The sequence below is a fragment of the Streptomyces sp. NPDC126510 genome (assembly GCF_040302345.1).
Lineage (GTDB): Bacteria > Actinomycetota > Actinomycetes > Streptomycetales > Streptomycetaceae > Streptomyces.
On record NZ_JBEORR010000025.1, the window covers coordinates 55,756 to 111,078 of the forward strand.

Sequence of the window (55,323 nt, forward strand, 5' to 3'; positions counted from 1 at the left end):
GCCCTTGAACGGTCGGCCGGCGCACTTCACCCTTACGTCACGGTCGTCCTCCCGTATGACGGGCGGCCGCGGGTAGTCCCCAACCGACTCGGGCGTCCGCGGGGCGAAACGCGGCACGGGCTCTTCCATCGGGTCCAGATACACCTCGTCCTCATAGTCCGCCCCAGCAGTCACGCGGTCGACTACGAGTGGATACCCATCCATAGGGGAAGGGCGGGCGCACCGGCATGCCTTGGAGCGCCACAGGGGTGTGGTGCCCGACCAGAGCCGGCGTTCCTCACATCCCACTTGCCCTGGAGTGCGCTCCACGTCATAGCGTCGAGGACGCGACGGTGCACGAAGCCGTCACAGCGCCCGCTCCTCCTGGGATGCCGGGCGGTGGCATTCATGTCTGGATGGACGGGAGACTTCGTGCCGCCCGAAGGACGATCAAGCGTGCAGGGAAGGCTGGGACACGACATGCAGAAGCGCAGTCTGCGGGAATTGCAGGTATCGGCCATCGGCCTGGGGTGCATGGGCATGTCCGCCTTCTACGGAACCGCCGACGAGGAGGAGGGCGTCGCGACGATCCGGCACGCCCTCGACCTCGGGGTGAACTTCCTCGACACCGCGCAGATGTACGGACCGCTCACCAACGAGTCCCTCGTGGGCAAGGCGATCCGGGGGCGCCGCGACGAATACGTGATCGCGACGAAGTTCAACTACCGGATGGACGACGCTGTACCGGGCGACATCAGCACGGTCGGCCCGCAGGACGGATCGGCCGAACACGTCCGCAGCTCTGTCCACGGCTCCCTGAAGCGTCTGGGAACCGACCACATCGACCTGTATTACCAGCATCGGGTCGACTCGAACGTGCCGATCGAGGAAACGGTCGGCGCGCTGGGCGAACTGGTCGCCGCGGGCAAGGTGCGCTGCATCGGGCTGAGCGAGGCGAGCGCCCAGACCCTCCGGCGTGCGCACGCCGTACACCCGGTCACGGCCGTGCAGAGCGAGTACTCGCTGTGGTCGCGGGACGTGGAGGCCGAGGTGCTGCCCGCCTGCAGGGAGCTGGGCATCGGCTTCGTACCGTACTCGCCCCTCGGTCGCGGCTTCCTCGCCGGGCGGTTCACTTCGCCGGACGACCTGGACGCCGACGACTGGCGCCGCCAGAACCCGCGCTTCCAGGACGCCAATCTGGAGGCGAACCTGCGGCTGGCGGCGAAGGTGAAGGAGATCGCCGCCGAGAAGGACGTCACGCCGGCTCAGCTGGCCATCGCTTGGGTGCTGGCCCAGGGCGAGGACCTGGTGCCGATCCCGGGCACCAAGCGCCGCGCCTACCTGAAGCAGAACGCCGCCGCCGCCGTCATCGAACTGACGAAGGACGACCTGGCCCGGATCGACGCGGAGTTGCCCGAGGCCGCGGGTGAGCGGTACGACGAGGCAGGCATGCGGTCCGTCAACCGATAGGCGGGGCGCACGCCCCACGGGGGTCCGGACTCGTCGAGTGACCGTGACCCCCGGTCGAGGCGCCCACTGCCTTCGACCGCTTCGAGTACCTCTGGCCGCCGTACCCGGCAGGGGCTACTCACCCGCTGGCTGGGCCCACCTCTCCGGCGCGTACTCCGGCCTGGATCGGGATCTCGCGTCCAGGTGGTTCGGCAGCACCGTCCGGTCATGGACATGCTGTTAGGCTTCGCCCACTCGCGTGGGGGGCGCGGCCGGGGGGCCGGGGGACATGCCAGGGCGTTGCCGTCGTCCCACCATGCCTTCTTCTTGCCTTCCAGGAGGAACGGTGGCCCGACTCGGCCGACGCAGTCACAGACCGGCGCTTGGTTCACGTCCAGCACAGCCCGGCCGGGGGGCGGTACGCACGGCGGCCGTCCTGGCGACGGCGCTGACGCTCAGCCTCCCGCCGGCCGCCCTGCCGCACTCGGCGGCAGCCGCACCACAGCCGGCGCCGGCGGCCGGTGAGTTCGTGCTGCCCGCCGCTCCACGTGCCGTTCCCCGGGCCACGCAGATCCTCAACGCGGGGACCAGCGGCTTCCTCTGGGCCCAGGAGGGCGACGACCGGCTCCTGTGGACGGAGTACGACACCGCCACCACGACCACGCTGGAGCAGCGGCTGGACGTCCCGGTGCGGTACGACATCGACAGCGGCTACTTCCGTGAGGCCGCGTCCTTCCAGCCGGGCTACTACGGGGACGGTTCCGACACGGTCGCCCTCTACTCGGAGGAGGACGCGCGGGTCACCCTGCTCCGGGGCGCGGGCACCTCGGGCGGCGCCGCCGTGGTGCCGGTGCCGCAGGGCCACACCTACCGCGGCACCTTCGGCGACACCGTTCTCACCAGTACCAGCGGCGTCGACGGCAACCCGAACACCTACCAGCTGTCACGTGTGCGGGACGGGGGCGACGTCGTACGGACGCCCGTGCAGGGCCTGCCGGCCGGGGCGTCCGACGTGGTGGTCGAGGACGGCGACGCGCGGTCCGTCATCGTCCGCTACGACCTCGCCGACGGCGAGGGGACCCAGCGGCACTGGGGCGTCATCGAGCTCTCCCTCGGTGTGTTCGGCCATCTGCCCGACCGGGTCGAGGGCGGGGACGCCTGGGAGGTGAGCGGCTTCCGGCTGGGCACCCACTCGATCCTGCGGCTGCGTGCCGGGCGCGGCAAGGCGGACCTGTACGACCGGGACAAGCCGTCCACCGCGCCCCGTACCTTCGACACGGACTCCCTGACCTACCAGGCCGCGTACGGGATCGTCGGCGACAAGCTCCTCGGCCTCGAACCGGTGGCGCCCGGCGACAACAAGTACCGGGGCCAGCCGCTGTGGGCCCTCTCCTCCCGTGCCACGGACACCGACATGACCAAGGTCATGGACCCGGCCGCGCACGGACTCGTCCAGGCACCGGACGGCTCGGTCCTGGTGGCGGGCGCCGCGCAGAACGTCGAGCAGGGTGACCTCGACTGGGGCGTGTACCGGGTCTACCGGGCCGGCGACGGAACGGTCATGCGCAAGCGTCTGACCACCGTGCAGCCGATGCCGGCGCAGGTCTACGGGCTCTCGCTCGGCAGCGGCATCCTCACCACGGCCGGCAACAGCACGCTGTACGAACCCGGCACGATCATCGGCGCCTACCGCAGCACCCGGTTCACGACGAGCGGCACCCCGAGCATCGCCGAGGAAACCGTGGACGGGCTGGTCGGCGGACGGGAAGGCGACTGCGACGCCGGTGGCACCCACTGCCTGCCGATGTTCGCCGACGGCACCGGCCGCCACGGCCGCCGCAACGCCACCGAGTCCGGTCTGACCATGCTGCGCGCCAACGGCGCCAAGGACTGGGGCCCGACCCTCGACACGGGCGACTCCACCCCGCAGCTCAAGGGACTCTCCGGGCGGTACGCGGTCATCGACGGCGCCTCCTCCGGCACGCAGTACATCGGGGAGTTCGCCGACGGTGCCGCCGGCAAGGTGCTGCAGAAGCGGGACCGGGTCGCCGCCGCGGTCTGGGGCGGCACGCTGTGGAGCGGCGCGGCCACGGGAGGGAAGGTCACGGCCACGCGGCTCCCGTCGGGCACGGCCGTGGAATCCTTCACCACCCGCAACGGCTGCACTCCGTCCGACCTCCAGGCCGTAGGCCGCTGGGTGTACTGGACCTGTGTGGACTACTGGGGTGACGTGCAGGGCTCGGGCGTCTACGACCGTACGGCCAAGCGGACCGCCACCGCTCCGGCGGGCAGGGTCCTCCTCGGCGACGGTTATCTCGTAGAGCGCGTCGGCGGCTCCCAGTCGGGCAGCGGGCTGAAGCTCATCGACCTGCACAACGGGCTTCCGTCGAGCGGCGATCACACGGAACTGCCCAGCCGCAAGCTGGCCGACTGGACCGACATCGGCCAGGACCAGCTCAGGGCCGGCTTGAACTGGACGGTGGACCGTTTCGGCGGCGGCATCGCCTATGCCGACCGCGAGCAGCGCGTCCACCTCGTACCGGCCGGCGTTCCCACGTCCGTGCTGTCGGCCGTCGACTCCACGGTCACGTCCGGGGCCGCGAGCTGGTCCGGCAGCTGGTGGCTGTCGAAGCCCGCCGCCGCCTGGAAGGTGACCGTCCGCAACAAGGCGTCCGGCGCCACCGTGCGGACGCTGTCCGGCTCCGAGGCCCGCGGTCTGCTGAAGGCCGCCTGGGACGGCAAGGACGCCACGGGCCGACCGGTCACCAACGGCACCTACACCTGGACGCTCACCGCCCAGCCCGCCGACGGTCAGGGCACCGCCCTCAGCCTCTCGGGCAGCGTCGCGGTGACGGCCGGGGCCGCTGCGCCCCGCGACCACGCGGGCAAGGACGGCGTCGGCGACATCCTCACGCTCAACGCCTCGGGCGCCCTCACCATCCAGCGCGGTACCGGGTCGGGCACGCTGTCCGGCAAGGTCTCCGGCGCCGGCTGGCCCACCACCTCGCGGTTCGTGCCGCTCGGCGACCTCAGCGGCGATCGCTGCAACGACGTCCTGGTCCGGCCGAGCAGCGGCGCCCTGCGCGCCTACCGCCCGGCGTGCGGAGCGGCGGTGACACCCTCGACGCCGTACACCACGCTCTCCGCCTCCGGCTGGACCCAGTACGACGTGCTGACCGCGCCCGGTGACGTGAGCGGTGACGGCCGCCCGGACCTGATCGCCCGCAACGCCTCGACCGGCACGGTCTACCTGTACGAGGGCACCGGTACGGGCATGTTGTCGGCGCGCGTGAAGCTGTACGACGACTGGAAGTCGTACAAGAAGGTCGTCGGGGCCGGTGACCTCGACGGCGACGGCATCGGCGACCTGCTCGCCCAGGACAAGTCGAACAACCTGTACCGGTACCCGGGCACCGGCAGAGGCACGTTCAAGGCCCGCGTGAAGGTGTTCTCGAACTGGGGCGCTTCCTACGACGCGGTCGTCGCGGTCGGCGACATCACCGGCGACGGCAGGACGGACCTCCTCTCGCGCGACACCGGCGGCAACCTGTACCGCAACAGCGGTGACGGCAAGGGGTCGTTCAGCGGCCGCACGAAGATCGCAACGAGCTGGCAGGGGTACAAGGCCGTCATGTAGGGGACGGCGTCGGTCTCCTGGCGACCGCTGCCGGGCCCGGGCGGCCCGGGCCCGGCAGTCACGCGAAGAGCCCGGGCCCCGTCGTTTCCGCCGCTGACAAGGCATCGCAGGCTCTGGTTCGAGCAGCAGGACGGCGGCTCACCTCCGCTCGCGCGGAGAGGACCAGGTTGCGCGCCACCTCGGACACATGGGCCGGCTCCCCTCCACCGACGCGAGCGCCAGGCCCCGGAGCGGCTCCGCCAGAAGGCGGAGGGCCCACGCCGTGGCCTGCCCACACGCGGAATACGGGTCCGGGATCGGTCAAGGCTCATGTGGTGATCCCCGTCCCTCGCTCGGGCCTGGGGCTGCGACACCGCGAATCTGCCTCGACCCGCTTGTCGCCCTCTCACGCCGCGCGCGTTACACCGGCGCGGCGTCTTTCTGTCGACCGCCGCCACGCGCACCGAGCCGCGGGTGTACCGCCTGTGGTGTGAACCCCCCGCACGTCGTGCCCGTTTAAGGCATTTTGTCTGCTTAGCATGCGAGCTCCGCGCTCCGCACGCCGACGATGTCCCCATACATCCGCACGGGAGCGCAACCGCCCCGTACGAGAGGACACCAGATGGCGCTGACGGGCCGTCGCAGAGCACCGTCCGAGCATGCCTTCTCCCCGCACGACGATGTGCTGCGCACCGCCGCGCCGCACGTCGCCCGCCGCCGGTTCCTGACGGTCACCGCGGCGGCGACGATGCTCGCCTTCGCCACCAACCGGCCGGCCCGCGGCGCCACCGCCGCTCCCGAACTCGCCGCCACCCGGGTGTCCGACGACCCGTTCACCCTGGGTGTGGCCTCCGGCGACCCACTGCCCGACTCGGTCCTGATCTGGACCCGGCTGGCCCCCGAGCCGTTCGCCGAGGACGGCGGCCTGGGCCAGCAGCGGGTCGCCGTCGACTGGGAAGTGGCCCTGGACGAGTGGTTCGCCATCGTCGCGCAGCAGGGCACCGCCACGGCCCATCCGGAGTACGCCCACAGTGTGCACGTCGACGTCAAGGGCCTGATGCCGGACAGCCACTACTACTACCGGTTCAGGGTGGGCGACTGGATCAGCCCCACCGGCCGGACCCGTACGGCGCCGGCCCCGGGCACGGACACCACGCGCATGCGGCTGGCCGCCGTGGCCTGCCAGGCCTACCAGGACGGCTACTACACGGCCTTCCGGCATCTGGCGCAGGAGGATGTCGACGTGGTGTTCCACCTCGGCGACTACCTGTACGAGTACCCGGTGGACTCCGCCGGTGGGGCCCGTCGCTACACCGACCGCAAACTGCCGGACGTGTTCAACCGCGAGACGACCACCCTGGCGGACTACCGACTGCGCTACGCGCTCTACAAGAGCGACCCGGACCTGCTCGCCGCGCACGCCCGGCACCCGTTTCTCGTCACCTGGGACGACCACGAGACGGAGAACAACTACGCGGGCGCCGTCAGCGAGAACGGCAGCAGCCAGGAGCAGTTCCTGGTGCGGCGCGCCGCCGCCTACCGGGCCTACTGGGAGAACCAGCCGCTGCGTGCCGAGCAGCTGCCGCAGGGCCCCGATGCCCGGTTGTACCGCCGGCTGGCCTGGGGTTCCCTCGCCCAGTTCGACATCCTCGACACCCGCCAGTACCGCTCCGACCAGGCCTACGCCGACCGGCCCCACGCGCCGGGCAGCGAGTCGGACGATCCGGCGCGCACGCTCACGGGCGCCGCCCAGGAGCGGTGGCTCCTGGACGGCTGGCGCGACTCCGGCGCGCTGTGGAACGTGATGCCCCAGCAGGTGTGCTTCTCCCAGCGCAAGTTCGACCTGACGGAGCCGGCCCGGGTCTCCATGGACGCCTGGGACGGCTACCGGGCCTCCCGTGACCGGGTCATGGCGGGCGCGAAAGCCGCCGGCGTCGACAACTGGATGGTCCTCACGGGCGATGTCCACGTCGGCTACGCCTTCGACGTCAAGGACGACTTCGACGACCCGCAGTCGAGGACGCTGGGCACGGAGTTCGCCTGCACCTCCATCGCCAGCGGCGGGAACGGAACCAGCAAGCCGGACAACTGGGACACGTTCATGAAGGCGAACCCGCACATGAAGTACTACGACGGCCGGCGCGGCTACGTCCGGGTCGAGCTGGGCCGTGAGAACGCCCGGGCCGACTTCCGGACCGTCTCGGCCGTCAACACGCCCGGGGGCACCGTCTCGACGACCGCGTCCTTCGTCACGGAGGTGGGTTCGCCCGGCCTGAAGTCCGCGTGACACGCCGGGTGTCCGCAGTACCGCACAGGGCGCCCTCCCGAGCGCCACAGCGCGAAACGGGGCGGCCCGACAGCACTCCGGGCCGCTCCGGCAAGGCATACCGCCTCGCCGGCGGGTTCACCGCGATCGAAGGAGACACATCGAAATGGCATACAGACATGCCGTGACCGGCCGCCGGGCGGCCCTGACCGCACTCGGCGCGCTCCTCGCCACCGGGTTCCCCTACGCCGTGGCGGCCGAACCCGCGCCCCCCGCGGGTCCGTTGCCCTCGACCGCCCAGACCCTCGGCGCCGACCGGCCGTCGGCTGCGCTGCTGCGCGCCCTGGAGCGTGACCTCGGGCTGACCCGGGCCCAGGCCTCCCGGCGGCTGATCAACGAGGCGGAGGCGGGTGCCCGGGCGGGGCTGCTGCGCAATGCGCTGGGGAGCCGTTTCGCGGGGGCCTGGCTGCGCGGCGCGACTTCGCAGGAGCTCGTGGTGGCCACCACCAAGGCCGCGGACGTGCCCGCCATCAAGGCCCAGGGGGCCACAGCGGCCGTCGTGAAGAAGCCGCTGCGCGACCTGGTGGCCGCGAAGCGGAAGCTGGACCGGGCGGCGGCCCGCGTCGGCACCGGCGACACACCCCTGTGGTATGTCGACGTCCCCGCGAACCGGGTCACCGTGGAGGCCCGGACCAAGGCCGCGGCCGCCGCGTTCATCAAGGCGGCGGGCCTCGACGGCAAGAGCGTCGGTGTCAAGGTGACGGCGAGCCGGCCACGCCTCCTGGCGGACATCACCGGCGGCGACGCCTACTACATCAACGACGCCGCCCGGTGCTCGATCGGCTTCTCCGTCACGAAGGGCGCACAGCAGGGCTTCGCCTCGGCGGGCCACTGCGGCAAGAAGGGCGACACGACGACCGGCTTCGACAGGACGGCGCAGGGCACGTTCCAGGCCTCCACGTTCCCGGGCAAGGACATGTCGTGGGTCGCCGTCAACGACCAGTGGAGCACGACCGCGAACGTGAGGGCCGAGGGCGACCAGAAGGTGCAGATCACCGGCTCGGTCCAGGCGCTCGTCGGGGCCGCCGTCTGCCGCTCCGGCTCCACCACCGGCTGGCACTGCGGCAGCATCCAGCAGCACGACACCAGCGTCAGCTACGCCCAGGGCAGGGTGGACGGGCTGACCCGGACGACGGTGTGCGCCGAGCCGGGCGACTCCGGCGGTCCCTTCGTCGCGGGCGTCCAGGCACAGGGCGTGACCTCCGGCGGTACGGGTGACTGCGGTAGCGGGGGCACCACGTTCTACCAGCCGATCAATGCGCTGCTCAGCGACTTCGGCCTCACCCTGAAGACCGCCGCCGTCCAATCGGCGCCTCCGCAGGGCAGCGTCACGCAGGCGTGGGCAGCGAACCGTGTCTACGAAGCCGGTGCCACCGTGCTGCACGCCGGTGTGCGCTACCGGTGCCTGCAGACCCACCAGGCCCAGGGCGCCTGGGCGCCCACCCGCACGCCTGCCCTGTGGCAGCGGGTGTGACGAGGGGTCAGGACTGTCCGGCGCCGGAGCGGCTCGTACCGCCCGCGCCGGGCGGGGCCCGCTACTCCTCTGCCAGCACCGCGTACGCGGCGGCCAGGAACGGGTCGTGGCCACGGAAACGGCGGGTGCACACCGCGGCCAGGGCGGTGCCGGTGTCGGCGCGAAATCCCAGGAACGCCTGGTGGCCGAGGGTCGCACCGCTGTGGAAGTACATCGGCCCGCCGTCCGTCGGGTGACAGAACCAGGCGATGGTGTGGACGTGCCGGTGCCCGATGCCCCTGCGCAGCACGGGGCGGCGTACCGCCCGCAGGGCGGGGGCGAGGTGCGGTGCCACGCAGGCCGGGTCCAGATGGGCCTCGAGGAAGGTGAGCAGGTCGTGCGGCGTGGCCCGTACGGCACCCGCTGCCCGGAAGCCCCCCGCGTCGAAGGCGGGCACGGGTGACACGCCGTCCCTTCCGTGCCCGGGCGCGTCGAGACCGGAGTCGTCCGCGCACAGGGTCGTGCCGTCCAGACCGAGAGGACGCAGGATCTGGTCGGTGAGCAGGTCCTCCCAGGGGGTGCCGGTCGCCGCGGCCAGCGCGTGTCCGAGTACGGCGACGCCGAAGTTGGAGTAGCGCCAGCGGGTGCCGGGGCGGTGGCGCGGCCGGTGGCGCAGGAAGGCGTCGACGACCCGGGACCGCGGGAAACGGGCGTACGGGTTGGTGGTCCAGGCGGGCAGGCCCCGGAGGAAGAACCCGGCCGGCAGGGCGGGCAGTCCGGAGGTGTGGGTGATCAGGTGGGCCAGCGTCACCGGGTTCACGCCTGCCGGCCGCCCCTCGGCCAGGAGGGCGGCGGCCGGTTCACCACCGGTCAGCCGGCCGCTGTCGATCAGCCGGGCCAGCAGCAACCCGGTGAACGTCTTCGTCGCCGAGCCGATCTCGTAGCGCAGGTCCTCGCGGGCGAGCGCCGGGGACGGGGCGGTGCCGCCGCTCACGACGCTGCGCTGTCCGTACCGGGAGAGGGCGAACACCACGTGCGGGGCGTCGGATGCGGTGACGGCGTCGGCGAGCCGCTCGAGGACCGGGCCGTCGTCGGGAGGGGATTCCGGCGGCGGCACGCGGGTTGCGGGCCTCGCGGTCGTGAGTGCGGCGCGCACGTGCCGGGACTCGTCCGACGGCACGTCATGCGGGGCATGGGGCCGGCCCGCCGGCGTGCCGCGCGAGGCCTCCGGGCCTTGGACGGCGGGCACATGGCGTACGGCCGGCGATTCGTCCGCGGAGGGGGCGTCGCCGGGCGGTCCGCCCGGCCAGGGTGCGTTCCGAGGGGAGCTCATGACGCGGGTGCCAGCAGGGACAAGGACCGGGATGTGGCCAGTACGGAGGCGTAGGCGGCGACCAGGGTGGGGTGATAGACGATGTCGAACACCTCGTCCGGCGTGCCTTGGGGCATCGTCCGCAGTGCGGGCATGGCGCCGTCGGGCTGCTGTGCCGCGGCGAAGCCCTCCCAGCCCCGTTCGTCCAGGGTCGGACGGGGCAGGCAGGCGTCGACCACCAGCAGTTCGCCGAGCAGGTCCCAGCGTTCCAGGTCCAGCCAGTCGTCGATCCAGACCGGCAGCCAGGTCGCGAGGTAGTCGGCGGTGGCGGGCGGCAGACCCTCCGGCCTCTCCCCCCAGTCGGTCAGGTGGAACACGTTGTGCGTGACGTCGTAGGCGATGTGCCCCTCCACCGTCCAGGGCTCGGGGGTGCGGGCCAGCCAGGTCGTGCCCCTCACTTCCGCCTCCGGCGGCCGGGGCGGGAGGCCGAACCGGCGCTGGAACGCGGACAGGCCGAGCCGCCGGGTGGGGGTCGCCTCGAAAGCCGCCCAGCTGTCGATCCGGTGGTTCAGGACGGCTGCCCGCTCCACCTCCGGCTGGCTGTAACCGAGTTCCTTGAAGGGCAGGTAGACCTCGAAGGGGATGGGGGAGATGGGCTCCGTGAGCTGACCGCGCACCAGCATGCGGCCGCCGTCCAGTGTCTCGCGCCAGGCGTGGTCGAGGAGTTGCCGGGCCAGCTGCGCCTGGCGAGAGCCCGCGACACCCTCGCGGAACAGCACCTTGCAGATCATGGCCAGCTCGCCGATGGGTTTGAAGCGCTCCAGGAACCCGATCTCGGGGTCGACCTCGGGTTCCAGCTCGAATCCGTCCCGGTGGGCCCACAGCCATTCCAGGGCGCCCACTCCGACGTTGTGGATCAGGCGGGTGTCGGTCATCCCAGCACTCCTTGTCCGCCGGGCGGATGGTGTGCGGCTGCCCGGGTTCCGTCGTCGAGCCGCCCGGTGGTCAGGGTCGCCGCGAAGGCTGCCATGAGGGTGGGGTGGTAGTGGGAGAGGAAGTCGGGGCTGCCGTCGTGGTCCGCACCGCTCCCCTGCTCCGGGACCGCGCCGAGGGGGTGCTGTACCGCCGCGATGCGCGCCCAGGCGTCGTGCAGGACGGCGGGTTCGGGCGGCAGGGGCAGGCTCGCCGCCACGGCCAGCAGCTCGCAGCCGAGGTCCCACATCCCGGCGTCCAGACAGGTGTCGAGCCAGGGCGGGAGCCAGTCGGCCAGGTAGCCGGCGAGGTCGGGTGGGATCCCCGCGGGTCCGGCGCGTCCCCAGTCGGTGAGGTGGAAGACCACGTGGGTGAGGGAGTAGCCGGAGGACTGCTCGAAGGTCCAGGGCTCGGGCAGCCCGGCCGGCCAGGTACGCCGGAGCGCCTGCGGCATCGCGTCGGACTGCCGGACGCCGGTGCGGGCCTCGGCGTTCAGGACGCCGAGCCGCCGGGTGGGCTCCTGCTCGGTGAGCTGCCAGCCGCGGGTGCGGGCCACGGTGGCGGCGGCCGCCTCGTAGCCCCGGTGCCGCAGGCCCGCCGCGGCCATCGCGGCGTACACCTCCAGGGGATACGTGGCGAAGGGCTCCAGCCGCTGCAGGCGCAGGAAGAGCTCGCCCCGGCCGGTCTCCTGCCATGCGAAGGCCATCAGGTCGGCCGCGCACGCGTGGAGCGGATCCGGGGGCGCGGTGTGCCGGCACACGGTCGCGCACACCTGGGCCAGTTCCCCGAGCGGCTTCCAGCTGCGGTTCACCTGTCCGTCGGCGGCCAGTGCGTCCTCGCCCAGCGAGAACTGCGCGCGATGCGCCGACACCCACCCCAGCGCGTCCTCGGCCACCTGTCGTGTCCCCCGTGCGTCCCTCACACGAACGCTCCCGTCCTCGTCAGCCGTGCCGCACCCACCTGCAGAGCCACGAGCGGGTCCTGACCGCCCATCAGCTCCACGAAGTCCAGCCCGTTGTCGAGTCCCAGCGTCTGTGGTACGCCCTCCAGCAGGGTCAGCCAGCGTCCGGCGCCGGCCGCCTGTCGCCAGTCCCTGCGGCGTACCGCGCGCACGAAGCCCCGGGCGACGTCGACCGGACGCCGCTGTGCCGCACGGGCCACCGCGCAGTCCTCTCCCGGCACGGCGAGGGCGGCCAGCACCGCGAGCTGGTGAGTGAGCAGTTGCCAGGTCGCGCCCTCGAGCCAGGCGGCGTCGGGCTCCTGGTGTGGGGCGTCGGCGTAGCCCGGGTCGAGCCGCCGCAGCGTGTGCCGCATGGCCCGGTGGCTCCACCGGACGGTGGGTGCGGCGTCGGGTCCGGGCGGGTAGGCCTCCACGGCCTTGCGGAATACGGCGAGTTCGTCGGGCGGGGGCGGGGTGTGCAGAAGGGTGCTCGGCAGCAACGCGTCGGCTCCCAGCACACGTACGGCCGCGAGGGCGAGGTCCTGCGCTTCCGTGTGGGCCCGCTCGGGGGCGGCCGCACGTGTGTGGTCTCCGCTCCGGAGAGCGGAGACCACGGCGGAAGCGAGGTCCTGCACCGCGCCCTGCAAGAGGGACGAAGTGCCTGACTGCTCCATCTTCTACTCCTGACGGTCCACTAGCCCTTCTTGGGGCGCGGGGTGGGCGGCGACAGGAGCAGGCCGAAACCGCCCTTGAACAGCGCAAGTGCGGCGCACTCGCGGCTGTCGCGGTAGATGCCGTCGGCTTCTGCCGGGTCGAGCGCGGCCTCGATGTCGGCACTCTGGATGCCCGTCAGGTCCCTGGTGACCTTCTCCGTGGCAGTCATTGCACCATCTCCTTTACTGAAGTTGGTTGCTTGCCTCTCTAGTGCACCTGATGGGGACAAATCATGCCAACCGACGCAGAAGTTTATTTGTGTCACTTCTTCAACATCTCGCGCATGAGTTACTTGGCTTGCGGCGGTTGCCGCTGCGACGTCACGCCTGGTCAGCGCGGGCCACGACCCGCACGGTGTGGACGGAGGAGTCGGCCGCGTCCGGTATCAGGACGCCGTGCTCGGCGCCGCTGCGCAGGTAGTCCAGGACCGCGTCGGTGATGACCTCGCCGGGTGCCACCACGGGGACACCCGGCGGGTAGGGGCTGATCATCTCCGCGGCGATGCGGCCCGCGGCCCGTTCGGCGGGCACGTGTTCGACGGAGGCGAAGAACGCCGCGCGGGGCAGCATGGCCTGCTCCAGTTCCAGTGCCGAGGGCTCGGGCAGCCGGACCGGCGGGCGGCGTTCGACGGAGTCCGCGTGCTCGACGAGGGCGCGCAGGGCGTCCAGGAGGACTTCCTCGGTCTCGTCGTCGTCCGCATGGGTGATCGAGGCGCTGACGCGGCAGCTGTCCGAGCCTCCGACGTCCACGTGGCGGTGGAGGCGCAACCATTCCACGGCCTGCATGCCGCTCAGGCCCAGCTTGCGGACGTCGATCACGACCTTGAGCGGGTCGAGGTCGGCGGCGAGCCCCTCCTCCACGATCTCCCGGCCCATGGGCCGCAGACCCGGCAGTTCCGCGACCGCCGCCCGGATGCGTTCCGCGCGGCGGATGGCCGCGTCCAGCAGTTCATGGCCGTGTTCGACCATCTGGCGACGCCAGCCGTCGAGCGTGGCGAAGACGAGGGACGAGGCGCTGGTGGTGCCGAGGAGGTCCTCCCGCTGTTTGAGGGCCTCGGGTGACACGCGGTCGTACTGGAGGTGGAAGACGGAGCTCTGCTCCACGGCCCCGCCCATCTTGTGCACGCTGGTCACCGTCAGATCGGCCTCGGCGTCCATGCCCCAGGCGGGCAAGTCCGGGTGGAACGGCAGGTGGGCACCCCACGCCTCGTCGACGATGACGGGCACACCGAGCTCGTGGCACACCCGGGCCACTCCCCTGATGTCCGCGCAGGAACCCCAGTCGGTGGGCGTGATCAGCAGCATGCCCTTGGCGTCCGGGTGCTCCCGCAGGCGACGGCGGACGTCGTCCGGCTCGGGCGGGTGCGCCAGGTGGCGTTCGCCGTCGTACTTCGGGTGCACCCAGATCGGTTCGACGCCGTTGACGACGACGGCCGCGATGACGGACTTGTGGGCGTTGCGCGACAGCAGCAGCTTCTCGCCGGGTCCGGCGGCGGCGAGCATGGCGGTCTTCACGGACAGGGAGCTGCCGCAGGTGGAGAAGAACGCGTGCTCGGCGCCGACCGCGTCGGCCATGAGCTCCTGGGCCCGGCTCAGCACGCCCTGGGACTGGCGCCGGTCGTCGAGCCCGTTGAGGGAGAGCACGTCGGAGCGGAACACGTCGAGGCCGACGATCTCCGCGACCCGTGGGTCCACTCCCCTGCCCTGCTTGTGGCCGGGCGGGCCGTAGGCGATGTCGCCACGGCGCCGGAAGTCCTCCAGCGCCTCCAGGACGGGCACGCGCGAGTGGTCCATGGTTCCTCCCGGGTCCGGCCCGCCCGAGCCGCCGCCGCGGCGTCCACGCTGTCGTGGCCCGGCGGGTACACCGACCGTGTTCACCCCGGGCCACGGACGAAACGCCGCGGGCGTCGCGGTGTGGTGCTGCCGAAGCGAAGGATCCCCTGCCTGGGCCCCTCCCCCGCCGGGCGCGCCCCCGGAGGTGTCATGGCGGCGGGCGGTGAAACCCGGCCGGGGGAGACAGGGGTACCGGGGGTGAGCCCTCGTCCGCCCCAGCAGGCCGACGTCCGGCGGCGAGAGCCGCCCCGGGACGACGCACACCGTGCGTGACGACGAGGAGCCCTTGTGAGCCGAACGCCCGACGCCGTGCACCAGGCCATACGCGAGGAGGTGGCGGCACGGGCCGACGCGCTGTGGGACGTGGCCCGGCGCCTGCACGCCGACCCCGAGTACGCCTTCGCCGAGCACCGGGCGGCTGCCCTGCTCTCCGGTGAGCTGGAGCGCGCCGGCTTCGCCGTGGAACGCGGCGCGGCGGGGATGCCGACGGCGTTCACCGCGCGTTCGGGGCGGGGCCGGCCCGCCGTGGCGCTGCTGATGGAGTACGACGCCCTGCCCGGCCTCGGACACGCGTGCGGCCACAACCTCATCGCGGCGGCCGGGCTGGGTGCCGCGCTGGCCCTGGCGGCCGCCCTGCCCGAGCCGCCCGCGGGGACGGTGCTGGCGGTCGGCACCCCCGCCGAGGAGGGCGGCGGCGGCAAGGCCGTCGAGGTGGAGGCCGGGGTGTTCGACGAGGTCGACGCGGCGCTGATGTTCCACCCGGGGGTGTACAGCTGGGCTCGGGCGCCGCTGACCGCGCAGGTGCAGTACCGGGTGGCCTTCCACGGCAGGGCCGCCCACCCCACGGGCAACCCGACCGAGGGCGTCGACGCGCTGGCCGGGCTCGTGGAGCTGTTCAACGTGCTGGCCGTACTGGGGCGCCGGCTGCCCGAGGGCTCGCACGTACAGGGCATCGTCACGCACGGCGGTACGGCCACGAACATCGTCCCCGAGTACGCCGAGGGATTGTTCGGTCTGCGGGCGGCCACGACGGCGGCGCTGGAGGACCTGGCCGAGCGGCTGCGGGCGTGCGCCGACGGGGTGGCCCGGGCCACCGGCACCACCGTCGACGTGGAGCGGGCCACGGTGCGCTACGAGCACTTCCGGGACAGCGAGGTGCTCTCCGAGCGGTTCGCCGCGCATCTCGCCCGGGCGGGGATCGAGCTGTCACCGCCCACGCCGGGCGTGTACCTGGGATCGTCCGACATCGGCGACGTCAGCACTCGGGTGCCCGCCATCCACCCGTTCGTCGCGATCACGGGCGAGGACGGCTCCGACCACACCCCTGAGTTCGCCGAGGCGGCCGCCTCTCCCCGGGCCCGCGAGGTGCTGATCGCCGCGACTTCTGCCCTCGCGTGCACCGCCGCCGACGTCCTGCTGTCCGGGGCGCTGCGCGAGGAGGCGTGGGCGCGGCACCGGGCGGTGTGAGTGGTTCGGCTCCGGCTGGGGAACCCGGCGAGCGCTGTACCCACCGACTCCCTGGAGAGGGCCATGAGTCTGTTGCGTGTGCTCGGCCGCCCCATGCTGGCCTCGATGTTCCTCGCGGGCGGTATGAACTCCGTCCGCGACCCGAAGCAGGTCGCCGACGCCGCCGAGCCTGTCGTCCAACCGGTCACCGAGCGCGTCCCGGCCCTGCCGGACCGCACCGAGCAGGTCGTACGGCTCAGCGGTGCCGTACAGGTCGCGGCGGGGCTGATGCTGGCCACGGGGCGCGTGCCGCGCCCTGCCGCGCTGGCCATCGCCGCCACGCTGGTGCCGACCACACTGGCGGGGCACCGCTTCTGGGAGGCGCAGGACCCCGAGGAGCGGGCCCAGCAGCGCATCCACTTCCTCAAGAACTTGTCCATGCTCGGCGGCCTGCTGATCGCCGCCGACGACACCGGCGCCCGCCCCTCGGTGGTGTGGCGCGGCACCCACGCCGCCCGGGGGCTGCGGCGCGACGCGGGCCTGGTGCGCCGCTCCGTCCGCGCCACCGCACGGCCGGCCACCGCGGTCGGGCGGGTCCGGGCCAAGCTCCCCGCCTGAGCCGCCCCGCGCGGCACCGGCGGACCGCACGTTAACCCCCCGGGGCCTGGGGGACCCGAGCGCTGGAGGTGAAGGAGATGGGACACGGAGGAAACGTCATCGACGAGCTGGTGACCGATCACCGCGAGGTCGAGGAGATGTTCGGCCGGATCGAGGCACTGCCGTCCGGCCACCAGGACCGCAAGATGTACGCCGACCAGGTCACGATGGAGCTCGTGCGGCACTCGGTGGCCGAGGAGGCCTACCTCTACCCCGCCGTACGCGAGCACGTGGCGGGTGGGGACGCCCTCGCCGACCAGGAACTGCAGGATCACGCCACGGCCGAGCGGATCATGAAGGATCTGGAGGGCTGTGACGCGGGCGACGCCGACTTCGACCGGCTGATGGGCATGCTGATGAGCGAGATCCGCTCGCACATCGCCGACGAGGAGGGCAACCTCTTCCCGCGGCTGCGGCAGGCCTGTCCGATGGACACGCTCAACGAGCTGGGCGACAAGGTGCGCAAGGCCAAGAAGACCGCCCCCACCCGGCCCCACCCGGCGGCCCCCGACAGGCCTCCGGCCAACAAGCTCCTGGCTCCGGGCACCGGGATGGTGGACCGGCTGCGGGACGCGCTGAGCGGCCGGGGCAAGTCCGGGTGAGCCAGGTCACCCCTGCTGAGCGGGGCTCGTCGCCCGAGGCGACGGGCCCCGCTTCTGTGTGCCTGTGATCGACCGCCGCGTAGGTCACCTCGTGTGATCAACCACACTGTGGCCTCAAAGCCCGTGCCGGGCAGGGGGTTTGGAGGGCACGAGAGGGTGGATCAAGGGCAGGTGGAACCGCTTCTCCGGTCCCCTCTGCCACGATGGTCGGCGCCGTACCCGTCGAGGGGGTCCACCGTGCAGCGCCGCCGGTGTGACGCGCTCCTCGTCGCCCTCCTCTGAGTCCTCCGACTCGTCTTCGAGTACCGCACTGTGCCTTCCTTCTCCTCCCCCTCCCCTGCCCTGCCCGCTTCCCGCTCGCCCTGGCGGTCGCTGCGGTACCGCAGCATGCGCTGGTGGTCCGTCGCGAACTTCGTGTCGAACGCCGGTACGTGGATGCAGCTCACGGTGCAGAACCTGCTGGTCCTGCAGATCACCGGGTCCGCCGCCGCGACGGGGTTGTCCATGTCCGTGCAGGCCGCTCCGGCGCTGCTGATCAGCGTGCTCGGCGGGGCCGCCGTCGACCGGTGGCCGCGCAAGCTGACGGCGGCCGTGAGTCAGGCGGTGCTCGGCGCGATCGCGTTCACCACGGCCGTCCTCGTGGCGCTGGACCTCATCGACATGACCTCGCTGATGGTGCTGGCCGCCCTCACGGGTGTCGTCGCGACCGTCGACAACCCGGCGTGCGCGCTGCTGGGCAACGACCTGGTACCGGCCGAGGACGTGCCCTCGGCCATCGGAGTCGGGGCGCTGGTGCACCAGGCGGGCCGGCTGGTGGGGGCGGCCCTGGCCGGTGTGGCGGTCGGATTCCTCGGCACGTCCGCCGCGTACTTCGGCAACGGGCTGTCGTTCCTGTTCGTGGCCTCGGTCATCCCCTTCCTGCGTCCTGCGGCCGGTGCCGTGCGGCAGGACGCCCCGGCTCCCGAGGACACCGGTCCCGACCTGACCGTCCGGGAAGGGCTGGCCTACTTCGTGCGGCGCCCGCGTCTGGTCGCGCTGGCGGGTGTCACCGGGATCAGCTCCATGTTCGGCCGCAACTACGGGCTCACCCTGGCGGTGCTCGTCACCGGGCCGCTCGCGGGTGGTGCCGGTTCGTTCGGCACCGTGTCGACCGTGCTCGCCGTCGGCGGCATTCTCGGCGCGGTGCTCGGCGCCCGGCTGCGCCGGCCGTCCGTGCGGCTCGTGGGCGTACTGGCGTCAGCGGGGGCGCTGCTGCAGGTGGTGGCGGGGCTGTCACCGTCACTGGCGGTGCTGATCGCTCTGGTCCTGCCGATGGCCGTGGTGGAGTCCGTCTCCGACACCGTCGGCACGGCCGTCCTCCAGACCGACCCGCCTCCCCACCTGCGGGGACGGGTGCTGGGTGTGTGGGGCAGCATCGGCACGGTGTGGGGCCTGGGCGGCCCTCCCGCGCTGGGCCTCCTCATGGAACTGGCCGGGCCGCGCGGCGCCCTCGTCACCGGCGGACTGCTCATCGCCGGCGCGATCGGGGCGGGCTCCCTGCTCCGCCGTCGCCGGGACCCGGTACCGGTCGTCCTTCGCGAAGAGGAGCACGACGCGCCGGGCAGGCCGGCCCTGAGCCCGGCGGCCTGAGCGGACGCCAGACCTACCGGCCCGACCGGCACCGACCCAGGCGGCCCGAGCGGGCTCCACACCAACGGGCCGACCGACACCGTGCCCGGCGGCCCGAGCGGACGCCAGACCCACCGAGCCGACCGGCCGACCTCGGCGGCCCGAGCGGGCTCCACACCCGCGGGGCCGGCCGACACCGGCCCAGGCGGCCCGAGCGGGCTCCATACCAACGGGCCGACCGGCACCGCGCCCGGCGGCCCGAGCGGGGCGCCGGTACGGGGGCGGCTCCCGGCGTGTGGGCCGCACAGCTCCGCTCCCCCGCGTGCGCCCTACGGCCGCAGGGCCGCCTGCGCCGCCCGCCGGGCCAGGAGGGTCGTGGAGCGGCCGTCGAGGTAGGGCAGGACCACAGCCTGCCCGCCCCACGTGCGGAGCACCTTCGCCTCGGGCAGGTTCTGCACGGAGTAGTCGCCGCCCTTGACCCAGACGTCCGGCCGCAACCGGGCCAGTACCGCCTCGGGCGTGTCCTCCTCGAAGACCACGACCGCGTCGACGCTGCCGAGCGCGGCCAGGACGCGGGCCCGGTCCGCCGCCGGGTTGAGCGGGCGCCCCGGCCCTTTGCGGCGCGCGACGGACGCGTCGGAGTTCAGGCACACGATCAGGCAGTCGCCGATGCGCCGGGCGCTCTCCAGCAGCCCGACGTGACCGGCGTGCACCAGGTCGAAGCAGCCGCCGGTGGCGACGACGGTGCCGCCACCGGCCCTGACCCGCTCGGCGAGCCCGAACGCGTCGGCCGCGGGCTCGTCGGCGGCGCGGGGCTCGGGCTCGGTCCGCCACAGACCTGGGTTGCCCGCGCCGCCCTCGGCGACGAACGCGGCCGCCTCCGCGACGGCCCGCTGCAGGGCCTCCTCGGGGAGCAGACCGTCGGCCAGAGCCGCCGTCGCCGTGGCGGCGAAGCAGTCGCCCGCCCCACAGGGGTCCCCGGCGGCCCGGTAGGGCACGGGGACCAGCATCGGGGTGCCGGGGCCCGGCCGGGCCAGCAGCACCCCGCGCTCGCCGAGGGTGACGGCCACCCCGGCGGCACGCCAGAGCCGGGCGAGGCGGGCCGCCCGCTCGGCGTACGCGCCCAGCGAAGTCCCTCCGGAGCCGGGGTACAGGGCCCGGGCCTCCGCCGCGCTGGGGGTGACCAGGCGTGCTCCGGGCACGGGCGGGTCCCCGGTGGGGTGCGGGTCCCACACCAGCGGCGTGCGCCGGGCGGCGTCCTCCAGGAGCGGTCGCACGGCGCCCGCGGTGTGCCGGCCGTAGTCGGCGACCAGGACGGCGTGCGCGTCGGCCAGCGCCGCCCGGACCGCGTCGTCGGGCTCGCCGGGGGTGCCACCGCCCCGGTCGATGCGGACGACCGGCCGGCCGCCCGCGAGGACGCGGGTCTTGACCGGCACGGTGCCGTCCAGCGGGATCTCCAGGATCCTGACCCGGCCGCGCAGCCCGCGTCGTACCGCCTCACTGGCCTCGTCCTCGCCCAGCGCGGTCACCAGGACCACGTCCCGGCCCCCACGGGCGGCGAGGGCGGCGGCCAGGCCGGCTCCGCCGGGGTGGCGACGGTCGCCGGTGACGTCGACGACGGGGGCGGGGGCGTCGGGGGCGAGTCGGGTGGAGACGCCTTCGATGTCCTCGTCGAGGAGAACGTCCCCGACGACGACGAGGGGGTGCGGCCCGGTCCTGGTCATGGCGTACTCCCGTGTGTCAGGGCCGCGCGCCGCTCGGGGGGCGTGGACACGGCCGTGTCGAAGCACTCGCAGAGCAGGTGGACGGCGACGAGGTGGGTCTCCTGGACGTTGGCGGTGGTGTCCGCGTCGATGCACAGGGACTCGTGGGCGGCTTCGGCCAAGGGGTTCGGGCCGCGCCCGGTGAGCGCCCAGACGCGCAGTCCGGCCTGCCGGGCGGTCACGGCGGCGGCGATGAGGTTGCCGCTGCGCCCCGAGGTGGACAGCAGCATGAGGACGTCGCCGGGGCGGCCGTGGGCGGTGACCTGACGGGCGTAGACGTGGTCGAAGCCGTAGTCGTTGCCGATGGCGGTCACGCTGGACGTCTCGGCGTGCAGGGCGAGCGCGGAGTAGGCGCGGCGTTCGCGGCGGTAGCGGCCGACCAGTTCGGCGGTGAGGTGCTGGGCCTGGGCGGCGCTGCCGCCGTTGCCCGCGGCGAGGAGCCGGCCGCCGCCGCCCAGGACGTCGGCGAGGCGGCCGCCCCAGTCCGCGATGCGGTCCAGGCCGTTCTCCCGGAACCGGCCCAGGGCCTTCTCCAGCGACCGGCAGTGCAGACGGGCGGCGTCGAGGCCGGGCTGTGCAGAGGATTCGCTCATGCGGATCGGGCGCACCGCCGTGCGGGGACGGCGGGGACCCACACCTCCTTCGGGCGGTGGGCGGGACCGGCCGGGTCAGCCGGCACCGGTGGCGGCGGGCTCGGTGTCGAGGACCTCGCAGTAGGCGGCTTCGGTGGCCGCGGCGACCTGGCCCCAGCCGTATCTGCTGAGCACCCGGCGGCGGCCGGCCGCCCCGCAGGCCGCGCGGGCCTCCGGATCGGCGAGCAGCCCGGCTACGGCGCCGGCCAGGGCCGCCGGGTCGCGGGGCGGAACCAGTCGTCCGGTGCCCGGGTCGGCGACGGTGTCGAGCTGCCCGCCGACCGCGCTGGCCACCACGGGCACGCCGCAGGCCATGGCCTCCAGCGGGACGATGCCGAAGGGTTCGTAGTCGCCGGGGCAGACCACCACGTCGGCGGAGCGCAGCAGTGCTGGCACATCGTCGCCGGTGAGGGCGCCGGTGAAGCGGACGCGGTCGGCGACACCGGCGTCCCGGGCGATGTCGCGCAGCCGCCGCACCTCCGGGTCGCCGTCGAGCAGTTGGGCGGGCGGCCCGCCGACGACGACCAGCTCGGTGCCGGGCAGTCGGGCCAGGGCGGCGACGGTCACGGCGGCGCCCTTGCGCGGCACGAGCCGGCCCAGCTGCAGGATCCGGTGCGGGTACGGGCCGCGCGGCGCGGCCGGGCCCCTGGGCGTGAACCGGTCGGTGTCGACACCGCACGGCACGATGCCGATCCGGTGCGGGGGAATGCCCATGCGGGCCAGTTCGTGGACCTCGTCGCGGCAGGTGGCGATGACGCGGTCGCAGTTCAGGCCGATCTCGATCTCGCCCGGGATGCGCTCCGGCGGGCTGGTGTCGGCGAGCCGCTGGTGCCGTCGCTTCACCGTGCCGAGGGCGTGGTAGGTGTGCAGCAGGGGGAGGCCGTGCTCGCGGGTGGCGCGCAGCGCGGCCAGGCCCGACATCCAGTAGTGGGAGTGCACGAGGTCCGGCGCCCGGGTGCGCCAGCCGCGGGCGAGATGGCGGCCGAACTCGTCCATGTGCGGCAGCAGTTCGTCCTTGGGGAGCGGTTCGGCAGGGCCGGCGGGTACGTGGTGCACCTCGACGCCGTCGCGCAGTTCCACCCGCCAGGGCAGGTCGGGCGCGTCGCGGCGGGTGTGCACGGTGACGCGGTGGCCGCGGTCGGCGAGTGCCCCGGCGAGGCAGGCGACGTGGACGTTCTGCCCGCCGGCGTCGACTCCGCCCAGTGCGGCGAGGGGGCTGGCGTGCTCGGAGACGAGCGCGATCGCGAGGACGCCGGGGTCGAGCGGGCCGCCGCCGAGCGGTCCGGACGGGAAGGGGCTGAGGGACGGGGTCATGAGCACACCTCCGTGATCAGGCGCTGCCAGTCGGCCAGGAAGCGTTTGAGCCCGTAGCGTTCGAGGGCCGCCTGGCGGGCGCGGGCTCCGTCCGCGGCCGCGGCCTCGGGTTCGTGGAGGTAGCGGCGGGCCGCGCGGGCCAGGACGTCGGGGCGGGTGGTCAGGGTGCCGGCGCCGGGCGGGACCGCCTCGACCGCCTCGGTGGTGGCGAGCGCCAGCACGGGCATGCCGAGGTGCATCGCCTCCAGCAAGGACAGGCCGAGGGAGGTCCAGCGCACCGGGTGCAGGTACATGCGGCGTTCGGCCAGCGCCGTGTGCAGCTCGCTCTGGGGCAGGTCGGCGGTGTGGCAGCGGTCCGGCGGCAGGCCGAGGTGTCCGGCCAGGCCCTCGGTGCCCAGCCCGAACACGTCGAGCGGGACGGCCTCGGCGAGGGCGGGCAGCAGGTCGGTGCCGGTGTGCCGGGCGCGGCGCACGGGTTCGTTCACGACGACGGCGGCGCGGGCGAGCCGGCCGCTGTAGCGGTGGCCCGGGTCGACGATGCCGTGCTCGATCACCTCGGTGCGGGTGCTGCCGCACTCCCAGAACAGCCGGTTGAAGTGGGTGACGTGCACGAGCGTCAGGTCGGTGCGGTCGGCGCACGGGTGCCGGGTGTCGGGCACACCGCCGTCGGGCGCGTTGTGCTCCAGGTACACGGCGGGCACGTCCCGCCCGGGGCGGCGCCCGCCGAGCCAGCGTTCGGCCAGCGCGGCCTCGTGCGGCCGCTGGAGGAGGACCAGGTCGACCGGCGTGTCGCCGAGTTCCGCGGGGGTGACCTCGCGGACCGAGGCGGGCCAGGTGAAGGTCCGGGCCCGCCCGAGGCCGTCCGGGCCGCGGTCGGGCGTGACGGGGACGAGGTAGGTGTGCGGGCCCTGGACGAACGCGGTCGTCCAGGAGCCGTGCACGTGCCACAGCAGGATGTTCATACGGCTGCTCCTCGTTCGGTCGGTTCTCCCCGGTCCGCCGGGTGGCCCGTGACGGTCTCCACGGCGGCGAGCACCTCGCCGTCGCCGATGCCGTCGAGGCAGGGGTGTCCCGGCACCGGGCAGTGCCGGGCCCTGGTCTGCGCGCACGCCGCGTGCGGGTCGCCGAGCACCACGTGCGGTACGCCGTAGGGGGCCCACCGTTCGGCCGGCACGACCGGTGCGAAGAGGCTGACGACGGGTGTGCCCACGGCGGCGGCGAGATGCGCCGGGCCGGTGTTGCCGGCCACCACGGCCCGGGCTCCGGCCAGGACCCCGGCCAGGTGAGGCAGGTCGGTGGCGCCGCCGAGGTCCAGTGCGTGCCGCCCGGCGACCCGTGCGGTCAGTTCGCGCTCGGCGCGCCCGCCTGTCACGACCACCCGGTGCCCCGCGGCGGACAGCGCGGCCACGGCCCGTGCCGCCCGGCCCGGCGTCCAGGCCCGCGCGGGCACGGCCGCGCCGGGGTGGAGCACGACGTACGGTTCCGCACCGGTGAGATGGGCGGTGCCCGGCGGCGGCAGGACACGGAGTCGGCCGTCGTCGCCGGGCGGGAGCGCGAAGCCCTCGGCGCGGGCCAGGTCGAGGGCGGCCAAGGCCTCGTGACGGTGCGGCCTCCTGCGGTGCCGCCGGTCGAGGAGCGCACCGGGGTAGTCCTCGCAGTCGGCCGCGGTCCGTCCGATCCCGGCCAGCTTCAGCAGCAGGGCGGCCGGCAGGGGGCTCTGGTGGTACGACACCAGCACGAGCGCCCGGTCGAAGCGGCCCGCCGTGAGCGCTTCCATCAGCCGCCGGGTGTCCGCACGCGTCACCGGCGGCGGCTCCAGCCCGACCCAGGGGGCGTCGAAGGTCAGCACGTCGTCGACGCCGGGCAGCATCCGCCCGGCCGCCGCGCCCTGTGGTCCGCAGAGCAGCGCGGTGTACGAGGAGCCGGCGGCGACCGCCCGCACGGCGGGCCCCGCGAGGAGTACGTCTCCGGCACTGTCGAGGCGGACCACCAGGGTGCGGGGAAGGCGGGAGGGGGTCATCGCGGCTCCCGTGCCGGGAGCGCGGAGCCGAGGACCAGACGTACGGCCGCAGGCAGGTCCGGTGCCGTGACGTCGGCCGTCGCGGTCTCGTCGGCACGGGTGACGGCCGTGGGGACCAGGACCCCGCGGGCCCCCGCCGCCCGCGCCGCCTCCATGTCGGCTCCGATGTCGCCGATGACGGCGGTGCGTTCCGGTGGCACGGCGAGCCGCCGGCACGCGGCCAGGATCAGTCCGGGTGCCGGTTTGCGGCAGGCACAGCCCTCCCCCGGCCCGTGCGGGCACACGGCCCAGACGGCGAACGGCCCGAGCAGCTCCTCCACCCGCAGCCGTACGCTCTCCACGTGGCTGCGGGTCAGCAGGCCCCGGGCCACGCCCGACTGGTTGGTCACGACACCGACGGGCACCCCGGCGGCGCGCACGGCGTCCACGGCCTCGCGGGCGCCCGGCATGAGTGTGACCAGCGCCGGGTCCCCGTTGTAGGGCACGTCGGCGACGAGGGTGCCGTCGCGGTCGAAGAGAACGGCCGCCAGGCCGGGACCGCCCGGGACGTGCGAGTGCTGCCGCCCTTGCCCGGGCAGCAGCCAGGGGGTGAGGGGCGGCGTCATGACCGCAGCCGTTCCCGGGCGGCCGGGCGGGACGCGGGCGCCGGTTCACCGCTCCCGAACGTGGTGTGCGGACGGGCCTTGCGGTGCGCGAGCCGCCCGCGCAGCCAGTGCCAGGTCGCGGCGGGTGGGACGAGGGCACTGGTCACCGTCATGGTGAGCACCTCGTCGCGGGTGCCCGGCCCGGGCAGGATGCGGGCGAGGGCGAACTCGGTGGTACCGGCCAGCCAGGCGGCTGCGCAGGCCGCGGCGGCCCGGTGCCTGCCGAGCAGGGCGCAGCCGAGCGCCGCCGCCCCCGCTCCGGTCACCGCCAGGTGCAGGGGCAGGCGCCCGCGGGGTGCCTCCGCCCGGCGCCACCAGTGACGGCCGTGCAGCCGGGTCATCAGCACGTCGTCGGCGTTGCCGGCCTGGAGCCGGACGGAGGTCCAGCGCCCGGCCTGCCGTACGGGGTGGGTGGTGGTGCGCCGGCCGACGGTGAGCGTCCAGCCGGCGTCGAGCATGCGCAGGGCCAGGTCGGCGTCCTCCCGGAAGGCCCGCCGGAAGCGTTCGTCGAATCCGCCGACGGCCAGGAGCGCGGCCCGGCGGTATGCCAGGTCGGCGGTGATCCAGCGGGCGCCGGCGAGTCCGGCCGTGTTGCGTTCCCAGTCGGTGGGGCGCCGGCCGACGGGCAGGGGCACCTCGATCCGGGCGGTGATCCCGGCGGTGCGCTCGGTGGCTGCGGCCAGGTCCAGGGTCAGGTCGTCGCCCCAGGTGGGCCCGGGGACGACGTCGTCGTCGAGGAAGACGATCCAGGGCACGTCACCGGCGGCCCGCCAGCCGAGGTTGCGTGCGGCGGCGGGTCCGCGCGCGCCGCCGGGCACGACGATGGTGCGGGCGCGCAGGGCGGGTGGGACGTGGGCGGTGAGGGGGGTGCGGGCCGCGTCGGGCCGGTCGTCGACGAGGACCACCCGGACGGGACCCGGCCCGGTCGCCTCCGTGAGGGCGTGCAGGCAGGCGCCCAGGCTGGGCCGGCCGAGGGTCGGGACGACGACGGCGTACTCGGCGTCGGGCGTGCGGGCCTCGGGGCGGGTCATCGGGGGCCTCCGGCGTCGCCGCTGCGGGAATCGGTACGGAAGAGGTCGCCGCGCCGGATCGCGTAGGGGCCGATGGCCAGCAGGTCGACGGGCGAGGAGCCGAAGCACTCCAGGGCGTCGCGCGGGTCGTCGACCATGGGCCGGCCAGCCGTGTTGAGGCTGGTGTTGACGACCACGGGCAGCCCGGTCAGCCGCTCGAACTCGCCGAGCATGCGGGCGACCAGAGGCTCGCCGTCCGGGTCGACGGTCTGGATGCGGGCGGTGCCGTCGACGTGCACGACCGCGGGGATGCGGTCCCGCCATGCGGGAGCCACATCGTGCACGAACAGCATGTACGGGCTGGGCAGCGGGCCCTCGAAGAGGTCGGCCGCGCGGCCGGCGAGGACCATGGGGGCGACAGGCCGGAACTGCTCGCGGCCCTTGACGTCGTTGAGACGTTCCAGGTTGCCCGCGTGCCCCGGGTGGGCCAGCAGGGAGCGGTGGCCGAGGGCCCGGGGGCCGTACTCGGAGCGGCCCTGGAACCAGGCGACGATCCCGTTGTCCGCCAGGGCGCGGGCCACGGTCGCGGCGATGTCCTGGGGCCGCTCGAAGGGTACGGCCGCGGTCTTCAGCCAGGCTCCGAGCTCGGCGTCGGACCATTCCCGTCCGAGGTCGGCACCGGCCATGGGCTCCGGGGCGTCCCCCTCCACGGCGGACAGCAGCAGGGCTCCGCCCAGGGCGGTGCCGGCGTCTCCCGCCGCGGGCTGCACCCACACCCGGGCGAAGGGACCCTCGCGGGCGATGCGGGAGTTGGCGACGCAGTTGAGGGCGACGCCACCGGCGAGGGTGAGCACCCGGTCGTGGGTCCGGCCGTGCAGCCAGCGCACCAGGTCCAGCAGGGTCTCCTCCAGCACGGCCTGGGCACTTGCGGCGACATCGGCGTGGTCCTGTGTCCACGGCTCGTCGGGACCACGGGGCGCGCACAGCTCGTGCCAGGGCACGCCGGTGGCGTGGAAGCCGCCGTCGCCGGTGGGGTACACGTGGCGGCGCAGCTCGGCGAGCATCCGCGGCCTGCCGTGGGAGGCGAGGGCCATGATCTTGAACTCGTCGGAGGAGCGCAGGAAGCCGAGGTGCTCGGTGAGTTCCTCGTAGACGAGGCCGAGCGAGTGCGGCAGGTCCTGGGCGTGCAGTGCCTCCAGGCGGTCGCCCACGCGACGCGCGGCCAGGTGGGAGGCGCGTTCGCCACGGCCGTCGAGGACGAGGACGGAGGAGTTCTGGGCGTCCGGTGCGGCGAAGGCGCCGGAGGCGGCGTGGGCCATGTGGTGCGGCACGAAGCGGACGATGCCGGGGTCGAGACCGGGCAGGGCGGTCTTCAGGAAGCCGGGTGCCTCGCGGGCGTAGGTCAGCCGCAGATGGTCCCAGGGGTCGTCCAGGCCCATGTCCTCGGCCGGCCGGGCGAGTGCCGGATCGAAGGAATAGGTGACGGCGTCGAGGTCCTGCGGGCGCAGCCCGGCCCGCTTCAGGCACCAGGCCGCGGACCGCTCGGGCAGTTCCCAGGCGGAGAACGGCAGGGGTCTCTTGCCGTGTTTGCGCCGGGAGAACCGCTCCTCCTCCGCGGCGGCGACGGTCCGTCCGTCGATCACCAGGGCGGCGGCGGGATCGTGGAAGAGGGCGTTGATTCCGAGGATGCGCATGGGGAGGCGGGCCTTTCGGCGGTCGGGAGACACCGGGGACGCGATGGTGCGGGGTGCCCGGAAGGGTTCACTCCTCGGCGCCGGCCTCGCGGAACCAGGCGATCGTGCGCCGCAGCCCCTCCTCGGCCCGCACCCGCGGATCCCAGCCCAGCTTGTCGCGGGCCAGCGTGATGTCCGGGCAGCGCACGGCCGGGTCGTCCACGGGGCGTTCGATGTAGCGGATCTCGGAGGAGGACCCGGCGAGTTCGACGATCAGGCGGGCCAGGTCGAGCATGGTGATCTCGGTCGGGTTGCCGATGTTGACGGGGCCGCGCATGCCGTGGGCGGCCGCGGCGAGGATGCCGCGCACGGTGTCGTCGACGTAGCACAGCGACCGGGTCTGGCGGCCGTCGCCGGTCACGGTGAGGGGCTCACCGGCCAGGGCCTGCCGTACGAAGGTCGGCACCGCCCGTCCGTCGTGGCCGCGCATGCGAGGGCCGTAGGTGTTGAACAGCCGCACGATGCAGGTGTCGGTGCCCTCGGTCTCGGCGTGGGCGGTGGTCAGTGCCTCTCCGAAGCGTTTGGCCTCGTCGTAGACGCTGCGTGGCCCGACGGGGTTGACGTTGCCCCAGTAGCGCTCGTCCTGGGGGTTCTGCTGCGGGTCGCCGTAGACCTCTGAGGTCGAGGCGAGGACGAAACGGGCGTGGGCGGAGTGCGCGAGCTCCAGGACGTTGCGGGTGCCGAGGCTGCCGGTCTCCAGGGTGTGCAGCGGCAGGCGCAGGTAGTCCGCCGGGGACGCCGGGGAGGCGAAGTGCAGCACCAGGTCCGGGGACCGTTTGATCCGCAGCCCCTCGGACACGTCGGCCTGGACGAGCGTGAAACCGGGCCGTTCGAGCAGCGGCGATATGTTCTCGGGCCGACCGGTGCTGAAGTCGTCGACACAGGTGACGGCCGCGCCGGCGTCGAGGAGGGCGGCGCACAGGTGGGAGCCGACGAACCCGGCGCCACCGGTGACGACGGCGTGTTCCCATTTCCGTGAGAGGGCGGTGCTCATGTCGGTCTCTCCTCCGTCGGCGGCGGCGCGCGGCACGACGGTCGCGCTTCGGCCGGCGAAGCGGCCGGAGTGCCGTCGAGCTCACGCCCCAGCCTCCGACGACCGTGCGGGCACGGCACGGCCGCGTACGGCAAACCGGTGAGTCACGGAGGGTGAGACGGGTCGGTGAGGAGCTGTCCGCCCAGATCGGCTGGTGCGTCCGGGCGTCAGGCGATCAGCGTGCGGCCCGGGTTCAGGCGGTCGAGGAGCTGGTCCTGGTGCAGGCCGGCGACGGGGGCGAGCAGGTCGGGGTGGCGCAGCAGGGCGGCGGCGTTCCGGTCGCTGTCGTCGGGGGCGACGAGCCGGCGGAACTCGGCCGGTGCGCCGGTGCTGTGGCTGCCGCCGGCGAGCGCGGCCACCGCCCGGGCCGCCAGCTCCGGGTCGGTGAGCAGACCGGCCGCCCAGCTGGCGACGACCTCGTCCACCCAGGTGCGCCAGGCCTGTGCGTCCACGTCGTCGCCGAGGGCGGCGTCGGCGCCGGTGACCCAGTCGAGCCGCCCGGAGCCGCCGGGGCCGGCCATGCCGAGCAGGGCGGCGTCCATCGCCGTCGGGTACCTGAGCCAGGCCGCGACGGTCACGGCCTGGCGGGCCTGGACCTCGCACAGGGCGGCGGCCAGGGCGCCGCCGGAGGCGGGGAAGGCGCGGGTCAGCCACTGGGCGGTCGCCGCGATGACAGGGGAGAGATCTGCGTGCACTGCCGGGCCGTCCGAAGGAAGGGAGCGGGGATCTGGTCGTAGACGGTAACCGCCGCTTCCCGCCCCCGGACGTGATCGGGACCTCGTCCAGGACGTGGCCTCGGCCACATCGCCCGGCGGGACCGGACGCAGTCCTTGCGTCTCGCCAACGCGCGCCGCGCAGCCGTCTCCGCCGCCGGGCCTCGCCGAGCCGCACCCCGTACAACCGCGCCGCCACCCTCCCTGTCGATCCACACCCGTACAGCCGCGCCGCCACCCTCCCTGTCGATCCGCGCCGCGTGCACCCGTGCCGCCCTGCGCCTTGTCCGGCCGCCGCCCGGTGCAGGCGCGCCGCCGTCGGCCCGTCGGCCCGGTCGGGCCGTCCGCCGTGCACAGCGGCGGCGGCCGTTTCGCCGTACAGGCGCCGGGCACCCGGCCCGCGTGTTCTCCCACGGCCCCGAACCCGCAGGTCCGGCCCGGCGCGCCGGCGTCCGGCCGCCCGTGCGCTCACTGCGTTTCGACGGCTGGATAGCGGGGATCGGGACGGCGTCCGGCGCCCGCGTGGTGCTCGGCCACTGGCCGCGGTCGCCGTTCGGGCCGTTCAGTGACGTGATGGTCGAAGGAGCCGACGGACACCGGCTGCTGCTGGCACCCACGGTCGAGACGGCGGAGTTCGTCGCCGGCACCTACGTCTTCGACGACGTACGGGTCGTACCGGTCGGGGTCCGGGTCACCGATCGCCGGCACTGGACCGTCACCGCCCCGCCGTTCCACCTGGAGTTCAGCACCGGCCGCCGGACCCTGCCGGGCCTGGCGCTGCGGGTGGTCCCGGGGCGTCTCGCCGTCCGCCCGGGCTGGATCGCGTTGTGGGACCGGCCCGCCCGGCTGCTGCTGGGAGCACACACCCACGCCGGTGCCCGGGCCGGACGGCACCAGTGGTACGGCGCCCGGGATCTGCACCCGGTCACCTCGGCCACCGTGACCCGCAAGGGCGAGAGCCTCGGCGCCCTCGCCCCGGTCGAGCCCCCCGTGCGCTTCGGGACCGGTTCGACACCCCGCCCTCCCTGTCTCGTACGGGTCACCACCACGGTGACCGTGGAGCAGGGCCGGAGTACGACAGGAGTCGCGTCATGACGGAACAGCGAGCGGATTCGCCGGGCGCCGAGCGTGCCCCGGCCACCGACATGTCCCTGCTGGGGATCTACCTCAACGACCATCTCGCCGGTGCCACGGCCGGGACGGCGCGGGTGCGCTACCTGCTGCGCTCGTGCGGTGGCTCGGCGCTCGCCGACGCGCTGGCCCCGGTCGCCGACGAGATCGCCGAGGACCGGACGGCGCTGCTCCACCTCATGCGGCGCCTGGAGGTCCCGGTGCGCCGTTACAAGGTCTACGCGGGCCGGGCGGCCGAGCAGGTGGGACGGCTGAAGAGCAACGGCAGCCTGGTGCGGCGCTCCCCGCTGAGCACCCTGTGGGAGCTGGAAGCGCTGGCGCTCGGGGTGGAGGGCAAGCTGGCCGGCTGGGAGACGCTGCGCGATCTGGCCGCCACGGACGAGCGTCTCGACCGACGGCAGCTCGACGAGCTCATCGAACGGGCCCGCCGGCAGCACGTCACGCTGGAGGCGCTGCGTCACCGGCAGGTCGAAGTCGCCTTCCGCGCAGCCTGAGAGACCGGGGTTCGCTCACCAGAACCTGCTGCTGAGGGCGGGCTGATGGGCCAGCTGTACGGCGTCGCGCAGCCGCAGCGCGACGCTGATGGTGGCGCGCAGAGCGGACGGGCGGACGGTCTGGGCGGTCTCGGTGGCGAGGACCAGCAGGCAGGCCGCCGCCTGCTCGACCACCGGGGCCGGCAGGGTGAAGTCGTTGTCGGCGGCCTCGCGGAACGCCTTCAGCGGGATCGCGGCGCCGTCGACGGCCCGCTGCGCGGCCTGCTCCAGATGCTGTGCGGCTTGCTCGCACACGGGGGCCGGCAGGGCGATGGTGCGCTGGAACGGTGTACTCGTCATGACCCGACTGCTCCCCCGGCGATGGCCGGTTCTGTCGCCCGGCGGCGGGATTTCACCGTCCCGCGTGACCGGCGCGTGGCGCATGTCCTGGAGTCGGAACGCCCCATGAGGGCGGGGAAGGAGCTCGTATGACCGTCTGTTCCGATCTCGTGGCCCGGCTCACCGGGCGAGCGGTCAGCGGTGAGAGGCCGCTGTCGGGGGCTCTCACCGAGGTCACCCTCGTCGACGGGCGGGTCCTGGTCGTCAAGCGGTCCGGTGCACCGGGGGCGGCGCGTGCCGAGGCGGCGGGGCTGCGGTGGCTGTCCGCTGCCGGGAGCGTTCGGCTGCCGGAGGTGCACGGGCACGAGGACGGCCTGCTGATCATCGACCGGGTTGCGCAGGGACGGCCGGACCGTGCGGCAGCGGTGCGGTTCGGACGGGACCTCGCCGCGCTGCACGCCGCCGGGGCGCCCGCCTTCGGGGCGGCGCCGCCGGACGGCCCGGTGGACGCTTACATCGGGCTCGCGCCGATGCGCAACGAGCCCGATGCCGACTGGCCCCGCTGGTATGCCGGGCAGCGCGTGCTGCCGTATCTGCGGCGGGCGGTCGACCGGGGCGCGCTCCGGGCCGCGGAGGCGGCCGTCGTGGAGCGTCTGTGCGAGCGATTGCCGGAGCTGGCCGGGCCCGGCGAGCCGCCCGCGCGGCTGCACGGCGACCTGTGGAGCGGCAACGTGCTGTGGGCGGCCGACGGGCACGTCCGGCTGATCGATCCGGCGGCGCACGGCGGGCACCGGGAGACGGACCTGGCGATGCTGCGGCTGTTCGGCTGCCCCCATCTGGAGCGGGTGCTGGACGGCTACCAGGAGGTCGCGCCGCTCGCGGACGGCTGGGCCGAGCGTGTCGGCGTGCACCAGCTGTTTCCGCTGCTGGTGCACGCCGTGCTGTTCGGCCGGGGCTACGCGGAACAGGCCCTCGGCGTGGCCCGCACGGCCCTGAACGGGTGATCCGCGTCAGCGGGTCACGACGTGCCGTTCGTCGGGGACGCAGTGGGTCATGGTGAGGCCCTCGACGTCGCGCGGCTTGTTCTCGCCGAGGTCGGCCAGGCGTTCGCGGTCCTCGTCCGTGAGGTCCTGGCTCGCCAGCGGCTGTAGTCCTGCCACGTCCTCCGGACCGATGCCCAGTCCCTCGCCCACCCGCAGGCCGAGGTCGTTCTCGACCAGCAGGAAGTGCCAGACCATGCGCTCCTGGATCGCCCGGTCGCACTTGGACAGTTGACCGATGAAGTTCTTCACCAGGTCGTCGCGCTCCCACTCCTCCAGCAGCAGATAGCGCTGACCGGCCTGGAGGTAGTCGTTGGTGCGGGGGATGCGCTTTCGGGTGAGCCGGCCCTGGATTTCGGGCCCCTGCTCGTCATGCGTCGGGTAGCGGGCCTCGCGCAGGCCGCCCGTGATGGACGGCTCGTAGTTGACCTGGGGATTCCCTCCCCCGCCGTCCACGTGGTAGGCCATCTGGCCGTCGCGCTGATTGGTGCGCACCTCCGCGTTCCTGGCCTGGTTGACGGGAAGCTGCAGGTAGTTCGGGCCGACCCGGTGACGCTGGGTGTCGCTGTAGGAGAAGGTCCGGCCGACGAGCATCTTGTCGTCGGAGAAGTCCAGGCCGTCGACGAGGACGCCGGTGCCGAAGGAGATCTGCTCGTTCTCGGCGAAGAAGTCCCTCGGCATCCGGTCCAGCACCATCCGGCCCACCGGCCTCGGCGGAAAGTCCTGCTCGGGCCAGGTCTTGGTGTCGTCCAGCGGGTCGAAGTCGAGCTCGGGGTGGTCGTGGTCGTCCATCAGCTGCACGAGGAGCTCCCACTCCGGGTGGTCACCGCGGGCGACGGCCTCGTACAGGTCCTTGGTGGCGTGACCGAGGGTGTCGGCCTGGACGTTGGCGGCGTCCTCCTCGGTCATGCTGCGTACGCCCTGCTTGGGCATCCAGTGGTACTTGACGAGCTTGGTGTCGCCGTCGGCGTTGACCCACTTGTAGGTGTTGACGCCGAAGCCCTGCATGTGGCGGTAGTCGGCGGGGATGCCGCGCGGGCTGAACAGGTTGACCAGCATGTGCATGGCCTCGGGCGTCTGCGACATGAAGTCGAAGATGCGGCCCGGCTGCTGCTCGAAGGTCACCGGGTCGGGCTTGAGGGCGTGGATGACGTCCGGGAACTTGATGGCGTCACGGATGAAGAAGACACCCAGGTTGTTGCCGACCAGGTCCCAGTTGCCGTCCTCGGTGTAGAACTTGACGGCGAAACCACGCGGGTCCCGGGCGGCCTCGGAGGAGTCGCGGCCGCCGATCACCGTGGAGAAGCGGACGGCCACGTCCGTGCGCTTGCCGCGCTCCTGGAACAGCTTGGCCCGGGTGTAGCGGCCGATCGGCTCGTCACCCCAGGTGCCGTAGGCCTCGAAGTGGCCGTATGCGGTGACGCCGCGGGCGTGCACGACGCGTTCGGGGATGCGTTCCCGGTCGAAGTGGCTGATCTTCTCCAGGAACTGGTAGTTCTCCAGCGTGGCGGGGCCGCGGGCGCCGACGGTGCGCTGGTTCTGGTTGTCGTAGACCGGATGGCCCTGGCGGTCGGTGAGTACCTTGCGGTCGTCGCCCGGTGCGGGGCCGGTGCCGGAAACGTCCGTCATATGCGTGGGCTCCTTCGGCTCGTGGCCGGCGGCCGGCCGGGGAGCCGCGAAGGGCCGCCCGGCCGGTCCTGGCGGGGACGGGCCGGGTACCCGGGTGGCGCGGTCACTCACGCGCCACGGACTTCGTCCGGCGGCCTCGGCGGCTCGGGGCGACGGCGCTGAAAAAAAGGGGGGCATGGTGGGCTGTCAGTATCCGCACCGACAGCGGGGACCGCGGGAGGGAGAGGAATGCGGAACGTCTACTGGATCGGGGGCGGCAGCGGCGCGGGCAAGTCCACGATCGCCCGCCGTCTCGCCGACCGGCACAGCTGGCGTGTCTACGCGACCGACGACGTGATGGCGGATCACGCGCGCCGCACCACCGCCGAGGAGGCGCCCTTCCTGCACGCGTTCATGGCCATGGACCTGGACGAGCGGTGGGTCGACCGGTCCCCCGAGACCATGATGGAGACGTTCCCCTGGTTCCGGGGCGAGGCCTTCGGTCCGATCGTCGAGGATGTCGCGCGACTGGCCCGGGACACGCCTGTGGTCGTCGAGGGGTTCCGGCTGCTCCCGCACCTGGTGCTGCCGCTGGTCACCGAGCCCGGACACGCAATCTGGCTGCTGCCCACACCGGAGTTCCGCCGGGCAGTCTTCGCCCGTCGCGCCGCGAGCGGCGGGATGTTCACGCAGCGGACCGGTGATCCCGGGCGGGCGGTCCGCAACCTCGCCGCACGGGACGCCCTGTTCACCGAGCGGCTGGACGAGGAGACCACGCGCCTCGGGCTGCCCGCGCTCACGGTGGACGGCACGATGACGGAGGACGAACTCGCCGAACGGGTCGGTGGGGTCTTCCGGCTCTGACACGGAGAAGGGCCCGGGCCCGCACGGGGTCCGGGCCCTTGGGGGCCGGTGAGCCTCAGCCCCCGTCGAGGCGTGCGCGAAGCAGCCCCTTGCCCAGTTCGGCGCCCTTGCGGCTGTCCGCCTGGGCCTTGCGGAACAGGTCCGCGACCTCGGTGTCCTTGGCGCGCTCGGCGTCCTGGATGTAGCTCTCCAGACGCAGGGCGTTGTTCAGGCACGCCTCGACGTACCAGATGAGGTTGTAGTCCTTGTCCTGCGTACCGGTCACGCCGCCGGTCTCCGATCCACTGCTCATGCGGGCCTCCTTCTCGCGGAGCGGACCTCTTCAGGCGCCGGACGGGTACCCGCTCCCCGGCCGGGCACACAGCCCACGCCATCACGCCGGGTGATCAACCGGTCACGGTTCACGTGGCCACATCGACGCCGCGCCGACAGTCACCTGACAGCCGGAGCGGAGGGAGGGGTCAGACCCGCACACAACAGCAACTCAACCACCTCGTACGGCAATTCAGACAGTTGACCCGGAAGCCCACAGACAGCGGTCACTTTCGGAACGAAGTGGCACTCCACCGTGCGAGACCGGTCGATGACGGTGTGTACTGTGCTGCGGGTGCCTCGCCTGAGCACCTCGGGCCCAGCCCTGCCCGACTCCCTCCTGGAATCGACTCGATGATCGAAGTACCGGACCTGGCCGTCGGCGCCCTCGCTCTCGGCACACTGTCCGCGTTCGCCCTCGGCGGCGGGCTGCTGCGCTCACGACGGCACCTGGCCGCACAGCGCGCGAAGACGGCCGCGCTGCGGGCTCAACTCGACGGCACCACAAGGGCGTTCGCTTCCGAGATCGAGCATTTGGCGGCGCGGCGGGTGCCCGCCGCGGCCCGGCAGGCCGCACATTCCCACGTCAGCGAGCCCGGCCCGCTGAACCCACAGCTGTCCGGTTCACCGCTGGGGAGCGCCCTGGAACGGGTACTGAAGGCGCTGCACGCCGAATTGGCCGCGCAGCGCACCCGGATCGACGCTGCGGCGCAGGCCGGAATGCGCGGGGCCACCCGGGAGATCCAGGCGGCGCTGTACCGGCTGCAGGACGCTCTGCGGGGACTGCAACAGCGCTACGACGACCCCGAGTTGGCACAGATCCTGTTCGAGCTGGACCACGAGAACGAGCAGTCGCTGCGGCGCGCACAGATCGCCGCGGTGGTGTGCGGGGCCTGGGTGGGGCTCGCCCGGGAGGAGTCCCACCTCGTGGATGCGGTGACGGGCGGTCAGGCCCGGCTCGCGGGCTACCGCCGTGTCCGGGTCAACAACCACCTCGCGGCCGGTACGGCCCTGGTGTCCCACGCCGTCGAACCGGTCGCCATCATCGTCGCCGAGCTCCTCGACAACGCGCTGCGGCATTCCGCGCCCGACACGGACGTCGTGGTCCATCTCGAGGCGGTCCACCACGGCGTCTGCGTCACCGTGGACGACGCCGGCCTGGGCATGACGCAGGACGAGCGGGCCCGGGCCCAGCGGATGGTCGCCGGTTCGGATCCGATCCTGCTGACCGAGCTCGGGGATCCGCCGCGCATGGGTCTGGCGGCCGTCGGCCAACTGACGCGGCAGTTCGATCTGAGCGTGGACCTGTCCTCCCCGTCACCGTACGGCGGTGTGCGGGCGGTGGTGCGGGTCGACAGCCATCTGCTGACGCGCATCGACCCGCAGGAGCAGCCCCCGGCGGCCAGTGCGCCACGTTCGACCCGGCGGGAAGCCGTGCGGGCCGCGGCGAGCGGTCCCGGCGCGCCCCGCGGTTCGGCTCAGCCGGAGACCGAGCCACGCAGGGCCGAACCGCTGCCCACCGGCGCAGGCGAAGGCCCAGACGCAAGCACAGACGCAGGCAACGACGCAGGCAACGACCACGGATACGGCACGGAGCAGCACCTGGGCGACGACACCCCGGCGCCCGGCCACCACGGCCCGCGGGACGGCGGCGGCCTCCCCCAGCGGCGGCGCCGAGGTCGTGCCACGCCCGCGGCCGGCACGGCCGCGGGCGAACCCGCACCACCACGCCCTTCCCGGCGTCCCGAGGAGTCCGCCGCCGCCCTCGGCGCCCTCCAGTCCGGGACCGCGGCAGCGCGTACCGCCGCGCGGTCGAACACAGGCGCCGTTCCAGCCGTACCTGAGGGTGCCCCGGCCGCGACCACGGCCGACGCGGCATCCGAGGACACCGACAGCACCGGACACGAAGGGGGAACGGCTCGATGACCAGCCGCGCAGCGGGGGACACGGCATGGGTGCTCGAACCGGTCCTGGAGGTGCCGCACGTCGTGGCCGCCGCCCTGCTCACCCGGGACGGACTCGTCACCGGCTACACCGACGCGCTGTCGCGGCCGTCGGCCGAGCGGGTCGCGGCCATCACCAGCACCGTGCAGGGCGCCTGCCGTACCGCGGCGGCGGCGTTCGCCGACACCGACCGGGCGGAGATCCGGCAGGTCGTCATCGAGTCGGACCACGGCTATGTGCTGATCGTGCCGACGGACCACGGCACCTGCGTCGCCGCGTACGGTGATCCCGAGGTGCGGCTGGACCTGCTCGCCCACCGGGTGCACTCGCAGGTGGCGCGGCTGGGCGAGAAGGCGATGGCCGCCGGGCCCCGGGGAGCCGACGGCGGCACGCCGGCATGACCGGCCGCCGAGGCGGCCGTCCCCTGGTTCCCGCGTACCTGTCGACCGGCGGGGTGGCGCGGCCCAGCCGTGCGCATCTGGAGCGGCTGTCGGTCCTCACCGGCAGCGGTGAGCCGGCCCCCGCCGAACTGCCCGCCGCCCAGGCGGCCCTGCTGGAGGAGCTGGAGTACGGCTCGCTGACGGTGGTGGAGGCCGCGGCCCTGCTGCGGCTGCCGGTCTCCGCGGTGCTGGTCCTGGCCGCCGACCTCCTCGACCGTGACCTGGTGCTGGCCCGTGCGCCGATCCCGCCCGCCCGGCGCTTCGACCCCGACCTGCTGAAGAGAGTGGCCGATGGCCTCCGCGACCTCAAGCACCGTTGAAGCCGAGCCGGGAGGTGCGGGCATCCACCTGCCCGACACCGCCCAGGACTTGGTGAAGATCCTGATCACAGGGCCCTTCGGGGTGGGCAAGACGACCCTGATCCGCTCCGTCTCGGAGATCCGGCCGCTGCACACGGAGGAGCAGCTCTCGGAGGCGTCCGCGCAGGTCGACGATCTCGCCGGGGTACGGGACAAGTCCACCACCACGGTCGCCATCGACTTCGGCCGGATCAGCCTGCCGGGCGGCATCGTGCTGTACCTGTTCGGCACGCCCGGCCAGGAACGCTTCCGGGCCCTGTGGGACGACGTCGCCCATGGGGCGCTCGGCGCGCTCGTGCTGGTCGACGCCCGCCGGATCGACGCCTCGTTCGACGTGCTGGGGCTGCTGGAGGAATCGGGACTGCCCTACGCGGTCGCCTTCAACACCTTCCCGGACGCGCCCCGCCACCACACGCCCGAGCGACTGCGCGCCGCCCTGGACCTGGAGCCGACGACGCCCATGGTGACGTGCGACGCGCGAGAGGCGGACTCCTCGGTCGACGCCCTGCTCGCGCTGGTACAGCACCTGATCGACCACCACCCCCCGGAGCCCCGGTGACCCACCCCTCCCCCGCCGAGCAGGCCTTCTCCCTCGCGGCGCCCGTCCGCCTGTGGGAGGACGGCTTCGCCCGTGATCCCCACGCCTACTACGCCGCCCTGCGCGCCCACGGCCCGGTCGGCTGGGCGGAACTCGCGCCCGGTGTCCCGGCCTACGTCGTCATCGACCGGCGGGCGGCGCTGGACCTGCTGCACGACACGGAGACGTTCTCGCACGACCCCCGGCCGTGGGAAGCGACCGTCCCCGACGATTCGCCGGTGCTCGGCATGATGCGCTGGCGCCCCAACACCCTGTTCGCCGACGGCGGTGCCCACCTGCGCTACCGCACCTCGCTGATCGACGCCTTCGATCTGGTGGAGCCGCACGATCTGCGGGCCCGGGTACACCGGGCGGTGTACCTGCTGGTGAGCCGGATCGGGCCGCGCGGCGAGGCCGACCTGGTGGGCGAGTTCACCCGGCCGCTGATGGCGCTGGTGTTCAACAGCCTGTTCGGCCTGCCGGACAGCGCGAGCGACCGGCTGGACAGCGCCCTGGGCAAGCTGATCGAGGGCGGCGCCCAGGCGGCCGAGGGCGAGGCCGAGTTCGGCGGGTACGTGCTGGAGCTGATCGCCGCCAAGGCCGAGCGGCGGGGCGACGATCTGCCGAGCTGGCTGCTGGACCACCCGGCGGGGCTGACCCCCGAGGAAGTCACCTGGCAGGTGTTCCTCACCCTCGGCGCGGGGCACGAGCCGACGGCCAACCTGGTGTCCAACGCACTGTCCCGGATCCTCGGCAACCCGGCCTACTACTCGACGCTGACCAGCGGCGCCCGGCCGGTGACGGACGCGGTGCTTGAGGTCCTGCACCACGAGACGCCGCTCGCCAACTACGGCATCCACTACGCCCGTACGCCGGTCACCCTGCACGGCGTGTGGATCAGGGCCGCGGTTCCGGTGGTGATCTCCTACGGCGCGCTCGCCCAGGCCGCCGAGCGGGAGCGCGGCGCGGACCGCCACCCGTCGGACGCCTCTCACCTGTCCTGGTCGGCGGGCCCGCACGCCTGTCCGGTCAAGCAGCACACCCTGCTCATCGCCACCGAGGCGATCGAACGGCTCACCCAGTGGCTGCCCGACCTCGAACCCGTCCTGCCCCGTGAGCGCCTGACATGGCGGCCCGGCCCGTTCCACCGCTCGCTGACGGCCCTGCCCGTCCGTTTCAGCCCCCGCTCCCCCGACCAGCCAGGAGGACGACCGTGACCGTGACCGACCGCATCGCTCTGGACCCGTTAGGGGCCGACATCGCCGCCGAGAGCGCCCGGCTGCGTGCCCTCGGCCCGATCGTGCCCGTGGAGCTGCCCGGCGGCATCCCGGCCTGGGCGCCTACGCGCTACGACACGCTGAAGGAACTCATCCTCGATCCTCGGGTCAGCAAGGACCCGCGGCTGCACTGGCGGCTGTGGCCCGAGATCGCCGGAAAACCGTCCTGGGCCTGGATCCTGGGCTGGGTCGGCGTGGTGAACATGCTCTCCACGTACGGAACGGACCACGCCCGGCTGCGCAAACTGGTCGCTCCGAGTTTCACGCACCGTCGGACCGAGGCGATGCGGCCCCGGGTGGAGGCGATCACGGCGGAGCTGCTGGCCGCGCTGGAGGCCGCCGACGGCGAGGTCGTGGACGTCAAGGAGGGATTCGCCCATCCGCTGCCGATGCGGATGATCTGCGAACTCATGGGTGTGCCGGACGAGTTGCGGGAGGACACCGGCCGGCTCATCGCGGCCATCATGGACACCTCCGATCCGAGCCCGGAGCACGCGGCTTCGGTGCAGCGGCAGATCGGGACGGTGCTGCCGGCCCTGATAGCCCACCGGGCTGCGCACCCCGGGGACGACATGACGTCCGAGCTGATCAGGGTCCACGACGAGGACGGCGACCGGCTGAGCGACGAAGAGCTGCTGTACACGCTGCTGCTGGTGATCGGCGCCGGTTTCGAGACCACCGTGAACCTCATCGGCAACGCGGTGGTCGCACTGCTCCGCCGTCCCGAGCAGCTGGCGGCCGTCCGGTCCGGGGAGATCGGCTGGGACGCCGTCGTCGACGAGACGCTGCGCGCCCACCCGTCGATCGCGTCGCTGCCGCTGCGCTTCGCCGTCACGGATCTCGCCGTCGGCGAGGTCATGATCCCGGCCGGCGACGCCATCATCACGACGTACGCCGCCGCGGGGCTCGACCCCGAGCACTACGGCCCGGAGGCCGACCGCTTCGACGCCACCCGCGGCGCGGACGACCATCTGGCGTTCGGGATCGGCGTCCACCGCTGCATCGGGGCGCCGCTGGCCCGGCTGGAAGCCCTCACCGCGCTGCCGGCGCTGTTCGACCGGTTCCCCGGCCTGCGCCTGGCCACCGGCGACGACGGGCTGCGGCAGGTGCCGTCGTTCATCGCGTTCGGCTGGCAGGAGATCCCGGTGCGGCTGCGGGGCTGACGCCCCCCGGCGGGGGTGCCGGCACGCGGGAGCGCGACCGGTCCCCCGTTCCGGTCGAGCCCCCGCGGTGAGTTGAACTTACGTCCCTGTCCGAGGCCTTGTGAACCGTGTCGATGCCCGCTGCACGCTCAGCGGGGCTCACCCGTGCACAGCTGAGTCCGGATGGCCCGGTTTCGTCCCGCCCGGATCCGGCCAACCGGTTGCCCCGGAGGCAAAGAGGCTCACGCCGGGCTCCGCAGGACCGGCAGATCGAGGTCGCCCACGGTCAGGTGCGCCAGGACGACCTCGTACAGATCGGTGCCCGCGGCGAGCAGTTGGCGTTCCAGGACGGGTTCGGCGCTGCGGACGTGCTCGCGCACGGTCTGGGCATGCACCCCCAGGGCCTGGGCGGCCCGTTCGGCGTTGCCGCCGACGGCGATCCAGGTGCGCAGCGTCCGGCGCGGATTGCGGGCATCGGCGTCGAGCCGCCCCAGGAGGTCCTGCCCCCACGTACGTACGGCGGGGCCGGACAGCAGGTCGGCGAGGCGCAGATCCCGCTCCTCGGTGCCATCGGCCGGCACATCGGGCAATCCGATCCGGGTGTTGAGCGCCAGGTGGACGACGGCCCGGGCCGTGAGGTCGGCGAAGTCGGTGCCGAGCAGGGCCTCGACGCGTTCCATGCGGGCGCGGACGGTGTTGCGGCTGACGCCGAGGACCTTGGCGGCGTTGACGGCGGTGAACTCCAGGCCGAGCCGGGTGGTGGCGAGAAGTTCGGCGCGGGTGTGGTGCGGCAGGGCATCGAGGGGGCGCAGCACGCGGGACGTCCAGCCGCGTAGCGCCACCGGGTCCATCAGGCGTTCGGGGTGGGTGCGCTCGGCGTAGACGGCGGTCTTGTCGGGCCGGAAGTGGGCGACGGCCAGGGCACTGACGGCCTGCCCGTAGGCGGTGGCGGTCTGGGCGAGGCTCTGGCGGACGCTGCCGCCGAGGAAGAGGTCAGGGTGGCGTCCGACGAGGGACCGCAGGGCGTCGCCCGTGGTCTCCCTGGGGCCGACCACGATCACATGCCCGTCCATGGCCGGGCAGCGCACGACCAGGGCGTCCTCCCGGGTGCGGTCCAGGCACTCCTCGGCGACGCGGTCGCGCACGTCGGGAGCGGATTCGACGACGTACACGCACGCCGTCTCGGCGTCGAGCAGGCCGGGCCAGAGACCGGCGGCGACGCGGCGGGCGGCGATGGTGTCCTCGACCATCAGCAGTTGCAGGATCGCCAGGCGCAGATCGGAGGTGGCCCGGCGCAGCCGGTGCCCGGCCGCGGTCGACTCGCTCGCCGTCAGCAGCAACTCGATCACCTGGGCGGTGTGCGTGACGACACCGGAGGCCCGCCGGTCGAAGGGGTCCTGCCGGGAGACGGCCAGGACGCACGCGTGGGACGGGTGCTCCACCCTGACCAGGCGCAGGTGGCGCTCCCGGCTCTCCCAGGCCGCGGAGGCGATCCGGCCGGTGGTGATGTCCGCGACCAGGTCCTCTTCCAGCGGGAGCCGGTTTCCGGCGATGAGGTTCCCGGCGGCGTCCTGCAGGGCCACGGTCGCGCCCAGGGTGGCGGCGAGCCAGGCGACGACTCTGCGGACGTCGCGCCCGGCCGGACGCAGATGCTCGAGCAGTTCCTCCGCCCACGCCGGGCCTGTACCGGCCTGCGTCTCCCGCTGCCGGTTCCCGTCCTCTCGGCCAGCCACCTGGGCCTTCCCCTCGCTCCTCGCGCCGCCTCCGGCACACCGGTCGGGGACGTTACCTCACGTCCGCGGGGCGATCCCCCCGGCCCGGACGCCGGACGGCAGGGGCCGCTGTCCCGGGCGCCGCCCCCTCCTGCGCCGCCGACCCGCGCCGGCGGCATAAGCTCGGCGGATGGCGAAGTACTACGACGTGCACCCCGACAACCCGCAGGCCCGCACCATCGGCCAGATCGCCGACAGCATCCGTGCCGACGCTCTTGTCGCCTACCCCACGGACTCCTGCTACGCACTGGGCTGCCGTATCGGCAGCCGTGACGGCATCGACCGGATCCGCACGATCCGCAAGCTGGACGACCGGCACCACTTCACCCTCGTGTGCCAGGACTTCGCCCAGCTCGGCCAGTTCGTGCGGATCGACAACGACGTGTTCCGTGCCATCAAGGCGTCGACGCCCGGCAGCTACACGTTCATCCTGCCCGCGACGAAGGAGGTGCCGCGCGTGCTGCAGCACCCCAAGAAGAAGACGGTCGGGGTGCGCATCCCCGACCACGTCGTCACCCAGGCCCTGCTGGCCGAACTCGGTGAGCCGCTGCTGTCCAGCACCCTGCTGCTGCCCGGCGAGGAGGAGCCGATGACGCAGGGGTGGGAGATCAAGGACCTGCTCGATCACGTGCTGGACGGGGTGGTCGACTCCGGCGACTGCGGGACCGAGCCGACGACGGTCGTCGACTTCTCCGGCGGGGAGGCCGAGATCGTGCGGCACGGCGCGGGCGACCCCTCACGGTTCGAGTAAAGCGCGCGCCAAGGGCCGTTCACGGTTCAACCGTGTGCCGGGGGTGGGCGAATTGCCCCGGGACGGGCGTGTCACGATGACCATGATCCGCCCGGTCACGCGGACGGGTTGCAGGTCCCCACCCCCGCAGAGAGGCAGCCCCGCCATGACCGCCGTACAGGGAACCGCCGTCGACATCCGCACCGAGGACGGCACCGCCGACGCGTATCTGGCCCACCCCGCAGACGGGGCCGCCCACCCGGCTGTCCTGGTGTTCATGGACGCCTTCGGCCTGCGTCCGCAGCTGCGCTCCATGGCGGACCGGCTGGCCGCCGAGGGCTACACGGTGCTGGTGCCGAACGTGTTCTACCGGCACGGTCGCGCGCCCCTGTTCGACCTTCCCGAGTTCATCGACCCGGGGGCGCGTCCGGAGATATTCGAGCGCATCGTTCCCGTCATGCAGGACCTGACGAACGAGCGGGCGATGCGGGACGCGGGTGCGTATCTGCACTGGCTGGCCGAGTCGCCCGCGGTGGCCGACGGCCCGGTCGCGCTGACCGGCTACTGCATGGGTGCCCGCCTCTCGCTGCTCACCGCGGGCACCCACCCGGACCGGGTCGCGGCGGCCGCCGGCTTCCACGGCGGACGACTGGCCACGGACACCCCGGACAGCCCCCACCTGGTGGCCGGCAAGGTCACCGCCGAGCTGTACTTCGGCCACGCCGACCAGGACCACTCCCTGCCCGAGGAGCAGATCGAGCGCCTGGAGGAGGCCCTGACGGCGGCGGGCGTGCGCCACCGGTGCGAGGTGTACACCGGCGCGCCGCACGGCTTCACGCAGGCCGACACCGCGTCGTACCACCGGGAGGGCGACGAGCGTCACTGGACGGCGCTTCTCGAGCTGCTGAAGCGCACATTCTGACCGCAATCGACTCCCTGGTGACACGAGTTGACGACCTACCGACGGTAAGGGCTTGCACTCCCGTGATCCCTGCGCGTAGACCTTGCTGATTATCAGTCAGCATCGGGGGGATTGGCGCATGGACGGCACGGTCGACGGGTTCCGCTACGGTGCGGTGACCCCGGTGGCGGCCTATCTGATGGCCTGTCTGGGAGGGGCGCTCGGCCTGCGGTGCATCGTGCGCTCGCTGCTCGGCGCGCAGTCGTGGAAGACGGGCTGGCTCGCGTTAGGCGCCGCCTCCATCGGATGCGGCATCTGGACGATGCACTTCATCGCCATGATCGGCTTCCATGTGGAGGAGACCCGGGTCCGGTACGACGCGGCCACGACGGTGCTCAGTCTCGTCGTGGCCGTCGCGGTGGTGGGCGTCGGCGTGTTCATCGTCGGCCATCGCGGCGCAAGCGCTGTCACGCTGGCGGTCGCGGGGGCGATCACCGGACTGGGCGTGGCGGGCATGCACTACCTCGGCATGGCGGCGATGCGGCTGAACGGCGACGTCGGCTACGACCCGGTCGGCGTCGCGCTGTCCGTGCTGATCGCCGTAGGGGCCGCGACCGCCGCGCTGTGGTCGGCCGTCACCCTTCGCGGATTCCTCATGAGTCTCGGGGCGAGCCTGGTGATGGGCGTGGCGGTGTCCGGGATGCACTACACGGGCATGGCCGCCATCAGCGTCCATGTGCACGACACGACCGGCGGGACGTGGGCGGGCGAGTCGCCCACGTCCCTGCTGCTGCCGATGCTGCTGGGGCCGGTGGTCTTCCTGCTGCTGGCCGGGGTGGTGGTGATGTTCGACCCGCTGCTGGTGCTCGGCGAGCGGGCCCCCGCACCCCGGCCGGACGCGCCGGCCGCAGGCTCCGCGGCGCCTCGCCGGACGTCTCGGCGCACCACGGCCTCCTCCTCGTCCGCGCGCGAGCGGTGAGCGGCCCACCGCCGGTCGCTGCACGATCGATTGTTACGGTGCACCCGTGTCCGACTCCTCACGCGATACCGCCGAAGGCGCCGGCTGGGGCACCGGCGAACGAGGCGCGTACCGGCGGTTGATGCCGTCGAAGGCCGAGAAGATCTCCTGGCTGGACCCGACGATGCTGTGGGTCGCCCGCAACGGCGTGCTGGCCTCCTGGTTCGGTGACCCCACCGGCCGGACGCGCAGCCGGTGGGTGGCACAGCGGGCGGCCTCCGGCGCACCCTCCGACAAGGTGATCCGGCGGGACGACCCTGACCGGTTCTCCTTCCTGGTCATCGGTGACACCGGCGAGGGCGACGACCCCCAGTACGCCGTCGTGCCGGGCTTCCTGAGGACCGGTCAGGACACCCGGTTCGCGGTGCTGGCCAGCGATGTGATCTACCCGGTGGGCAGCGCGGACGACTACGGCACCAAATTCTTCCGCCCCTACCGGGACTACCGGGCGCCGATCTACGCGATACCCGGCAACCACGACTGGTACGAGGACCTCGGCGGTTTCATGCGCGTCTTCTGTGACGACGCCCCGCCCCTGCCGCCGGAACCCCGGCCGCGCCCGCTCACCCGGGCCTGGCTGCGGTCGCTGCTGTGGCACCGGCCACGTCCGGACGCGGGACAACGCCTCGCCGAGGCACGCACCTTGCGCGACGCCCCCGAACAGCGGGCCGTCCAGCCGGGCCCGTACTGGGCGATCGACGCCGGCCCGCTGCGGATCGTCGGCATCGACACCGGCCTGCTCGGCACCCTCGACGCCGAGCAGGGCGCGTGGCTGCGCGAGGTGTCCCGGGGGCCCCGCCCGAAGATCCTGGTCACCGGTTCGCCCCTGTACGTGGACGGCCGGCGCGAGCCCTGCGCCATCGAAGGCGGCGGCACCGTCGACGACATCGTCCGCGCCCCGGAGCACCACTACGTGGCGGCGGTCGGCGGCGACATCCACAACTACCAGCGCTACCCGGTCCGGCTGGACGACGGGCGCACGCTCCAGTACGTCGTCGCGGGCGGGGGCGGCGCGTTCATGCACGCCACCCACACGATCCCCCGCGTCGACGTAGCGGGCGTCACCGAGCGGGACTTCCGCTGCTACCCGCTGCGCGGCGACTCCCTGGCCTTCTACAGCCGCCTCTACGGCCGCAGGCTGCGGATGCGCCGCTTCTTCACCCTCACCGAGGCCGAGGCGACGGCGGTGATCGCCGAGCGGCTCGGGATCAGGCCCACCCGCGCCCCGGCCGCCTCGACCCGCGTCACCCGGCGCGTCCGCCTGGTCGCCGGGCTGCTCGGCACCGGCCGCCGCCCCGACCGGGCCAAGCGGATCCGGCTGCCCGTGCGGAAGATCTACACGTCGCTGTTCTCACCGGGCTCGGCGACGTACGACCCGCCGTTCTTCAAGTGCTTCCTGCGCCTGGACGTCTCCCCGGAAGCGGTCCGGCTGCGCTGCTTCGCGGCGACCGGCAACCGTGCCCAGGAGATCGACCCGCCGGTCGAGGACGAGGTGACGATCCCGCTGTGCTGACCGGACGGGCGGGCCGACCAGGCTGACCGGAGGGCCGGGCTGACGGGGAACAGTGGAAGCCGGCGCGGGGTTGGCACCGACATAGGCCATTGAAGGTTCAATGATGGAGGGCTCGTGCCACCCACCCCACGACCGCTGCGCAAGCTGGGTTTCCTGACCATCGGGCTGTTCGACCCGGCGGACCCGCGCCCGGGCCACGAGTCCACCCTGGAGATCATCGAGCTGGGCGAGCGGCTCGGCTTCGACAGCGCGTGGGTGCGGCACCGGCATCTGCAGCACGGCATCTCCTCCCCCGTCGCCGTCCTGTCGGCGGCGTCCCAGCGCACACGACGTATCGAACTGGGCACGGCGGTGATCCCCCTCGGGTGGGAGAACCCGCTGCGGCTGGCCGAGGACCTGGCCACCGTCGACCTGCTGTCGGGCGGACGCCTCAACCCGGGCGTGAGCGTGGGCCCGCCCCTGCACTTCGACCAGGTCAAGGGCGCGCTCTACCCGGACACGGCCGACACCGAGGACTTCGGTTACGGCAGGGTAGAGCGGCTGCTGGACTTCGTGCGGGGCAAGCCGGCGACGGACTTCAGCGGCGTCGAGGGCTTCGAGGTGTTCTCCGACCGGGTGGAGCCGCACTCCCCCGGCCTGGGCCGCCGCCTCTGGTACGGCGGGGGCAGCCTGCGGTCGGCCCGATGGGCCGGCGAGCACGGCATGAACCTCCTCTCCAGCAGCGTCGTGAAAGCCGAGGAACCCGAGGGGCCCTACGACTTCGCGGAGATCCAGCTCGCACAGATCCGCGCCTTCCGGGCCGCCCATCCCGACGGCGAAGACGCCCGCGTCTCGCAGGGCCTGGTCGTCATCCCCACGGACTCCGCCTCGCCCGCCCAGCGTGCCCGGTACGAGGAGTACGCCGCCCGGCGCACTCCCCGCACGGCGACGCCGCAGGGTCCGGCGCGGCTGCTGTTCGCGCCGGATCTGGTGGGCACCTCGGCCGAGATCGCCGAACGGCTGCACGCGCACGCCGCGTTCCGGGAGGTGGACGAGGTGGCGTTCGCCCTGCCGTTCTCCTTCGAGCACGAGGACTACGTGCAGATCCTCACCGACACGGCGACGAAACTGGGCCCGGCCCTGGGATGGCACCCGAGCGTCTAGGGCTGTCGGTGCCGTCCTCGGCGAAGTGGCTGGGTGGCTTCCAAGCCGGCTCGGAAACCGGCAAGCCGAGGGGAGCACGGCTTGGGCGCTGAGTGCGCCCCGGCGGCGCCCACCCGGGCCATCGCCGGACCCGTCCTTGGCAGGTGCCGCGAGCATCTGCCGGAGGCGCACGTCAAATCGTTCATGCGGACCTTCGCGCGCCGGGGCCGCAGCCTCGGCCGGCGCCGACGCCGGCCGAACAAGAGCCGGCGCACCACCCGACAGATTCGGCCTTTGCATATTATCCGAGCTTCGCAAAGGCCCTTGCCTTGATCTCACGCCCTGGAGCTAGCTGGTGATGCGTCCGCTTCCCGGCCCGGGTTCCCGATGAGCCCGGCGCCGACCGGCAGCACCGGGGCCGGTCCCCGGAGCCGTCGGTCAGGGAGGCGGTCGGCGAACCTGCACGTGAGGAGTGGTCATGAAGAAGGCTTACGAGGCACCGACGCTCGTCCGGCTCGGTACGTTCCGGAAGGAGACGGGGCTCCTTCAGCGCTCCGGTCGCGACCGGCTGATCCTGAGCAAGAACTGACGACCGACGGTCCTTGACCCGACGTCATGACTGAACTGCACGAAAGTGCGGGGACGGGCCCCGGCGACGCGCACTTCGCGGTCTTCCCGGACCGCGCGGACGCGGCCGCCGTGGCCCGCTCCTTCGCCCGCCCCGGAAGCCGGACCCTCGCGCACGCGTCGGGCCGGCCCTGGCTGGTCGGCCACTGGCACGACGACGACATCGTCACGGCGAGCGTCGGCAGCGCCTCCCTCGCCGTCGTCGGCTGCTGCCCGGTCGACGCCGACGAACTGCGGCGCGGCGCCGCACGGTTGCGTGATCTGGCGGAGCTCGACGCGCCGGCCCGGTCCCTCCCCGGCAGTTTCCACCTCGTCGGCACCCTCGACGGCCGGATCAGGGTGCAGGGCACGGCCTCCGGACTGCGGCTCGTCTTCCACGCGGAGATCGACGGGGTACGCGTCGCAGCGACCCGCGCCGACACGCTGGCCGCCGTCCTGGGCGCGGAGCCCGACGTGGCGGAACTGGCCGTACGCCTGCTGTGGCCCGCCCCGTACCCACTGTTCGAGACATCGATGTGGCGGGCGGTCACCGCCGTTCCGCCACAGGACGCCGTGCTCGTCGCCGCGGACGGGCGCAGCGCACGGCACACCGGGTGGTGGACACCGCCGGAGCCGGTCCGGCCGCTCGCCGACGCGGCTCCCCTGATCCGGACGGCACTGGAGGAGGCCGTCGGCGCGCGCACCCGGCAGGGCGGCGTGGTGAGCTGCGATCTGTCCGGGGGCCTGGACTCGACCTCCGTCTGCTTCCTGGCCGACCGCTCCCCCGCCCACGTGGTGGCCAGTACGTGGCCCGGGCGGGATCCGGCGGACACCGACCTGATCTGGGCCGAGCGGGCGATGGGGTACCTGCCGGACGTCGAGCACGTGATCTGGGACGCCGACGCCTCGCCCCTGGTCTACGAGGACCTGCTCGGCATCGACGACCTCCTGGACGAACCCACCATCGGCGTCATGGACCGTTCCCGGGTGCTGCACCACCTGCCCGGCCTCGCCGCACGCGGCAGCCGGCTGCATCTGACCGGCATCGGCGGCGACCATGTGGCGTGGTGCTCCGAGGCGTACTACCACCGGCTGCTGCGCACCCACCCGCTGTTCACCCTGCGCCGGTTGCGCGGATTCCGGGCGCTGTGGCGATGGCCGCTCGGCGGCACCCTCCGCGCTCTCGCCGACTCCCGGCCGTACCGGAGGTGGCTCGCCGATGCCGCCGGTGACCTGCGCGGCCCGTTGCCCCCGTCCGTGGCGACGGGTCTCGGCTGGGGCATGACCCCGCGCCTGTTCGACTGGGTGACTCCCGAGGCCGAGCGGATGGCGCGCCGGGCCCTGCTCGACGCGGCGGCGACGACCTCTCCGCTGCATCCGGACCGCGGGCTCCACACCGACCTGGAGCAGATCCGCTCGTGCACCCGCGTCATCCGGCAGTGGGACCGGATGGCGGCCCGTGCGGGCCTGCCGATGGGCTCTCCCTTCCTGGACGACCGTGTCATCGAGGCGTTTCTTTCCGTACGTCCCGGCGAGCGCGTGACGCCCTGGCGGTACAAGCCCGTCCTGAGCGCCGCGATGCGCGGGATCGTGCCGGAGGAATGCCTGCGACGCAGCAACAAGGCCACGGGCTCCATGGACGACTCCAACGGACTGCGCGAACACCGGGCCGATCTGCTGGCCCTGTGGGAGGACTCACGGCTTGCGGAACTGGGCCTGGTGGACGGCGCGGAGCTGCGCCGCCTGGCCCGGCGGCCCGCCTCCCCGGGGCTCTCCGACGCCATCCTCTACTCCACGATCGCCGCGGAGGTGTGGCTGCGCGGGCTCACCCGTGTCCCGCAACCCTGACCTCACCGCTGGTCACACACATCACACGTCAGAAAGGCACCCCTATGCCCCTGCGGTTCGGCGACGACGTCTCCACGGCCGAGACCGACTACGGCACGGTTCTGCTGGACGAAAAGGTCGGCTCCTATTGGGAGTTGAACCCGACGGCCACCTTGGTGGTGCGTACGCTGCTGGACGGCGGCGAGGAGGCGGACGCGGCCGCCGCCCTGGTCCGGGAGTTCGACATCGACCGGTCGCAAGCCCTCCAGGACGTCGAGACGCTCGTCCGCGAGCTGCGCGCGTCGGGACTCGCCTCATGACGACGCCCAGCGCGCTGGAGCGGCCCACCGGTGTGCCCCTGGCCCGGCGCATGGCCGCCCGCCTCGTCCTGCTTCCCGCCGTCGTCCTCGCATCGCTGCCGCCCCGCCGCCTCCGCACGGTGCTCGGCGTCCTGCGGCGCGGTGCCGCACCGGCGAGCACCGGACAGGCCCAGAGCGCGCGCGACGCCATGTGCGCCGTCAGCCTGCGCTGCGCCGGGCCGAAGGGGTGCCTGCCGCGCTCCCTGGGAGCGGCACTGCTGTGCCGGCTCGGTGGAACCTGGCCGACCTGGTGCACCGGCGTACGGGTCACGCCGCCCTTCACCGCGCACGCCTGGGTCGAGGCTGAGGGCCATCCCGTCGGCGAGGGGGTCCCGCAGGGCTACTTCGCCCGGCTGGTGGCCGTCGCCCCGCTGTCAGGACCTGCCGACCGATGACCGGCGCGACGGTCCCGCACGGCGACCGGGCCGCGAATACCGAAGCCGAAGCCGAAGCCGTAGCCGTAGGCGGTAAGTCCACCTTGGCGGCCGTGGCCACGATGTACCGGCTCACCGCCGGGCACCGCGGCGCCATCGCCGTCGCCGGCGTGCTGACCCTCGTCGGCTCCGCCCTGGGACTGGCCCAGCCGCTCGTCGCCAAGCAGGTCGTGGACGCGAGCGGCCGCGGACAGGTCATCTGGCCTCTGCTGGCCCTCCTGGGCGCGTTGTTCGTCGTCGAGGCGGCGACCGGGGCGGCGGGGCGTTTCCTTCTGGAGCGGATGGGCGAAGGGGTCGTACGACAGCTCCGGCACGGGCTGGTGGGCCGGCTGCTCCGCCTGGAGATGAGGGAGTACGACCGCCACCGCAGCGGCGACCTCATCTCCCGGGTGACCGCCGACACCACCCTGCTGCGGGAGGTCGTCTCCCAGGCCCTGGTCGATCTCGTGACGGGAAGCCTCGTCGCGGCCGGGGCGATCGCCCTCATGGCGTGGCTGGACCCGCTGCTGCTGCTCCTGGTCGTCGTGACCGTGGCGGCGTCGGCCGTGGTGGTCGCCTCACTGCTCACGGGCATCAGGAACGCCTCCGAACACATGCAGGGCTCGGTCGGAGCCGTCGCCGCCGATCTCGACCGCGCCCTGAGCGCCCTGCCCATGGTCCGTGTGCACCGAGCCGAGGAGCGGGAGGCGGCCGGCATCGGCGCCCGCGTGGACGCGGCCTACGGCGCGGGGGTGCGCACCGCGAAGCTCGCCTCCGTGATGAGCTCCGCCGTCGAACTCGCGGTCCAGGGCTCCTTTCTCATCGTCCTGGTCGTCGGCGGCCTGCGCGTCGGCGGCCAGGCCGGTTCCCTCGGTGACCTCGTCGCGTTCCTGCTGTACGCCTCGTACCTCGTCCTCCCGTTGTCCTCCGTCTTCCGCTCCGTGGGCCTCATCCAACGCGGGATGGGCGCCTACCAGCGCATCGACGAGGTGCTCCGCCTCCCCGTGGAACCCACCGCACCCCGGAACCCGACGGACCGCCCGCCCGCATCGCAGCCGGCCGGACCGACCGGAACGCGTGCGGCCGGCCAGGCCGAACAGCCCGTTCTCGCCCTGAGCGACGTCCACTTCGGCTACTCCCCGGAGCGGCCGGTCCTGCGCGGTGTGTCGTTCGCCGTCCCGCCGCGCCGGCACGTGGCCCTGGTGGGCCCGTCCGGAGCCGGCAAGAGCACGGTGTTCGCCCTGGTCGCGAGGTTTTACGAGCCGGATGCGGGCACCTTGCGCTTCAGCGGGCGGCCGGCGAGGGAACTCACTCGTGGCGACTGCCGCCGGGGCATCGCCGTGGTCGACCAGAACACCCATGTGGTCCACGGCACCCTGCGCGACAACATCACCTACGCCGTGCCCGACGCCACGGATGGGGAGATCCGGCGCGTCGTCGAGCTGGCCCGGCTCGAAGAGGTCGTCGACCGGCTGCCCGGGGGCCTGGCCGCCGTCATCGGTGAACACGGCTGCAACCTCTCGGGCGGCGAACGCCAGCGTGTCGCCCTCGCACGCGCGTTGCTGGCCCGGCCCGCGCTGCTCCTGCTGGACGAACCCACCTCGCACCTCGACGCGATCAACGAATCGGCGCTCACCACCGTCATGAAGGACATCGCCCAGGAGTGCGCCCTGCTGGTCATCGCCCACCGTCTGTCCACCGTGCAGCACGCCGACCACATCGTGCTGCTCCAGGACGGCCGCACGGTTGCCGGCGGGCGTCACGAGGACTTGCTGGTCGGCAGTGCCCTCTATCGCGAGCTGGCCGCGAGCCAGATGCTCCGGTCCGGCGGGGAGTCCGGGAGCGGTTGACGGCCTCGTTCACCGCTGAGCGGCCAGCACGGCCGCTAGGCCTTCCCGCAGGTCCTGAACGAAATACCCGGGAACCTCCAGCGACGGGAAGTGGCCTCCCTTTTCGGGCGACCCCCACCGGACGATCTGCCGGTACCGCTCCTGCGCCCAGGGACGCGGACACTTCTCGACGTCGCGGGGATAGATGGTGATGGCGGACGGGACGTCGACCCGCAGTTCGGGATCGAGTGAGTTGTGGCTTTCGTAGTAGATGCGGGCCGCCGATGCGCCGCTCCGCGTCAGCCAGTACAGGGTGACGTCGTCGAGAACGCGGTCCCTCGAGATGGTCTCGAACGGGCTGTCCTCGGTGTCCGACCACTCGGCGAACTTGTCGAGGATCCAGGCGAGAAGTCCGACCGGCGAGTCGACGAGCGAGTAGCCGATGGTCTGCGGCCGGGTCGCCTGCTGCTTCGCGTACGCCGCGCGGTGGCGCCAGAAGTGGCGGGTTTCCTCGGTCCACTTGCGCTCGATCGCGGTCAGTCCGTCCGTCGTCAGCCCGGGCGGTCCCTGCGCGAAGGTGGTGTGGATGCCGAGAACGTGCGCCGGGAACCTGCCGCCGAGGACGGTGGTGATGTTGCCTCCCCAGTCGCCGCCGTGGGCTACGAACCTGCCGTAGCCGAGCCTTCCCATCAGTTCCACCCATGCGGCGGCGATCTTTTCGGTCCCCCACCCGGTGGTGGCCGGCTTGTCGCTGTATCCGAAGCCGGGCAGCGACGGGGCCACGACATGGAACGCCGGCGCGTCCGCGTCTTCCGGATCCGCCAACTCGTCCACCACAGCGACGAATTCGGCGATACTGCCCGGCCAGCCGTGCGTCAGGATCAGAGGAGTGGCGTCCGCGCGCGCGGATCGGCGGTGCAGGAAATGGATTCCCAGATCATCGATGGTCGTGCGGAACTGGCCGATCCGGTCGAGGCGTTCCTCGAAGGACCGCCAGTCGTACCCGGTGCGCCAGTAGTTCACGACATCGACGAGGTCGGCGAGCGGAACACCCTGGCCCCATCGGCGAGGGCCTGGCGCGGCGCGGTGGACCGTCTCGGCCTCCGGCAGTCGCGCCGCGGCCAGCCGCGCGCGCAGATCGTCGAGGTCGGCATCGGTCGCGCGGGCTGCAAACGCTTGCACGTCGCTGGGCAGACGGGGCATGAGACCTCCTGGCCATAGTGGAACCGGCTGAGAAGGTTCTAACAGTCCTCGGAGTCATGCCACAACCCGCTAAGGTGGTTCCATGCGTGGTGAATTCCCTGACTTCCGTCTCGGCAGCGTGCTGGCGACCAGCTTCACGGGGACCCTGTCGGAGCGTCATGGCGACGCGGTGGAGCGCATTCCCACGCCGCACCGACTCGTCGACTGGCTGGCGGTGAACGGCCTCGCCGTCGACTCCTGCACCACCGCCCAGCTCGACCTCGCCAAGGAACTGAGGGAGTCGATCCACGCCGTCGCGACAGCGGCCGCGGTCCAGGACCCTCTCCCCGCGTCCGCTGTCCACGTCATCAACGACCGCAGCGCTCAGGGCCGGGCCGCGGCCGTCCTGACGCCTGAGGGCAAGCGGCGATGGCAACTCGGCTCGGCTTCCTCCGTGGAAGATGCCCTCGGCGTGATCGCCGCCGACGCGATCAGCATCATCGCGGGCGAACGAGACGGAAGACTGGCCTTGTGCGCATCACCGACCTGCCGAGCCGCCTTCTTCGACACCAGCCAGAGCCGCACCCGCAGGTGGTGCGACATGAACACGTGCGGGAATCGTCAGAAGAAGGCGCGCTTCCTGGCCAAGCAGCGCAGCACTCCGAGATCCGCGGAGTGACCGTTCCGCCCGAGGCGACCGACGGGGGCACACGCGCAGCCCGGCCTCGGGCCCGGGCCGGGGTCACCAACGGCCTGGCGTGCTCCCGGTGACCGGCT

Annotated in this window: 51 protein-coding genes (1 of these 51 only partly in view); 29 read left to right on the forward strand and 22 right to left on the reverse strand. The window is 73.2% G+C overall.

The genetic code is table 11. The features are described 5' to 3' along the window. Window positions 1–459 precede the first annotated feature (459 nt). From ABTX60_RS30370 to ABTX60_RS30385, 4 genes are all read left to right on the forward strand, one after another. Entirely contained in the window at window positions 460–1,449 is a 990-nt protein-coding gene (locus tag ABTX60_RS30370) for an aldo/keto reductase (protein WP_352100207.1), read from the forward strand. A 325-nt stretch (window positions 1,450–1,774) separates the two neighbouring features. After that, window positions 1,775–5,065, forward strand: coding sequence for an FG-GAP-like repeat-containing protein (locus tag ABTX60_RS30375; RefSeq protein WP_352100208.1), 3,291 nt, complete (start codon window positions 1,775–1,777; stop codon window positions 5,063–5,065). A gap of 601 nt (window positions 5,066–5,666) precedes the next feature. Beyond that, entirely contained in the window at window positions 5,667–7,331 is a 1,665-nt protein-coding gene (locus tag ABTX60_RS30380; protein ID WP_352100209.1) for an alkaline phosphatase D family protein, read from the forward strand. A 145-nt stretch (window positions 7,332–7,476) separates the two neighbouring features. Beyond that, window positions 7,477–8,844 carry an alpha-lytic protease prodomain-containing protein gene (locus tag ABTX60_RS30385; protein ID WP_352100210.1) on the forward strand — a complete coding sequence of 456 codons (1,368 nt, stop codon included), beginning with the start codon at window positions 7,477–7,479 and terminating at the stop codon, window positions 8,842–8,844. 61 nt (window positions 8,845–8,905) lie between these two features. Here ABTX60_RS30385 and ABTX60_RS30390 read toward each other — a convergent pair whose 3' ends face one another. From ABTX60_RS30390 to ABTX60_RS30415, 6 genes are all read right to left on the reverse strand, one after another. Next, window positions 8,906–10,156, reverse strand: coding sequence for a serine hydrolase domain-containing protein (locus ABTX60_RS30390; protein WP_352100211.1), 1,251 nt, complete (start codon window positions 10,154–10,156; stop codon window positions 8,906–8,908). Next, window positions 10,153–11,070 (reverse strand): DUF6895 family protein, encoded by a 918-nt coding sequence (locus ABTX60_RS30395; protein ID WP_352100212.1) that lies wholly within the window; start codon window positions 11,068–11,070, stop codon window positions 10,153–10,155. Before ABTX60_RS30395 ends, ABTX60_RS30390 begins: the two co-directional genes overlap by 4 nt. Next, a complete protein-coding gene (locus ABTX60_RS30400) occupies window positions 11,067–12,029 on the reverse strand; it encodes a DUF6895 family protein (protein WP_352100213.1) in 963 nt (320 codons plus the stop codon). The genes ABTX60_RS30395 and ABTX60_RS30400 overlap by 4 nt, the downstream gene beginning before the upstream one ends. Beyond that, a complete protein-coding gene (locus tag ABTX60_RS30405; protein ID WP_352100214.1) occupies window positions 12,026–12,721 on the reverse strand; it encodes a hypothetical protein in 696 nt (231 codons plus the stop codon). Before ABTX60_RS30405 ends, ABTX60_RS30400 begins: the two co-directional genes overlap by 4 nt. Window positions 12,722–12,741: 20 nt before the next feature. Continuing rightward, on the reverse strand, window positions 12,742–12,930 hold the full coding sequence (locus ABTX60_RS30410) for a hypothetical protein (protein WP_352100215.1): 189 nt from the start codon (window positions 12,928–12,930) through the stop codon (window positions 12,742–12,744). Window positions 12,931–13,081: 151 nt separating this feature from the next. Continuing rightward, window positions 13,082–14,554, reverse strand: a complete 1,473-nt coding sequence (locus tag ABTX60_RS30415) for an aminotransferase class I/II-fold pyridoxal phosphate-dependent enzyme (RefSeq protein WP_352100216.1) — start codon at window positions 14,552–14,554, stop codon at window positions 13,082–13,084. Window positions 14,555–14,881: 327 nt separating this feature from the next. Here ABTX60_RS30415 and ABTX60_RS30420 point away from each other — a divergent pair, with 327 nt between their 5' ends. From ABTX60_RS30420 to ABTX60_RS30435, 4 genes are all read left to right on the forward strand, one after another. Next, window positions 14,882–16,060, forward strand: coding sequence for an amidohydrolase (locus tag ABTX60_RS30420; RefSeq protein WP_352100217.1), 1,179 nt, complete (start codon window positions 14,882–14,884; stop codon window positions 16,058–16,060). Window positions 16,061–16,123: 63 nt separating this feature from the next. Continuing rightward, window positions 16,124–16,657 carry a DoxX family protein gene (locus ABTX60_RS30425; protein WP_352100218.1) on the forward strand — a complete coding sequence of 178 codons (534 nt, stop codon included), beginning with the start codon at window positions 16,124–16,126 and terminating at the stop codon, window positions 16,655–16,657. 77 nt (window positions 16,658–16,734) lie between these two features. Next, the gene (locus ABTX60_RS30430; RefSeq protein WP_352100219.1) at window positions 16,735–17,298 is read left to right on the forward strand and encodes a hemerythrin domain-containing protein; all 564 of its coding nucleotides are present in this window, start codon (window positions 16,735–16,737) and stop codon (window positions 17,296–17,298) included. A gap of 342 nt (window positions 17,299–17,640) precedes the next feature. Further along, window positions 17,641–18,927: an MFS transporter gene (locus ABTX60_RS30435; protein ID WP_352100282.1), complete on the forward strand. Its 1,287-nt coding sequence runs from the start codon at window positions 17,641–17,643 to the stop codon at window positions 18,925–18,927. 308 nt (window positions 18,928–19,235) lie between these two features. On the opposite strand, the gene rfaE2 is transcribed toward ABTX60_RS30435, so the two are convergent. The 10 genes from rfaE2 to ABTX60_RS30485 form a co-directional block, all read right to left on the reverse strand. Then, the gene (gene rfaE2 / locus ABTX60_RS30440; protein ID WP_352100220.1) at window positions 19,236–20,630 is read right to left on the reverse strand and encodes a D-glycero-beta-D-manno-heptose 1-phosphate adenylyltransferase; all 1,395 of its coding nucleotides are present in this window, start codon (window positions 20,628–20,630) and stop codon (window positions 19,236–19,238) included. Continuing rightward, window positions 20,627–21,262 (reverse strand): D-sedoheptulose-7-phosphate isomerase, encoded by a 636-nt coding sequence (locus ABTX60_RS30445; RefSeq protein ID WP_352100221.1) that lies wholly within the window; start codon window positions 21,260–21,262, stop codon window positions 20,627–20,629. Before ABTX60_RS30445 ends, rfaE2 begins: the two co-directional genes overlap by 4 nt. Window positions 21,263–21,337: 75 nt before the next feature. After that, window positions 21,338–22,615 (reverse strand): glycosyltransferase, encoded by a 1,278-nt coding sequence (locus ABTX60_RS30450; RefSeq protein ID WP_352100222.1) that lies wholly within the window; start codon window positions 22,613–22,615, stop codon window positions 21,338–21,340. Continuing rightward, complete coding sequence (locus ABTX60_RS30455; RefSeq protein WP_352100223.1) at window positions 22,612–23,577, reverse strand: glycosyltransferase; 966 nt, start codon at window positions 23,575–23,577, stop codon at window positions 22,612–22,614. The genes ABTX60_RS30450 and ABTX60_RS30455 overlap by 4 nt, the downstream gene beginning before the upstream one ends. Then, complete coding sequence (locus tag ABTX60_RS30460; protein ID WP_352100224.1) at window positions 23,574–24,635, reverse strand: glycosyltransferase family 9 protein; 1,062 nt, start codon at window positions 24,633–24,635, stop codon at window positions 23,574–23,576. Before ABTX60_RS30460 ends, ABTX60_RS30455 begins: the two co-directional genes overlap by 4 nt. Further along, the gene (locus ABTX60_RS30465) at window positions 24,632–25,240 is read right to left on the reverse strand and encodes a D-glycero-alpha-D-manno-heptose-1,7-bisphosphate 7-phosphatase (protein WP_352100225.1); all 609 of its coding nucleotides are present in this window, start codon (window positions 25,238–25,240) and stop codon (window positions 24,632–24,634) included. Before ABTX60_RS30465 ends, ABTX60_RS30460 begins: the two co-directional genes overlap by 4 nt. Further along, window positions 25,237–26,310, reverse strand: coding sequence for a glycosyltransferase family 2 protein (locus ABTX60_RS30470; protein WP_352100226.1), 1,074 nt, complete (start codon window positions 26,308–26,310; stop codon window positions 25,237–25,239). Before ABTX60_RS30470 ends, ABTX60_RS30465 begins: the two co-directional genes overlap by 4 nt. Next, entirely contained in the window at window positions 26,307–27,983 is a 1,677-nt protein-coding gene (locus tag ABTX60_RS30475) for a carbamoyltransferase family protein (RefSeq protein ID WP_352100227.1), read from the reverse strand. The genes ABTX60_RS30470 and ABTX60_RS30475 overlap by 4 nt, the downstream gene beginning before the upstream one ends. A gap of 67 nt (window positions 27,984–28,050) precedes the next feature. Next, window positions 28,051–29,016: an NAD-dependent epimerase/dehydratase family protein gene (locus ABTX60_RS30480; protein WP_352100228.1), complete on the reverse strand. Its 966-nt coding sequence runs from the start codon at window positions 29,014–29,016 to the stop codon at window positions 28,051–28,053. 206 nt (window positions 29,017–29,222) lie between these two features. Further along, window positions 29,223–29,750, reverse strand: coding sequence for a hypothetical protein (locus ABTX60_RS30485; RefSeq protein WP_352100229.1), 528 nt, complete (start codon window positions 29,748–29,750; stop codon window positions 29,223–29,225). Window positions 29,751–30,170: 420 nt separating this feature from the next. On the opposite strand from ABTX60_RS30485, the gene ABTX60_RS30490 reads away from it, so the two are divergent. Further along, the gene (locus tag ABTX60_RS30490) at window positions 30,171–30,863 is read left to right on the forward strand and encodes a hypothetical protein (protein ID WP_502992429.1); all 693 of its coding nucleotides are present in this window, start codon (window positions 30,171–30,173) and stop codon (window positions 30,861–30,863) included. After that, on the forward strand, window positions 30,860–31,393 hold the full coding sequence (locus ABTX60_RS30495; RefSeq protein ID WP_352100230.1) for a hypothetical protein: 534 nt from the start codon (window positions 30,860–30,862) through the stop codon (window positions 31,391–31,393). Before ABTX60_RS30490 ends, ABTX60_RS30495 begins: the two co-directional genes overlap by 4 nt. A gap of 15 nt (window positions 31,394–31,408) precedes the next feature. On the opposite strand, the gene ABTX60_RS30500 is transcribed toward ABTX60_RS30495, so the two are convergent. Then, on the reverse strand, window positions 31,409–31,732 hold the full coding sequence (locus tag ABTX60_RS30500) for a hypothetical protein (protein WP_352100231.1): 324 nt from the start codon (window positions 31,730–31,732) through the stop codon (window positions 31,409–31,411). Window positions 31,733–31,860: 128 nt separating this feature from the next. Between ABTX60_RS30500 and ABTX60_RS30505 the strand changes: the two genes are divergently transcribed. Then, the gene (locus tag ABTX60_RS30505; protein WP_352100232.1) at window positions 31,861–32,715 is read left to right on the forward strand and encodes a fructosamine kinase family protein; all 855 of its coding nucleotides are present in this window, start codon (window positions 31,861–31,863) and stop codon (window positions 32,713–32,715) included. 6 nt (window positions 32,716–32,721) lie between these two features. Here the strand turns inward: ABTX60_RS30505 and ABTX60_RS30510 are convergent, their stop codons facing one another. Continuing rightward, a complete protein-coding gene (locus tag ABTX60_RS30510) occupies window positions 32,722–34,380 on the reverse strand; it encodes a catalase (protein WP_352100233.1) in 1,659 nt (552 codons plus the stop codon). 228 nt (window positions 34,381–34,608) lie between these two features. Here ABTX60_RS30510 and ABTX60_RS30515 point away from each other — a divergent pair, with 228 nt between their 5' ends. Next, a complete protein-coding gene (locus tag ABTX60_RS30515) occupies window positions 34,609–35,223 on the forward strand; it encodes a hypothetical protein (RefSeq protein WP_352100234.1) in 615 nt (204 codons plus the stop codon). Window positions 35,224–35,278: 55 nt separating this feature from the next. Here the strand turns inward: ABTX60_RS30515 and ABTX60_RS30520 are convergent, their stop codons facing one another. Continuing rightward, window positions 35,279–35,515 carry a hypothetical protein gene (locus ABTX60_RS30520; protein ID WP_031139576.1) on the reverse strand — a complete coding sequence of 79 codons (237 nt, stop codon included), beginning with the start codon at window positions 35,513–35,515 and terminating at the stop codon, window positions 35,279–35,281. 374 nt (window positions 35,516–35,889) lie between these two features. Between ABTX60_RS30520 and ABTX60_RS30525 the strand changes: the two genes are divergently transcribed. Genes ABTX60_RS30525 through ABTX60_RS30550 form a run of 6 tightly spaced genes read left to right on the forward strand, consistent with a single transcriptional unit; the run spans window position 35,890 to window position 41,295 of the window. Next, window positions 35,890–37,461 carry an ATP-binding protein gene (locus ABTX60_RS30525; protein ID WP_352100235.1) on the forward strand — a complete coding sequence of 524 codons (1,572 nt, stop codon included), beginning with the start codon at window positions 35,890–35,892 and terminating at the stop codon, window positions 37,459–37,461. Further along, window positions 37,458–37,880: a roadblock/LC7 domain-containing protein gene (locus tag ABTX60_RS30530; protein ID WP_352100236.1), complete on the forward strand. Its 423-nt coding sequence runs from the start codon at window positions 37,458–37,460 to the stop codon at window positions 37,878–37,880. The genes ABTX60_RS30525 and ABTX60_RS30530 overlap by 4 nt, the downstream gene beginning before the upstream one ends. Then, window positions 37,877–38,239 (forward strand): DUF742 domain-containing protein, encoded by a 363-nt coding sequence (locus ABTX60_RS30535; RefSeq protein WP_184565291.1) that lies wholly within the window; start codon window positions 37,877–37,879, stop codon window positions 38,237–38,239. Before ABTX60_RS30530 ends, ABTX60_RS30535 begins: the two co-directional genes overlap by 4 nt. Further along, window positions 38,211–38,837 carry a GTP-binding protein gene (locus ABTX60_RS30540; RefSeq protein ID WP_352100237.1) on the forward strand — a complete coding sequence of 209 codons (627 nt, stop codon included), beginning with the start codon at window positions 38,211–38,213 and terminating at the stop codon, window positions 38,835–38,837. The genes ABTX60_RS30535 and ABTX60_RS30540 overlap by 29 nt, the downstream gene beginning before the upstream one ends. Continuing rightward, window positions 38,834–40,072, forward strand: coding sequence for a cytochrome P450 family protein (locus ABTX60_RS30545; RefSeq protein ID WP_352100238.1), 1,239 nt, complete (start codon window positions 38,834–38,836; stop codon window positions 40,070–40,072). Before ABTX60_RS30540 ends, ABTX60_RS30545 begins: the two co-directional genes overlap by 4 nt. Further along, complete coding sequence (locus tag ABTX60_RS30550) at window positions 40,069–41,295, forward strand: cytochrome P450 family protein (protein WP_352100239.1); 1,227 nt, start codon at window positions 40,069–40,071, stop codon at window positions 41,293–41,295. Before ABTX60_RS30545 ends, ABTX60_RS30550 begins: the two co-directional genes overlap by 4 nt. A gap of 221 nt (window positions 41,296–41,516) precedes the next feature. Here the strand turns inward: ABTX60_RS30550 and ABTX60_RS30555 are convergent, their stop codons facing one another. Further along, window positions 41,517–43,007, reverse strand: a complete 1,491-nt coding sequence (locus ABTX60_RS30555) for a helix-turn-helix domain-containing protein (protein WP_352100240.1) — start codon at window positions 43,005–43,007, stop codon at window positions 41,517–41,519. A 169-nt stretch (window positions 43,008–43,176) separates the two neighbouring features. Between ABTX60_RS30555 and ABTX60_RS30560 the strand changes: the two genes are divergently transcribed. The 10 genes from ABTX60_RS30560 (at window position 43,177) to ABTX60_RS30605 (ending at window position 53,385) form a co-directional block, all read left to right on the forward strand. Then, window positions 43,177–43,797, forward strand: a complete 621-nt coding sequence (locus tag ABTX60_RS30560) for an L-threonylcarbamoyladenylate synthase (RefSeq protein ID WP_053672481.1) — start codon at window positions 43,177–43,179, stop codon at window positions 43,795–43,797. A gap of 145 nt (window positions 43,798–43,942) precedes the next feature. Continuing rightward, a complete protein-coding gene (locus tag ABTX60_RS30565; protein ID WP_352100241.1) occupies window positions 43,943–44,698 on the forward strand; it encodes a dienelactone hydrolase family protein in 756 nt (251 codons plus the stop codon). Window positions 44,699–44,816: 118 nt separating this feature from the next. After that, the gene (locus ABTX60_RS30570; protein WP_352100242.1) at window positions 44,817–45,656 is read left to right on the forward strand and encodes an MHYT domain-containing protein; all 840 of its coding nucleotides are present in this window, start codon (window positions 44,817–44,819) and stop codon (window positions 45,654–45,656) included. A 46-nt stretch (window positions 45,657–45,702) separates the two neighbouring features. Then, window positions 45,703–47,208, forward strand: a complete 1,506-nt coding sequence (locus ABTX60_RS30575; protein ID WP_352100243.1) for a metallophosphoesterase family protein — start codon at window positions 45,703–45,705, stop codon at window positions 47,206–47,208. Window positions 47,209–47,322: 114 nt separating this feature from the next. After that, a complete protein-coding gene (locus ABTX60_RS30580) occupies window positions 47,323–48,351 on the forward strand; it encodes an LLM class flavin-dependent oxidoreductase (RefSeq protein ID WP_352100244.1) in 1,029 nt (342 codons plus the stop codon). A 457-nt stretch (window positions 48,352–48,808) separates the two neighbouring features. Then, entirely contained in the window at window positions 48,809–48,919 is a 111-nt protein-coding gene (locus ABTX60_RS30585) for a keywimysin-related RiPP (RefSeq protein WP_107092374.1), read from the forward strand. A gap of 26 nt (window positions 48,920–48,945) precedes the next feature. Continuing rightward, the gene (locus ABTX60_RS30590; RefSeq protein ID WP_352100245.1) at window positions 48,946–50,784 is read left to right on the forward strand and encodes a lasso peptide isopeptide bond-forming cyclase; all 1,839 of its coding nucleotides are present in this window, start codon (window positions 48,946–48,948) and stop codon (window positions 50,782–50,784) included. A gap of 44 nt (window positions 50,785–50,828) precedes the next feature. Next, window positions 50,829–51,083, forward strand: coding sequence for a lasso peptide biosynthesis PqqD family chaperone (locus ABTX60_RS30595; RefSeq protein WP_352100246.1), 255 nt, complete (start codon window positions 50,829–50,831; stop codon window positions 51,081–51,083). After that, on the forward strand, window positions 51,080–51,517 hold the full coding sequence (locus ABTX60_RS30600; RefSeq protein ID WP_352100247.1) for a lasso peptide biosynthesis B2 protein: 438 nt from the start codon (window positions 51,080–51,082) through the stop codon (window positions 51,515–51,517). Before ABTX60_RS30595 ends, ABTX60_RS30600 begins: the two co-directional genes overlap by 4 nt. Beyond that, window positions 51,514–53,385 carry an ABC transporter ATP-binding protein gene (locus tag ABTX60_RS30605; protein ID WP_352100248.1) on the forward strand — a complete coding sequence of 624 codons (1,872 nt, stop codon included), beginning with the start codon at window positions 51,514–51,516 and terminating at the stop codon, window positions 53,383–53,385. The genes ABTX60_RS30600 and ABTX60_RS30605 overlap by 4 nt, the downstream gene beginning before the upstream one ends. Before the next feature lie 9 nt (window positions 53,386–53,394). Here ABTX60_RS30605 and ABTX60_RS30610 read toward each other — a convergent pair whose 3' ends face one another. Next, a complete protein-coding gene (locus ABTX60_RS30610; RefSeq protein ID WP_352100249.1) occupies window positions 53,395–54,567 on the reverse strand; it encodes an epoxide hydrolase family protein in 1,173 nt (390 codons plus the stop codon). An 82-nt stretch (window positions 54,568–54,649) separates the two neighbouring features. Between ABTX60_RS30610 and ABTX60_RS30615 the strand changes: the two genes are divergently transcribed. Continuing rightward, window positions 54,650–55,225, forward strand: a complete 576-nt coding sequence (locus tag ABTX60_RS30615; protein WP_352100250.1) for a CGNR zinc finger domain-containing protein — start codon at window positions 54,650–54,652, stop codon at window positions 55,223–55,225. 63 nt (window positions 55,226–55,288) lie between these two features. On the opposite strand, the gene ABTX60_RS30620 is transcribed toward ABTX60_RS30615, so the two are convergent. Continuing rightward, window positions 55,289–55,323, reverse strand: the 3' portion of a protein-coding gene (locus ABTX60_RS30620) for a TauD/TfdA dioxygenase family protein (RefSeq protein ID WP_352100251.1). It continues 940 nt past the right edge of the window; the window shows 35 of its 975 coding nt (coding positions 941–975); its start codon lies off the right edge, out of view — the gene reads right to left on this strand; the stop codon is at window positions 55,289–55,291.

Excerpts from the sequence above, each read along its gene's own strand:
- ABTX60_RS30560 (WP_053672481.1), top strand. The coding sequence starts at position 43,177 with ATGGCGAAGTACTACGACGTGCACCCCGACAACCCGCAGGCCCGCACC.
- ABTX60_RS30510 (WP_352100233.1), bottom strand. The coding sequence starts at position 34,380 with ATGACGGACGTTTCCGGCACCGGCCCCGCACCGGGCGACGACCGCAAG.
- ABTX60_RS30615 (WP_352100250.1), top strand. The coding sequence starts at position 54,650 with ATGCGTGGTGAATTCCCTGACTTCCGTCTCGGCAGCGTGCTGGCGACC.
- ABTX60_RS30535 (WP_184565291.1), top strand. The coding sequence starts at position 37,877 with ATGACCGGCCGCCGAGGCGGCCGTCCCCTGGTTCCCGCGTACCTGTCG.
- ABTX60_RS30540 (WP_352100237.1), top strand. The coding sequence starts at position 38,211 with ATGGCCTCCGCGACCTCAAGCACCGTTGAAGCCGAGCCGGGAGGTGCG.
- ABTX60_RS30475 (WP_352100227.1), bottom strand. The coding sequence starts at position 27,983 with ATGCGCATCCTCGGAATCAACGCCCTCTTCCACGATCCCGCCGCCGCC.
- ABTX60_RS30520 (WP_031139576.1), bottom strand. The coding sequence starts at position 35,515 with ATGAGCAGTGGATCGGAGACCGGCGGCGTGACCGGTACGCAGGACAAG.
- ABTX60_RS30455 (WP_352100223.1), bottom strand. The coding sequence starts at position 23,577 with ATGAACATCCTGCTGTGGCACGTGCACGGCTCCTGGACGACCGCGTTC.
- ABTX60_RS30450 (WP_352100222.1), bottom strand. The coding sequence starts at position 22,615 with ATGACCCCGTCCCTCAGCCCCTTCCCGTCCGGACCGCTCGGCGGCGGC.
- ABTX60_RS30515 (WP_352100234.1), top strand. The coding sequence starts at position 34,609 with ATGCGGAACGTCTACTGGATCGGGGGCGGCAGCGGCGCGGGCAAGTCC.
- ABTX60_RS30405 (WP_352100214.1), bottom strand. The coding sequence starts at position 12,721 with ATGGAGCAGTCAGGCACTTCGTCCCTCTTGCAGGGCGCGGTGCAGGAC.
- ABTX60_RS30600 (WP_352100247.1), top strand. The coding sequence starts at position 51,080 with ATGACGACGCCCAGCGCGCTGGAGCGGCCCACCGGTGTGCCCCTGGCC.
- ABTX60_RS30585 (WP_107092374.1), top strand. The coding sequence starts at position 48,809 with ATGAAGAAGGCTTACGAGGCACCGACGCTCGTCCGGCTCGGTACGTTC.
- ABTX60_RS30390 (WP_352100211.1), bottom strand. The coding sequence starts at position 10,156 with ATGAGCTCCCCTCGGAACGCACCCTGGCCGGGCGGACCGCCCGGCGAC.
- ABTX60_RS30465 (WP_352100225.1), bottom strand. The coding sequence starts at position 25,240 with ATGACGCCGCCCCTCACCCCCTGGCTGCTGCCCGGGCAAGGGCGGCAG.
- ABTX60_RS30385 (WP_352100210.1), top strand. The coding sequence starts at position 7,477 with ATGGCATACAGACATGCCGTGACCGGCCGCCGGGCGGCCCTGACCGCA.
- ABTX60_RS30500 (WP_352100231.1), bottom strand. The coding sequence starts at position 31,732 with ATGACGAGTACACCGTTCCAGCGCACCATCGCCCTGCCGGCCCCCGTG.
- ABTX60_RS30595 (WP_352100246.1), top strand. The coding sequence starts at position 50,829 with ATGCCCCTGCGGTTCGGCGACGACGTCTCCACGGCCGAGACCGACTAC.
- ABTX60_RS30410 (WP_352100215.1), bottom strand. The coding sequence starts at position 12,930 with ATGACTGCCACGGAGAAGGTCACCAGGGACCTGACGGGCATCCAGAGT.
- ABTX60_RS30470 (WP_352100226.1), bottom strand. The coding sequence starts at position 26,310 with ATGACCCGCCCCGAGGCCCGCACGCCCGACGCCGAGTACGCCGTCGTC.
- ABTX60_RS30395 (WP_352100212.1), bottom strand. The coding sequence starts at position 11,070 with ATGACCGACACCCGCCTGATCCACAACGTCGGAGTGGGCGCCCTGGAA.
- ABTX60_RS30430 (WP_352100219.1), top strand. The coding sequence starts at position 16,735 with ATGGGACACGGAGGAAACGTCATCGACGAGCTGGTGACCGATCACCGC.
- ABTX60_RS30505 (WP_352100232.1), top strand. The coding sequence starts at position 31,861 with ATGACCGTCTGTTCCGATCTCGTGGCCCGGCTCACCGGGCGAGCGGTC.
- ABTX60_RS30445 (WP_352100221.1), bottom strand. The coding sequence starts at position 21,262 with ATGAGCGAATCCTCTGCACAGCCCGGCCTCGACGCCGCCCGTCTGCAC.
- ABTX60_RS30590 (WP_352100245.1), top strand. The coding sequence starts at position 48,946 with ATGACTGAACTGCACGAAAGTGCGGGGACGGGCCCCGGCGACGCGCAC.
- ABTX60_RS30530 (WP_352100236.1), top strand. The coding sequence starts at position 37,458 with ATGACCAGCCGCGCAGCGGGGGACACGGCATGGGTGCTCGAACCGGTC.
- ABTX60_RS30525 (WP_352100235.1), top strand. The coding sequence starts at position 35,890 with ATGATCGAAGTACCGGACCTGGCCGTCGGCGCCCTCGCTCTCGGCACA.
- ABTX60_RS30570 (WP_352100242.1), top strand. The coding sequence starts at position 44,817 with ATGGACGGCACGGTCGACGGGTTCCGCTACGGTGCGGTGACCCCGGTG.
- ABTX60_RS30370 (WP_352100207.1), top strand. The coding sequence starts at position 460 with ATGCAGAAGCGCAGTCTGCGGGAATTGCAGGTATCGGCCATCGGCCTG.
- rfaE2 (WP_352100220.1), bottom strand. The coding sequence starts at position 20,630 with ATGACCAGGACCGGGCCGCACCCCCTCGTCGTCGTCGGGGACGTTCTC.
- ABTX60_RS30495 (WP_352100230.1), top strand. The coding sequence starts at position 30,860 with ATGACGGAACAGCGAGCGGATTCGCCGGGCGCCGAGCGTGCCCCGGCC.
- ABTX60_RS30480 (WP_352100228.1), bottom strand. The coding sequence starts at position 29,016 with ATGAGCACCGCCCTCTCACGGAAATGGGAACACGCCGTCGTCACCGGT.
- ABTX60_RS30605 (WP_352100248.1), top strand. The coding sequence starts at position 51,514 with ATGACCGGCGCGACGGTCCCGCACGGCGACCGGGCCGCGAATACCGAA.
- ABTX60_RS30415 (WP_352100216.1), bottom strand. The coding sequence starts at position 14,554 with ATGGACCACTCGCGCGTGCCCGTCCTGGAGGCGCTGGAGGACTTCCGG.
- ABTX60_RS30610 (WP_352100249.1), bottom strand. The coding sequence starts at position 54,567 with ATGCCCCGTCTGCCCAGCGACGTGCAAGCGTTTGCAGCCCGCGCGACC.
- ABTX60_RS30460 (WP_352100224.1), bottom strand. The coding sequence starts at position 24,635 with ATGACCCCCTCCCGCCTTCCCCGCACCCTGGTGGTCCGCCTCGACAGT.
- ABTX60_RS30380 (WP_352100209.1), top strand. The coding sequence starts at position 5,667 with ATGGCGCTGACGGGCCGTCGCAGAGCACCGTCCGAGCATGCCTTCTCC.
- ABTX60_RS30565 (WP_352100241.1), top strand. The coding sequence starts at position 43,943 with ATGACCGCCGTACAGGGAACCGCCGTCGACATCCGCACCGAGGACGGC.
- ABTX60_RS30425 (WP_352100218.1), top strand. The coding sequence starts at position 16,124 with ATGAGTCTGTTGCGTGTGCTCGGCCGCCCCATGCTGGCCTCGATGTTC.